The organism is Velazquezella soli (assembly GCF_977018685.1).
Genome location: NZ_CDRNXF010000001.1, coordinates 281,783 through 339,003, shown reverse-complemented (window position 1 = coordinate 339,003; position 57,221 = coordinate 281,783). Strand labels below are relative to the sequence as shown.

The window sequence follows — 57,221 nt, the reverse complement described above, 5'->3', positions numbered from 1 at the left end:
GCCGCACCTTTCGAAGTTCTGGTCGAACCGTCGAAGCTGATGGCCGGCAGTATCGTCTCCGGTCGTGTCCAGGAACTGGTGGCGCGTCAGCTACCCGATCTCCTCCTTTCGCGGACCGCCATCACGTTCCAGAGCGTTGTCGGCACATTCACGCCGGAGCAGTCCGCAAGGCTGGCAGCCGCGATCGAAGCCGGTGCGCGGGTAAGCGAGCCGCCGGCTGCCACCAACGCGCCCGGCCTTGTCGCGACGGCGTCCGTCGGTTCGTCCGATAGCTCCGGGGCAACGGTGACCTATTATGCGGGCGCCGTCGCCATTCTGTTTCTGCTGTTTGCGTCTCTGCAAAGTGCTGCGACCCTGATTGAGGAGCGAAACTCCGGTATTATCGATCGTATTGCGGTCGGCCCGGGCGGTAGCGCGGTGGTCGTGCTAGGCAAACTCCTGTTCCTGACGATCCAGGGCGTCATCCAGGTCGGCCTCATCTTCATCGTTGCGCAGCTGGTCTATGAGGTCGACGTGACCAGGCGGCTAGATCTGTGGCTGCTGATCACCGTTGCCGCGGCACTGGGTGCGTCCGGGCTGGCTCTGGCGGTTGCAACGGCGTGCACGACGAAACAGCAGGCGCAGACCGTTTCCACCTTCGTCGTGCTCATCTGTTCGGCCGTCGGCGGCTCCATGGTACCGCGCTTCATGATGCCCGAATTCCTGCAGTCGATCGGTCGCTTCACGCCAAACACTTGGGCGATCGAAGCCTATTACGGTGTGTTCTGGAGACACGAGACCTTGTCGGATGTCATTCCGGAGATAGTTTCACTCGTGGCAATGGCTGTGGTCGGCACGGCTTCCGCTCTGATCGTTTCGCGACGAAGGCTGAGGTTCTGATGGATGGAGCGATGAGGACCAACGAGAGATCAAGACAAGGCGACCGACGGGACGTCGCGACAGGACTGTTGCTGGCAGGCCTCATCGTCGCCGCTTGGATGACGATCCATGTCACTGCGATCTTCCTGATCGACTGGACGGTGCCCGGCCGCATCTTCGCTGCACCTTTTGTGATCGCCGTCCAATGCTGGCTGAGCGTCGGCCTTTTCATCGTTGCGCACGACACGATGCATGGCTCGATGCTCCCGCAATATCCGGCCATCAACCGCGCAATCGGTCGCTTCTGCGTCTTCATCTACGCGGGATTTTCATACGAAAAGCTGCACGAAAACCATCACGCCCACCACCGCAACGCAGGCACGGCAGACGATCCCGATTTCGACACCGAACACTCGGCGCAATTCTGGCCGTGGTACCTCAAATTCTTCCAGTATTATTTCGGTTGGCGTGAGTTCGCGACACTGACGGTTGCCGTGGTCCTCTACCTCGTAATCCTGCAGGAACGCTTCCCGACGATGTTGATTTTCTGGGCGCTGCCTGCCATCCTGTCGTCAGTCCAGCTCTTCTATTTCGGTACGTATCGGCCTCACCGCGTCGACGACATCCCGTTTGCGGACAAGCATCGTGCGAGAAGCAACGAATTTTCGCCGCTTCTGTCGCTTTTGACCTGCTTCCACTTTGGCTATCATCATGAACATCATGATGCGCCCTGGGTGCCATGGTGGAAGCTGCCGGCCCATCGCGCGCTCGTAACGCAGCATGAGCAGGACTGAGGTCGCTTTTGGAGAATCTTATGAACTATCTGGTCCCGGCTGCGCTGGTCATCGGAACCGTCGTCTTCATGGAATGGTTTGCCGCATGGTCACATAAGCACATCATGCACGGCTGGGGATGGCGGTGGCACAAGTCCCACCACGAGCCCCATGACCACGCGTTGGAAAAGAACGATCTCTACGCCGTCATTTTTGCCGTCATCTCGGTCGCCATGTTCTTCATCGGCAACTGGTACTGGCCGCTATGGTGGATCGCGGTCGGCGTTTCCGTCTACGGCGTTCTGTATTTCTTCATGCATGACGGTTTGGTTCATCAGCGCTGGCCGTTTCGCTACATTCCGCGCAAGGGTTACCTGAAGCGCGTCTATCAGGCGCACCGGCTTCATCATGCGGTCGAAGGTCGCGATGGTTGCGTATCCTTCGGCTTCGTCTACGCGAAGACCGCGGACACGCTCGTCAAGGAGTTGCAGGAAAACAAGCAGAAGTTAAGCCCGCCACCGGCCGGAGGTGAGGACAAGCGCGACGTCCGGGCATAATCACGGACGTTGCCAGAGCCCCTGCCGGGGAACCTCCTGCATACGAAGGCGCGAGCGCGCCACGTCTCCAAGCGCGACGCTCAACAGCGCGGCCTTCTCGGCCTTCGTCGTCGAGACGCGTTTGTCCCAGGCGTTCGGACCTGCTGTCCGGAGCTTGGTGCCGATCGCCCGGTAGACGCGACGCGCGGTCGCGATTGCCCAAGCCGAGCGCGGCGGGAGTGAAGCCAGTCCCTGATAGGCCGACTGGTAGTAGGCTTCCGCAAGGTCGAGAAGTTCGACGGCTGCCGCATGGAGATGTGCGCGTTGCGCGCTATCGTCAAGATCGATCTCGCTGATGCCGTGCCGGGCAAGAACATCCGCCGGCACATAGCACCGCCCCGCCCGCGCATCCTCCACCACGTCGCGGGCGATATTGGTCAGCTGAAACGCGATGCCGAGGTCGCAGGCTCTATCGAGCACACGGGGGTCGCGAACCCCCATGATCATCGCCATCATCACGCCGACGACCCCTGCCACATGGTAGCAATAGTCGAGCGTGTCTTCGATAGTGGCGTAGCTGCGGTCCACCACGTCCATCTGGAAACCGGTAAGCAGCTCTTCGGGATGGCGGGCCGGAATCTGGTGGCGATCAACCACCCGACGGAGAGCCTCGAAGACCGGCTCATTCGTCTGACCGCCGCGCAAAGCTGCCGCGGTCTGCTGCCGCAGAAGCCCTAGCCGATTCTGCTGGCCGTCGCGGAAGTCGTCGGCTTGGTCATGCCCCAACGTCTGCCCGTCGATCACATCGTCACAGTAGCGGCACCACGCATATAGCATCACCGCATCGTCACGCGTCCTGCGATCGAACAGCCGCGCGGCTGTGGCGAAACTCTGCGATCCTTGGGCAATGGATTGCTCGCTGCTTGTGATAACGGCATCGCTCACTTTAGCGCATCCTCGATCATCAATCCGGCAGTTGCCTTCGCGGATCCGACCACGCCCGGAATGCCAGCGCCGGGGTGTGTGCCCGCTCCGACCACGTAAAGGTTGGAGAAACTGTCGTCGCGGTTATGAGGCCTGAACCAGGCACTTTGCGTCAGGATGGGTTCGACGGAGAAGGCCGATCCGTGATGGGCGTTGAGCTCGTCGCGGAAATCGAAGGGTGTGAAGTGCCGGACGGTCACCAGGTCTTTGAGGAGATTGGGAATATAGCGGTCGTTCAGATACTGGAGGATCCGGTCGCGATATTTCGGACCCTCGAAGCTCCAGTCGATATCAGCGGTGCCGAGATGCGGCACGGGCGACAGCACGTAATAAGCGCTCGATCCCGGAGGAGCGAGACTGTCATCGGTCACGGAAGGCGAGTGCAGGTAGAGCGAAAAGTCTTCTGCCAGGCCGTCCGTTGCAAAGATTTCCGAGATGAGTTCTTTGTACCTGTTACCGAACAGGACCATGTGATGCTTGAGTTCGGGATGCTCGGTCTTCAGGCCGAAGTAGACGACGAAAAGCGACATGGAGTAGCTTTTCTTCTCCAGCGCGCGACCGTTTGCCCGGCCACGGTTCGTATCGCGAAGCATATGCTTGTAGGTGTGCACGACATCGGCATTCGACGCGATCTGGTCGAAGCTCCGGCTGGTGCCATCCTTCAAGGTGACGCCGGAGACCTTGTTGTCCCGAGCCTCGATGCGGTCGATTTCGGCATTGAGCTGGATCGTCCCGCCAAGCCTTTCGAAGTGCTTGACCATGCCGGCAATCAGCGCGCCGGTTCCGCCCTTGGCAAACCACACACCGCCCTTGCGTTCGAGCGCATGGATGAGGCCGTAGATCGAAGAGGTGCGGAAGGGATTGCCGCCAACCAGCAGGGAGTGGAAGCTGAAGGCCTGGCGCAGTTGATCGTCCTTGATGAACTGGCTGACCTTGGAATAGACGCTGCGATGGCTTTCCAGCCGTATCAGTTGCGGCGCAACCTTCGCCATCGACCAGAAGTTCAAAAACGGCACCGTTCCGAGCTTTTCGTAGCCCTCCCGGTAGAGGTCTTCAGAATAGGCAAGGAAGCGCCGGTAACCCTCGACATCCTCAGGCGATTTTGCAGCGATCTGCCGATCGATCTCCACCTGATCGTCGGCATAGTCGAAGCGGTAGCCGTCTTCCCAGCACAATTGGTAAAATGGCGACACCGGAAGAAGGGTCACATCGTCGGATAGCCGCCGTCCGGAAAGGGCCCACAGCTGTTCGAGACAGTCCGGATCCGTGATGACGGTCGGGCCTGCATCGAAGGTGAAGCCGTCATCGGTGTAGACATAGGCGCGGCCACCCGGCTTGTCGCGCTTCTCATAGACGACCGTCTGGATGCCGGCGCTCTGAAGCCGGATGGCGAGCGCGAGCCCGCCGAAGCCTGCACCGATCACCGCTGCTGTTTTCTTGCTTCCACTCATGAGGATCCGTTCTCGAACAACTTGGCCTCGCTCAAACATGCGAGCGCCCTATGGATGGGGACCGGAGGCTTTCCGGTAAGAATGCGCAGAATATCGGTCATCGTTGTCCGTCCGGCATAAAACCGTTCGATCAGTGGCGTCGGTAGCTTGTAGAAACGTTCGAGCACGAGATGGCGCCGATCAGGCTCCGCGGCAAGGAACAGCATTCTGTTCAGCAGGCGGTAGAAACCCTGCTTCTTGTGTTGGCGGGCGGCATGTCCGCGGATCGCACGGGCCAGAGCGGCGCTGCCGATGGGCCAGTTCTCGCCGATCAGATCAGCGCCGTGGACCGCATCCGGCAAGCTGTAACCAGTGGTCGGATGGAACAGGCCGGCGCGTAGACCAGCATGGGGGATATCCGCCGGCAATTCCGACCAGAAGCGCTCGAAATCATGCGCAAGCACGATCGGCAGAACGCCATTCTCGCGGCGGACGACCTGCGTGATATCCCAACCCTGGCGGGTGGCATAGGTGTGGATATCCTCTGATATCACCGCATCGTCGAGATCGGCGCCTTCCGAGTAGCGTGTGTCTTCGATCAGCACGCGCGTCGGCGACATTGGAAGCAGGTAGACGAATCGGTAGCCGTCGAGCTGGTCGACCGTTGCGTCCATGATGACCGGATGCGGCAAGCCGTGAGGCTCCGAAAGCTCCACTTCGAGGCCGACGAACTTCTGGTAGCCGAGCACCATCGACGCGCTTGGTCGATAGCCACGGCAATCGATGACACATGACGCGGCCTGCGTACTGCCATTGGCGAACGTGACCTGAGCAGCCGAAAGCGCAGTAACCTCGGTGTTCTTACTGAGCGACACATTTGGCAGACGTTCGATGGCTTCGCTGACGGATGCCGATGTCAGTGAAGCATATCCGGACGGAAGGTGGCGCGCATAGCTGCCGAACCGCACCGATTGTCCGTCCCATTCGTGGGCGATCAGGGGCGCTATCCAGGCAAGGCTGGAGGGTTGCAGATCCGCTGTGTGGAAGGACCAGGTATGCTCGCCGAAGGGCGTGTCCGTGGCTTCGAGAATGACGATCGGTGGCGCATCACGGACAGTCGAGAGCCGTTGCCCGATGACTGCGCTGGCAAGACCTGCCCCGACGAGCACGATGGGCAGCGACAGATCGTGCGACCCGCTCTCCATCCGCTCGCTATTGCCGGCACGAGCGAGGTCGCGCCCCGCAGTGGCGGCGGTTTCAGTCTTCGCTGGCGTTGTCGCTTCAGATGCTACAGGATCGACCATCAGGGGTAGGATGTAGCTTCAAGCCTCGCGATCCTGAGATCTGCGAGATTGGACGAGCCTGTACAGAAACACGCGACCCTCAGCTGCGCCGACATGACCTCGAAGTGATCTGCGACTGCCTCGGGTGACGAAGTTGCCGAACGAAGCACCGACGCGGCCTGGCCGACGATATTTGCTCCCATCCGGATGGCCTTCGCCGCGTCGACGCCGTTGCGCACGCCGCCTGAACCGATGATAAAGATGTCCGGGAGGGACAACCGGATCGCCGAAATCGCATATGCCGTCGGCTGTCCCCAGTCGACGAAAGCCGATGCGATGGCGGCCTCGGAAGCGGTCGTCGCACGCTGTGCTTCGACAGCTGCCCAGCTCGTACCCCCCGCTCCCGCAACGTCGATGATGCCGACTCCGAGCGATGCCAGTTTCTGAGCAACCATCGGCGAGACCGCCGAGCCGACTTCCTTGACGACCAGAGGCACGTGCAGCGATTGGCTGAGCAGACCGATCTTCTCCGTCAGCCCGCGCCAGTTGCGATCGCCTTCCGGCTGGACTGCTTCCTGCAATGGGTTCAGGTGAATGATCAGCGCGTCCGCATCGATCATCTCGATCGCGCGGCGCGCCTGATCGATGCCGTAGCCGGTGTTGAGCTGCGCTGCGCCGATATTCGCCAGAATCGGGACGGAGGGCGCCAGGCGACGCAACTCGCGATTCATCCCCCAGTCCGAATTCGTCTCGATAGCTACGCGCTGCGATCCAACCGCGAAAGCGATCCCAGCGGCTTCGCAGGCGATAGCGATATTGTGATTGATTTCCTGAGCCTGTTGTGCACCACCGGTCATCGAGCTGACGAGAAAAGGACCCGAGAGTTTCCTCCCTAGAAATTCCGTCGTCAAATCAATAGCTGACATATCAATTTCAGGTAGTGCAACATGCTCGAAGCGAACCCTTTCGAAACCTGTTCCAACACCTGTCGAAGAACCATGCCCGCTAAGAACTATATCTAAATGCTGTTTTTTTCGTTCCGCGAGCATAGGGGCCTTTCATCCAGCGGTGTGTGCTACAGATATGTTCGAGCAACCGGTAAGCCGGAACTGAAAACGTTATATAGGGTAGGCTTGCTGAATGTCCGGCACACAGGCTCAAAAATCGACAACTTTTGATGCGGCTAGCAAGCAGACGATAGACACGAAGTGGCTGCAGGCTTTTGTCGGCGATGAGCTTCTCGGAAAGACGATCAGCGAGCTGCGCTCGAGAATCGAGAACAGGCTGCAATCTCTCCTCGAAACCGATGAGTACGCGCCGCCGAACCTGCTATCAGCTATGAGCCACGCGCTGCTCGGCGGCGGGAAACGGTTCAGGCCGCTGATCTTCGTGATGACAGTTAATCGTGATGACTGCCTTAATGCCGCAATCGACATCGGCTGCGCGGTTGAAATGGTGCACACCGCATCCTTGATCCTCGACGACCTGCCCTGCATGGACGACGCGGAGCTCAGGAGACAGAAACCCACAACCCACAAGGCATTCGGTCAGGCGACGGCTATTCTCGCGGCCATATCGCTGTTGACGCTGGGCATCCGCATTCTTTCGACTGTCGAAGGCGTGCCGGATCATGTCCGCGTGCGGATGGCGGCGGTGCTGAGCCATGCTGTTGGGCACACAGGTCTTGCGGCGGGCCAAGAAATCGATCTCAGGGGTGTCAGCGGTACGTCGCTGGACGTCGAGCAGAAGAACTGGTTGAAGACCGGAAAGCTCTTCGCAGCTATGGCGGATATGGCCTCGGTCCTTTCGCAACGGCCCGTCCAGGAGGAGACGGCGCTGACGGAATTCGCCTTCCACGTTGGCTCTGCCTTTCAGGCGCTAGATGATCTGATGGACGCGATCGCTGGAACAAGCGTTCTTGGCAAAGACAGTGGCAAGGACACGGACCGCGATACCTTGGTGAACGAGAAAGGAGAGGCTGCCACACGGCGATCCTACATCGACCACCTTCAAGCAGCGAACCTTGCTCTGCCTCACTGCGGCGTCGAGGTGGAGCCGATAAGATTCATGTTACGCTCTATCCACTGGCTTGTACCGAATGAAGCTAAGGCTCGCGCCGGTATCGAGCCGGTGGTGAATGGCGATTGAGCGGTGACACCAATCTTTCGACGAGAACTGAGCTGCGACCACTTGATATGAAGTCCCGTAAACTATGCCAGAACGTGGACTAGTCATCGCTACGATGGCTAGCAGCTCAGTGGGCGCAGAGCCAAACCAATCTTGCGACTTATGCAAGCATCACAAGGGATCCTGCGACAATGACGCAGCACATGGAGGCTGCCCATAAGACTGCCGCCACAAGCACGTCCCCAAAATTGTGAATGCCTGAAATCAGCTCCTTCCCTGTCATTTTGTCTGCATGGTAGGGGGAAGAACGACACCGGCGACGTTGTACTTTATCCTCGCCTACTGCGCCGTCGTTGATTGAACACATAGATCGCTCCATACCTTTCGTTGGGTGATTTCTCCAACACTCAGAGTGATTGATGCGTGTGATCACTTGGTGCAATCTTGCCCAAACTTCCTGCCGCGATGCAGGTTCCGACAGATTTCCTCCGCGTAACGTAGACAACCCTCAAAACCCGTAAGCGCGAGATCGATCTGACGCCGCTCGTTGTAGTGCTCATCCCTTCAGAGATAACCTGCAGCTGAAAGGTGCCATCGAACATTGTCGAGGAATAGCCCGCCTGTTGCTCGGTAATCACGAAGTCGAACGGCACTCAAGCGCTCTCAACGCTCGGGGCAACGAGATGGAGTTTGTGGAGATCGCGCGCTTGTAATGTCCGCACAGCCGACGCAACAGCAGGGCCGTCCAGATATGATCCCACTTTCATCGGAGAGGATCCGAGGCGCTCATCCTCGGCTTCGTCAGGCGGCGGTCTGAACAGTCGAGCTCAGCACCTTCAATGCATTGTCGAAGGTCCGCGGCGTGCCACGAGCTCCGCCACCTAGCTGCCATTCTTACGCGATCCTCGCAGTTCCGCTTTTTTGCCAAGCCGCACGGTGGTTCAAATCAATGCCGTTACTGGTCAATTGCTGATTGGCCACTAGATCAGAAGACATAGACGTCATTCGTGCAGGCGTATCTGGCGGGGAGAAAAATCATGCTGCGTTCAAGCCTTTTATCGGCTACATCGATCCTTGTTGCACTAAGCGGCTCATGCGCTATTGCGCAAACTGCCGGCGAGCCGATCGTCAACAGGGATACTCCGACACCCGAATGTAGCGCTCGGGTGAACGTCGACCGCAACGGCGAGCTTCCAGGCTATGTAGCTGACTGGGACGGGAAAAAAGTATGCGTCCCCTTCACGCCCACAAACCAGCTTCTACCGCTCGGCGTCTCGCCTGACGATTTCTATATCAAAGATTTCTCTGACGCTCGCGTTCGCGAAAAGTGGGTGGCCTGCAAAACCGATCCGGCTTGTGCCGAAAAAACGCTTGCCGCAGCGAAAGGTTTTGCCAAGTTCGAGCCACGCGATACGGGAAAGGTCGATAAGAAAGACGCGATTGACTTCGACGGCATGGTCGATCTTGCGAGTGTTCGTCGACCGTCCTATTTCGGACATGCACCTTACAGCGAAGCCATCGCCCATGCGGACAAGCGAACCAGCATTGTCGAATTCACTGTGCCGCGCGATAGCTATGAACAACGACATCTAAAGTTCACTGGCGACATCAAGCTGCGTGGCTGGTATATTAGGGCTGACGGCGTGACCGCCGATGATGGCCAGAAGATCCGCGGCCTTGTTATCATGAACAATGGCGGCGGCAGCGAATTTACCGCGATCGACAATACGAAGACCGCGCCATTTACCGTCGACGTGACAACCGGAGACTACAGCCCTGCCAAGAGCGACGAGCTAACCGAGGAGCCGGGCATTCGTCATTGGCGCAGCTTTCTATCAGATTTGAACATCGCAGGTTTTGACGTCCTCATCACCGATCGCCGCGGAAACGGGATATCTGGTGGTCGAAACGGTTTCAACAGTGCCGAGCAGGCCAACGACATGTTCCGAGAACTGGAGCAGCTCGAAACCGGCGCTGGTTTGCGGGTGCTTGGGCCAGATGGCAAGCTCTCACAAGGCGGCGAAGCGGCGAAGATTTTGCGTGATGGCGCATCTTTTCGCGAAATACCCGTTGTTGTTGGCGGCTACTCGCGCGGCTCCTACGCCACTCAGTGGTTCATGCACAAGAATTTTGTCGAAAATTGCAACTATGACGTCGCGGAACCCAACTGCGCCAAGCCTGTCGGCCTTTCCAACGTCAAGGGTGCCATTCTCTACGGCCCCAATTCGGCAGGTCTAGGCTTTCGCTTAGCCGGGCATGATGCCGTCGAAGGCGCGCTCCGCGTTGACTTCAACACCACCTACTATGTCGACTCGGTGGTGCCGGCGAACGTGGACAAATGGCCGGGGCTGCAGATTATCAAAGGCACCTGGGACTACGTCGAGGGCTTGGAAGGATCGCTGGACACCTATAAGCGTGCGAAGGGACTGAAAGATATCAGCGTCTTTCTTGGGCCCCATATCCTGCAAACGCAGAATCCGGAAAACATGAAGTTCGCAGGACAAAGGATGGTAGCCTTCGCAACTGCCGCAGTGCTCGGGAAGAAGGAAGTCGAAGGAGCAAAAAACCCGAAGGACCTCAAGGAACTGGTGACCTCTGCCCCCCATGTTTGGGAGCTCTCAACAGCCATCGCTGCGGAGAAGTGAGGAAATCGGAAGGTGGTGACAGCACTCACTAAATGCGGAGTATTCCTCCCTTCTTCGACTCGACTCAGTGCTAAAACCTCTTGGCGCAAGCAGAATTACAGAATGGCGTAATCTGCTGCCTTTCTCCAAAGGCAATGCGGATATGCCTGTGGCCAAAATCCCCGGTAGGAAGATCGACTGACGGAACGATGCAGAAAGGACTTCAATGTTCAGAATTGGGTTAAACCAGTCCCGGCGCTCGAGCGAAAAGTTCTCTGAACCGATGTGGCCCCTATTCTTCGAACTGCATCCCGCCCGTGGCTAATCAGGCCACATCGAGAGGCCTGACACACGACCGATAGAATTCCTCGTTCGCAGACAGCCGTCAAAAATATCTTATTGGGAAACCGGGGGCATCCACACACGCGCCGCTGCGATCCGTTCCACAGACTTAGAAGCTTCGCTTCGCGAGGTCGATCGCGAGGATATGCACCTGTGTCATCTGCCTTTCCTCCGTGAGCGCCACCATGGCGCTGGGCAGGCATCATACTCCGATGCCGGCCGGAGGGGGATCCATCCCATCAGTTCAGAGCATGTCGGGAGCAGGTACCAATTACTGCCGACATGCTCGCTGAGCTACTGGTATTGCGGCACCAGAGGCAGCACGAATATGAGTGATTCTGATTAAAGAAGCATTGTGGATGGGGAGCCCCCAATTTCGGGGAAGCAGGCGAAGGGCAAGTCAGGATGGCCCTTGACCTGGCCTTCTGCCTATTAGGAAGATCGCAACTTATAGGGAACGAAGCTCAATGCGGTCACGATAGCTATGACAGCGTTTCACATCCGATCAATAACTATTGTCCTAGCAAAAACAGCCAATCACCAGGAGAAACCATCGTAGCCGCCGTCTCCAACGTGATGCTGATGATCATTGACCGAACAAGAAGGCAAAGGCTGTGATCTGGTCACCATTCAGCGCAGATCGTAGGTCGAGAAGACGATCACGAGTTCTTGGGTGATCTCAGAACGACAGCGCCACCCTCTCGTAGTTGCTTGGCGACGACTGCAGCGACGTCGTCCGAGACGCTGGCTTAGAGGAGACTTGATTGTTCGGGATTATTTGAAGGATCTGCATCTTCTTCGTAGGCAGTCCGAAACTCAGCAATTAACTCTTCTATAGCGTCCAAGCTCTCAGGCATCTCCCAACCTTGCTGCTGTACTCGCTCGATAAAATCCTGAAGAGCGAGCTTGAGTGCGTCTTTGCAGTCAGCACCTCTGTTTGGATACTGGCCGTCCTGGCGAGGTTGGCTAATCGTCATTGCGCTGCTCCTGTCATGACAATCAAGTAGGCGGGTGACGGTATCGTTCCGCTGAAAACTATATCGTCCTGCCCGTACAGAGAAACACCACTGCTGCCCCCTCGCTTTTCTGAGATTTTTAGCTGTTTACGCTTTCAAATGGGCGAGGCTTGTGGAGCTCCATCGTTTTTCGTCCGACCGTTCCAGGGCGAGCTTGCTGGATTCGATCTCGAACATGTCACCCGGTCGTTGCGAGAAGGATAGAAGCGTGGACGAAAGTTCTTTTCATGACAGATACTCCTGTTGCGGACTGTCGAACAAACCACCGCTCCGCCGGCGAGTTCCGGCGTCGGGAACAATCTCATCTTCCTATGGTTTTCAGCGCATGCAGGGAGAGTGTGATGATAGCCAATGACGTTTTGAACGAGGATGTTTCGGATTTCGCGACCCGGCTTGAAGCTATGACAAGCGACGAGGTTTTTGCCGCTATGAGCTTGCTGGAAAAGCATAGCGAGGACAATGCCAGTGATCGGGAAGAAACCCTCTCCCGAATAACGCTCGTGGAAGAAGAAATCGAACGACGCTTCCCCGGACAAATGCTGACGCCCTACCGTGACTGGAAAAAGACCAGCCTTTGACGTCGTGATCCCCTCGTGCAGGCAACGACAAACGAAACAGCCTACTGATCTCAAATGGACGAAGAGCAGCAATCGATTTTACGGACCCTCGGAGTCGCAAACAATTTTGAGGTGCCGGTTGAGGTTCGGCGTGGCGTCGATTTTCTTCGCGATTACCTATGCCAGGCCTCGTGCAGGAAGTTCGTTCTCGGAATAAGCAGCGGCGTAGACTCGCTCGCCGCCGGTCTTCTTGCGCAAGCCGCAGTTTCGGAACTCTGGGCTGATGGTTACAACACCCAGTTCATTGCGGTGCGATTTCCGTATGGTGAGCAGGCAGACGAAATAGACGCCCAGAAGTCTCTTGGAGTGATTGGCCCTGATCGTGTGGTCACGGTAGAAATCAAGCCTGCAGCTGATACCATGGTCGAAGCTGTGATGGCACAGGGAGAGGATCTAGTAGAGCCTGCTCGCAAGCACTTTCACGTGGGAAACATCAAAGCGCGCCAGCGAATGATCAAGGTACCCACTGCGGATCTTGAATCGGATGCGCCTCTGCGTCCCGATGAGGAGGTCTATGGTGTCAGCTACGAGGACATCGACAATTTCCCGGAGGGCAAGCCAGTCGCCGAACCCACGGCAGCGTATTCTCAAAACCTTTCGGACGAGCGGACATAGACGCGCCTTGCCGGTGATGCCGACCGACAGGATTGGAGGGGGAGTGGCCTAGTGCTTACAGGGAGGCGCTGTCACTGATGGCGGTTCGTATCCGGAGAGATGATGATGAAAGACAATCGTTGGGTCCACTTATGCATTGATATGCAGCGTATGTTCGCTGCGGATACGCCGTGGCATGTTCCATGGATGCGAGACGTTTCCCCACAGGTCCAGGAAGTTGCGCGCCGCCATCCGCAGCGGACGGTGTTCACGCGCTTCGTGCCGCCTAAGCGGGCACAGGACATGCCCGGGATGTGGCGCAGCTACTACGAGAAATGGGATAACATGACCTTAGATCGCCTGGGCCAGGACATGGTCGATCTCGTTCCGTCATTAAAGGCCTTGGTTCCGCCAGCGCGGATCTTTGACAAAATGACCTATTCCCCATGGACCACCGGTGAGCTTCACCGCGTCCTTGCTGGGGAGGGTATTGAGACACTCGCAATTTCAGGCGGGGAAACGGACGTTTGTGTCCTCGCTGCGGCCCTTGGAGCAATCGACCTTGGCTATCGCGTCATCCTACTGAAGGATGCCGTCTGCAGTGGCGCGGATGAAACGCATGACGCTTCGCTCGAACTGTTGGGTGATCGCTTCTCGGTACAATTGGAAATTTCGTCAACGGAAGAGTTTCTCAGCCGGGTCTGAACGAATGTCGGCATCTCCAGGACGTCTTCAGGTTTTTCAAGGCCGAAGGAGAATACGCGGATCTCCTTACACTGCCTTTGATCGATTAGGCCCTTTCCTTCTGCGGCCGCATTCGTCGATATGGTTGACTGAAATACCGACAATGGTTTCTGAACTAATATCAGTGATACGCTTCCGAGGCCTCAGCTTCCAGTTTCGGAATGCGGAGAAGCTACGGGCTTCGATTCCGGCGAGCCGGGGAAGCGGAGAAATATGGAGAGCACGACGAGTACGGCCGTCGATAGAAATTCCGACTGCCAGTTCTGAAGGGATTCAAACCAGAACTGTGCACTTGCCAAATGCTGTGTCACGGACTGCGCCGCCTGACCGTGCATCGCCGCTTCTGCGTTTTCAGCCGCTGTACTGTAGCGAAGGTGGAGTAGGAAGCCGGTGACGAACAAAAGAGCGAGGGCGATGCCCAGTGAGTACGAGTACAGCGTCCTGAATAGTCCACCTGCTCGTACTGGCCAAGGAGCGCACGATCGGCGGCCTTCAAGGCAGCGTCCCCGCCCCGGGACGCGGTCTCATCCGGATCTTTCGATTCCGCGGATCCGCGCTGGAACAGGATCGCAGTCAGCGTCACGTAAGCAGACATCTGAAGGAACTCGCTCTCCCAGTTCTCAAATATGGCTGAAAGGAAATGACCGGAGGCGGCGTAGTCCGAAAGCGAAAGCGCCGTACCGCCGAGTTGCACTATCTCTTCGTTGTGAACAGACCATCCCGTGACCATTCCCGCGATCGTGACAATGGTCAGCGCCGACAGGACGATCGTCAGCCCGTTGTCTCTCAATATTTGCATTGCCCAGGCTTCCACTTATCTGAACCTCAATCCTCGAAGACTATAGCGAAGCTCGACATTTTGGCACATTCCATAAATGTACGGTTCCGGACGAAACTGTTTGATGAGGAACAATAACGTTTCACGATCCTTGGATTCTGACAGCCGTGTGGTTCTCCGCCCGATGATCGCAGAAGGGCTGTCACCATATGCGACAGCCTTTCGCCTCACCATCGGAACCAGAGGGCTCCGGGAATATCGCTTCATGTATCGAAAGGTGTCGACATTAAACCCGAGAATGAACCCAGTCTGGATAGGCTGAGAGATCCACCGGAAGTACGACGAAGGAAGGGAATGCTGGGCAGAGGCTTTGTCGTTGGCGTAGGTATCTACGTCCTCGGGGCCTTCAGCCTCTACATTGCTATCGTTGCCTATGGATTGCTGAGTTCTTCGTAAATGCCGAAAGGACTAACTATGACAGAGCCGAAAGACGTCACTGAAGAAGCCGACAAGACGCTGATCGAGCATGGCCATCAACGGTTTAAAGAAAGCGTTGACACCTCCCGGACGCCGCAACAAGAGCGCCGCGAAGCCGGAAATCAACATAATAGTCCAGCCGGATACGGGACTACCAAGTAGCGGAACCGGATGTCACAAAGTGGAAATCAAGGTCCCAACTGGTGGTTTGCTTGGGTCGGTCATGAAAACACTAACACTGGCATGGCCCGGTTTCTGGCACTGCCAGTGGCCTACATCATCGTGCTTGGAACCCTGTTCTGGGTCATCTGGCCATCGTAATTACACAGCTATCATGAGCGCGATAGAATTCGGGCGATTTGAGGATCGCTCCGGAAACTTTGCGAAAACTCTCCTCATTTTGTGAGCAAGTAAGCAAACGTAGCGCCTGACAGCAAAATTTCCTTCTGCCAGCCGCCCGGGTGACTAATACAGGCCGATGAAGCTTCCGTGAAACAAGGCCGTCTCCTTGCAGTCAGATGATGTAGCCGTCGGCGGCGTCCGGGAACTGTGCGGTAACGTACCCGACGGAACAAAGCCAAACCTGATAGGTTCACGGATTCCAAGAGCAATATGGAGAAGGGTATATGCGTGTCGTCCCAACACTATTTCATGGAATCGTCGACTACCTTGTCGGCCTCTTGGTGATCGCTCTCCCGTTTGTCCTCGATCTTACAGGTGGTCCCCGTGTGGTGCTTATCATCCTCGGCGCAGCGGTCATCCTCTATAGCTTCCTGACTGACTATGAGCTCGGTGCTGTGCGGTTCCTGCGGATTCGTTTCCACCTCCTGCTCGATGCCGTCTTCGGCATTTCGATGCTGATTTCGCCGTGGCTGTTTGACGTCCCCGCCGCTCGCCGCTGGCCGATCTACTTCATTGGCGCTCTCGCTCTCGTCTTGACGATGATTACGCAGACCCGCGCGGCAGGGACCGCAGCGACAGATAAAACACTCAGCTAAATCAAGGAGAAATTCGATGAAGGCATTATGCTGGCATGGCAAAGGTGACATCCGCTGCGACAGCGTTCCGGATCCGATTATCGAAGATGGGCGTGACGTCATTATCAAGATGACCGCTTGCGCAATCTGCGGCTCGGATTTGCATCTTATGGACGGCTACATTCCTTTCATGGAAAAAGGTGATGTGCTCGGCCACGAGTTCATGGGCGAGGTCGTCGAGGTTGGGCGTGACAACAAGAAACTCAAGGTTGGCGACCGCGTCGTGGTGCCCTTCACCATCTCCTGCGGTGAATGCAAGCAGTGCCTCAAGGGCAACTGGTCGGTCTGCGAGCGCACCAATCGCACTGCCGATAATGCGACCAAGGCGTTCGGTTACCCGACCGCGGGCCTCTTCGGATATTCGCACCTGACCGGTGCCTATGCCGGCGGCCAGGCAGAATATGTACGAGTTCCCTATGCCGACGTCTCGCCGATCATCATCCCCAATGGCATGACCGACGAGCAGGCTCTGTTCCTTGGCGACATTTTCCCGACTGGATGGATGGCAGCAGCCAACTGCGAGATCGAACCGGCAGACATCGTCGCCGTCTGGGGCTGTGGTCCCGTCGGACAGTTCTGTATCAAGAGCGCGCTAATGCAGGGTGCCGCTCGTGTTATTGCTATCGACAACGTTCCCGAGCGTTTGGCATTGGCTCAGGTCGCAGGCGCCGAGGTCATCAACTTCGACGAGGTCGATCACAATATCCTGGACATTCTCAAAGACATGACCGGCGGCGACGGTGCGGACAAGTGCATTGACGCGGTCGGTGCGGAGTCCCACGCAACAGCATCTTTCGATGCGATCGTGGATAAGGTGAAAGCAGCGACACTGCTCGGGACGGACCGGCCCCACGTTCTGCGTACCGCGATCATGGCTTGCCGCCCAGGGGGAATTGTATCCGTCCCTGGTGTCTATGGCGGCTTCCTCGATAAGATCCCCTTTGGTGCTGCGATGAACAAGGGCCTGACGATCCGGACCGGCCAAACCCACGTCAACCGCTATTCGCTTGATCTGCTTCGCCGCATCGAGGAAGGCGAGATCGACCCTAGCTTTATCATAACCCATCGGGCGAAGCTTGAAGATGGTCCTGCGCTCTATGAGACGTTCAGGGACAAGAAGGACAACTGCATTAAAGTCGTGCTGACAGCGTAAGATTGATGGACGCTGATGCCGGAGCCCTCGAGGAAGCGCGTCGCCGCTTCGAAGCACGTATGGCCGCGATTAAGCAAGACCGCCCCGTCGAGCCGGCATCAACATCGAATTGATTGACGATGACAACCGAGATCATAGGCAGAAGTTGTAGTAATCATGGGATCGCCACGGGGGCTCGGGCAAGCTGCCGCTGACGCCTTCGCCCGCGCCGGCGCCGGGATCGGAATTGCCTACTGTAATACGGCCGCACTTCAGGCTTGTCGAAAAGACGTGCCGCGGTTTAGGTGCCGGTGTCCTCGTCGTGCCCACTGATGCTACCAATGCCAACGAGCTAGCGGCTTTGAGCTTGGGTGCAATATACGTCTGTGTCAGCAATGCCGGAGCTTAGCCGTCGGCGATCTACGCCTGTCTAGGTGGTCCTCGCCAATCCCATCTGTCATGTGAACGATGGTTAGCCAACCTGCCGCTTTTCCAAGAGCACCCGCCTGTCTTCGCAAACTCCCTTCGCGTGCCATCGCAGGACAGCGAGCGCGCAGTTTCGGTCACTCGTCACTAGGATACTGGCTGTTTTTCAGGAGCCTCGCGAGATGAGCCGCGTTCTTCACCAGCGTCGAAACCATTGACGTCACCACGTCGGGCGTCTGTTCCAGATCGACGAAATTGGTCGAACCCATAGCCTCGCCAACCCAATAGGCCAGCGCGTTTGCGGGAATGGTGAAGCCGAGATCGTTGAGGGCTTGGTAGATTTGCGAGGAGACGTGATGAGCCCCGTCCTCGTTCCCGACCACGGCAACCCCTGCTACTTTTCCGTAGGACACCATCCTGCCCTCATCGTCCGTCTCTTCAAGAAACGCGTCCATTCGCTCAAGAGCCCGTTTTGCGACGCTTCCCGGCTGCCCCAACCATATCGGCGTCCCGACGATTAGGATGTCGGCGGCGAGGATCTTCGCACGGATGGCCGGCCACTCGTCTCCGTCGCCTTCGTCCGATGAGACCCCGGGCTTGATAACGTGGTCGGCGAGCCAGATCGTTTCGGTGCTAGCGCCCTGTTTCATAAACTCTTCGCTGATCAGATGAAGAAGTCTTCCGGTGGAAGACTGTTCGGACGATGATGACCTTTTGAGGGTCCCGTTCAGGGCTACTACCATGAGTGACATGTCGCCTCCGTACTAAGTGAGTGAACACCTGGAGCCTGCGGCACTCAGGCCTGAGCAGAGAAAAATCGAACCAGAATCTTTTCCTTTTGTTCCGTCGAGATGTGAAAGTCCGGCACCCGGCAGCCCGGACCCCTCCAGACAGCGACTGCCATTGTTGCAAGTACCAAAATTCAGCGGACCAATGTCTGGATGCGACCGAGATCATTTCTGATTGTTGTCGCGGCAACTCCGGCCTGTCCCATGGCGTGGCTGATCTGATCCAGACCGACCACAACATCGCCTGCTGCGTACAACCCAGCAATATCTGTGCGCTGATGACTGTCGACGGTGATGCAGCCTTCCGGCGACAGCATGGCCCCCACCCCGGCTGCAAGCTCGGACCGGATTTCGGAGCCGAGCGCCGGATAAATGCTATCGAAGGATTATATGGCGTCAGATGTCGCAATCGATATCGCGTCGACACCGACGTTGTATTCGAGGGGACCAGCGATGACTGTAATGCCCAGTTCATGCATGAGCGTCTGTTCGCTGGCCGACAGCCCATGATCGGCGTCCGGTGACAACAGCGTTATGTCGGCAGTGTAACTTCGAAGGAAAACAGCCTCGTTGCAGGCTTTCGACCCCGTGCCGATAACGGCGACCCGCTTGTCCGTGACCTCGAAACCATCACACACGGGGCAATAGCGTATCAAGCCGCGATTGAGTGCCCCATCATGATCTTCCTTGGACATGTCGGGGTCCCGATTGGTCACCCCTGTCGCAAGCAATATGGTTCGGGCTTCCAGGGTCCCATCAGGCGAGGAGACGACAAAGTCCCCACTTTCTCCGGACAGGGCCGTCACGCGAGTGCTTCGAATATCAGTTCCATATTGGACGGCCTGCCGTCGCATCCGATCAAGCAGGTCGCGTCCATTGATCCCCCCGGGAAAGCCGGCGTGATTATGAGACACAGGAATGCTCGCTGCTCGACTGGTCCCGTCGTCGAAGACCGCTACGGAGAGATGCAACCGGGCGAGATAGATCGCAGCCGTCAACCCGGCCGGTCCACCACCGATGATGACGCAGTCTCGACGTGGCATGTTCGTCAATTGTAACACCTTGATTGAAGGAAGCCCAAATTCCGTTCAGGTCTCAAGTACTATTGAGAACCTCGGCGCGGCATCGGGTTGCTGCGAGCGAACAATTGCTGCTCGCCTCGGCACTCTGGTCACCGATAGTCGGTGGAGAGGAGACTATGGATCGGAGATCGTCAAACGCTCTTATACGCTGTTAGCGCACCGGCACTCGCCGGTACGCTAATAAGGACTGCGGTCGATCGTGGAGAGAAGCCGCGAACGCGACAATCGCCATCATTATCGGCTAGGACATGGCAGCAAGCTCTGCCATGTCCGCTATCCCGTTTAGGGCTTGCCGATCTGTTCATTCTGCGCACCGCTGTCTGGACGCGCTGGTCCAAGAACGGGCTCTTCGCCCATCGGGACGTTCTGGAAGACGGAGAACTGTCCCTTGCCGTCCATCGACGGACCTTCATTCCAACGTGCCGGTGGAGGAACGGACCCATCCGTCGCGGTCGCGAAGAAATCGTAGTTGTGCGTCTGGTCTTCCTTTTCCTGCGGGAAGCTGTTGGGAATAGGAAGCGCACCTTCGTTGCCACCAAGCTCCTCAATGACTGCGAGCCACTGCTGCTGATGCATCGTGTCGCGTGCAATCATGAAATGCAGCATGTCCTTCATGCCATCGTCATGGGCAGCGTTGTAAAGCCGCGTTGCAAGCACGCGGCCCGTGCTTTCGGCAGCCACGTTGCAATACATGTCGGCCGCGAGGTTTCCGCTCGCGTAGATGTGGGACATGTCGAAAGGAACGCCCTCGGAATTGCCTGGGAAGGCCGCCATGCCTGTCGACAGGATATGGCGATGGAGCATTCCCTCAACCACGTGGCGTGGGTTCTCGCCGCCCATCACGGCACCAACAATACCGTCGGCCGCACCAGCTTCCGCAAGGCTTGCCGGGGCCTTGTCGAGGTTGAGCGCAACGGCTGTCGCAAGCATCTCGATGTGGCCGATTTCTTCGGTTGCCGTATGAAGCAGCATGTCACGGTATTTCGTAGTTGGACCGCGAGCGCCCCAGGCCTGGAAGAAGTATTGCATGCAAACTCGGATTTCGCCTTCGACGCCGCCGATGGCCTGCTGGAGCATGCGGGCAAAGATTGGGTCGGGCGAGTTGACCTTAACTGGATATCGTAGACGCTTGTCAAAGCTGAACATGATTTCTCCTTGAAAGGTTGGGACTGAAATCCGATTGGATAACGGATTGTGAACCACAACTTGGCGGAGATGTTCCTGCACTGGCGGTGCAGTCTTCGGCCTTGTACGGTTTCGGACGAACGACAGACCCTCTTATACGGTGATGCCTAGCGCGCCACCAACTTGCAGCCGCTACAGCGATTTTACCTTGGGCCTCTGTCGTGGTTTGAGCGTTAAACGCAATATACTTCACTTCGGCACTATGGCTTGCTTCGTAACGAGCAATTGTAGCGTTTTATCGACAATAGCACTGATTAAACTGGGCTGCTGATACGGGGTAAGGATCGCTAAGCGCGGGTTTCTGTCTGAAAACGTACCAACCAAAACAGCTTCTGGAAATCACGTGAAGCCTGCATCACAAGCCGTTGATCAAGTTTTGGAACAACGAGCCTCGGCTCTTCCTTTGGAGGAGATATGAACCTGCCTTCTCAGGAGAAAATGCGCAATCTTCTACTTCGCGCTGCTAGTCCCGACGCGTTCGCAACGATTGCACCTTATATGCAAGCAATCGAGCTTCCGCTCAGACTGACACTTGTTGAACAGGACGAGCCCAACCAGACGATCTGTTTTCTCGAGCGAGGGCTAGCCTCAGTTGTTGCCATCACGGCAGAGGATGAAATGGTAGAGGTCGGGCATATCGGATTTGAGGGCGCGACTGGATTGCATACTGCTCTTCATGCTACACAATCACCGTCCAAAACCTTTATGCAGGGCGAAGGACTAGGGTATCTTGTTCCCGTTTCAGTCGTCACTTCCGCTCTCGAAAGCATTCCAGAGTTCAGGGCTTTAATTCTGAGATACATTCACTCATGCAATATCCAATTGACTTACACGGCCCTCGCTAACGCCCGGTACAGCATCTACGAGCGATTGGCACGGTGGCTGCTGATGTGCCAGGACCGCCTCGGTGATGACCTCGGTCTAACGCATCAGTTCCTGTCGATCATGCTCGGTGTACGGCGATCCGGCATTACGGATCAGTTACATCTCTTGGAAGGGATTGGAGCGATCAGATCGACGCGGGGAAATATCCGCATCCTCAATCGTAGCAAATTGGAAGACATTGCTGGCGGTTGCTACGGCGTTGCGGAAAGAGAATATGAGCGGCTAATAGGCCAGCGACTGAGTTTTCATTAATTGTTTCGAGCCTCCTCTCCGATCGAACTAACCATGACAGGTAAGCGAGGGAATGAATGGGTTGCGCGCCTCGAGTTAGGAAAACGGCTGTCAGAAACCACGATTGAAGGAGTTTAAGGCCGCTTGGAAAGTGCGTCAGCAAACGGGACGACCGCCAGCAGTTCTCCTGCTTCGTCCCGGATTTCGACACGGCGCCCCGTCACATCATATCCTGCTCTAACTGCGTCGCTCATAATGGCGCGCGCATCTTTCTTCGCCTCCACTCGTGCTTCATCGATAGAAGCGAGCTCAGAGCCTTCAATGTCCGTTACGGTTTGCTGACCAACGAGGTCGAAGAAATAGCGGGGCATCAGCACCTCCAGCATGCCCAATCATCCTGCACCACCAAAGTTCCAGCCCCAATCGTAGCCGCCGTATCCCTTCAACGAGCTCCGGAACGCGATGCATCTAACCACCTAACTAGCAGGACTCTCTGCGCTACTTCTAGGAGAGTAGGTCCAGCGTTGCACGTGCCAACGCGTCAGGGTTGATGGGTTGCTCGTGTAGCGACTGGCCCGTAGATATTATCTGACTTAAGAGACGCGAATGGCGCATCCGCGCAATAAGCACTTTCCAGCCTTTTTTGACAACATGTTCACCGCACACCCCGCCGCAGCATCGTCATTAAGACATTATTGTGTACGATAAGGCTTGATCATCTGCCATCTTCCCAGGCGCAGATGGCTGAGAGATCATACTTGCTCTTGCCTGTGTAGGAGCATGAGATCGTTGGCCCGATATTTTTTCAACGTTCACGACGGCATATCAGTCGCCGATACGGTAGGCTCAGAGCATGCCGATATAGAAAGCGCGCGGAGCGAAGCGGTCGAGACTATTGCCGAGCGCTTACAGCGAACCATGCTGAAAAAGACGGATGTCTCCGCATGGCTGATGAACGTTGTTGATGAAAGTGGCTTCACCGTGATCGTTCTTTCGTTCACGGCTGCCGTCAAGATTATCGATCGGTCCGAAACGCCGACAGCAGAGATCGCCGCTTTTTAAAAAAAGTGAAGTTTCGCACAGCATCGGAATGCTGATCAATAAAGAGGTTTGGGCGTCACCCTATTCATGCGCGAGTTTTACGCTCGTTAACATGACGCGGCGCTTATTATCGCCACGTTAGATTGTGTCGGCTGTCTAAAACGATAAACTTTCAGCGTAGCAGCATCTGGAGCAAGAACTTCAACGTGCATCGGCCATTTGATCCGTTAGCCTCTCTTCGGCAACGCTGCAGTATAATGATGCCAGCAATGTCCCATTTCCTCTTGCGACGTAAGCCATCCCGCCTTTGCCGGATCCCGCGCTCATGCCCTCTTCGCTTTCTTGTAATTTTGGCGTGCGACTGCAATAAATTGATGACGTCACAACTCCTCGATACGGATGATCTCGAATTTGTCACGATGTCGAAAACAATATTGCAATCAACTACCTTAGTGAACAAAGACGTGGAGTGCGTCCGGCGCTGGCACATAAGCTAACGATTTCGTGGCCGGCTCTTGCGGGCAATTGTCAAAATCGTACAGTTCGTTCATTGCACTGGAGTAGTTTGCCGATCTGCGCCATAGTCTATGGATATCCTTCTATCCACACGATCCTTGAGTGCGGGCTCCTCCCCGTTGGAGACCGACATGACGATGATAGTAAGAACCGACATTCACAACCGGCTTCTTCAAGCGCTCGATCCGGAAGCATTTGATATGCTCCATTCTGGTATGGAGCGAGTTCAGCTGCCGCTGAGGACCGTTCTGGTAGAAAGTGATCAACCGACCGACCACGTGTTTTTTCTCGAAAGCGGACTTGCGTCCGTCGTCGCTAGAACGGTCGATGACGAAGCTATCGAGGTTGGGCATGTTGGCTGGGAAGGTCTGTGCGGGACGCATCGACTACTGAGGCTTGAGACAACGCCGAACCGTACCTTCATGCAGATCGAGGGACATGCGATCAAAGTCCCTGTGCAAGTTTTGTTCCGTTTGATCGAAGAAGACGTCAGATCCCGGGACTTGTTTCTGCATTATATCCACACTTGTGAGTTACAGCTCGCGCACTCAGCATTGGCTAACGGCAGGTACAATATGGTGGAGCGCTTGTCGCGCTGGCTGCTTATGTGCCATGATCGAATTCGCCACGACGATATGGCGCTCACTCACGAATTTTTGTCACTCATGCTAGGCGTACGGCGATCTGGCGTAACAGATAATCTGCATATTCTCGAAGGGATGCGGGCCATCAAGGCCACTCGAGGGCGTATCCTGATCCGCGACCGGGCCAAGCTTGAGGAGATTGCGGGCGGCTGTTACGGGTCGCCTGAGAAAGAATATGACCGCCTGATCGGAAGCAGATGAAGATCGGATCGAAGCAAATACGCCTCGGTCTGCTCGTAAATCACCTGCAAAAAGGGCGTTGGCGCAAACTACCAAGCCAAGTAGGACTCAAAACGGCGCTGATCGCTCAGGACCTTGAACTAATCGAGGCGCGAGGCGACGACCTCAGGCAACGTACTTACCGACTCACCGCGGTCGGTCAAGCCTATCTGCGAAAATCTAATCCCACCTAACGAGCAACACTGGCATGCTGGCGATCTGGAGCAACCAACCAGCGGGATCGATACGCTCGGTTGGTACTCGGCGAAGGTGCGCTTTCTGACCAAGCCGGACGTCCGCGCGTCGTAGGTGTATAGTAGTTACATCACAGCTAAAAGGATGGTCATGCTCATGCCCAACATTTTGCTACTGGAAGACGAGGCATTGATTGCGCTGGATGTAGAACGAACGTTTGCGGATGCAGAAATTGGACAAACGACAAGTTTTGCATCCTGCGTAGGAGCGCTCAGTTGGTTAAGGACGAATACGCCGGATGTTGCCGTTATAGATATTTTCCTAAGAGACGGCGAGTGTGATGAAGTTGCGGAAATACTGGTTGCCCGCGGGGTCCCACTTGTCATTCACAGCGCACGCAGGGGAGTGGCTAGCGACACCCACCGCGTGTTTTTGAACGGGACTTGGATCTGTAAACCTTCGGACCCCGACGAGCTGACGCGTGCGGTCAGGAACTGCCTCGCGAAGCCCGTGCAACGCCAGTCTGCGGCGACAAACGGGGAAAATCTGAAGGCTCGCAAAAGGCAAGCCTGGGGTCTTCACGCCTAATTACCTGTATTACAGTGGAACCAAGGACGAGCATAGGATTTGAAGCTCATCGGCGCCGATGTATGAGACGTGGCCCAACAGCGAATGCCGTAAGATGTCGCGCTAAGGTACAGTTCTCTACCTGCCGCAGAGTGCTCCAATGAACTCATGCTCGTAGAAATTGTGCGGCCTTCGTTCCGCCTCCGTTCCGTCATTGTTTTGTCTAGGTTAGCACTTCCTAATTTACTGGAGTGGTGTGCTACAACGACAATTGGTCGCCACCGCATTCGTGATCCGTATCTTCGGTGAATATCGCTTCCAACACCTTCAAGACTTGTGCCACTTCCGACGATGCGCAAGAGTAGTAGATCGTCTGAGCCACACGACGACAATGAACGAGTTTTGCCAGCCGCAACTTTTGTAGGTGCTGTGACAGCGCAGACTGGCTCAAGCCTACCTCAGCTGCGAGCAGCCCGACTGATATTTCATTGTTGATGATCAGCGACAGAATGATGAGACGTTTTTCGTTCGACATAACATCGAGAAGGCCAGCGGCTTTGGCGAGTGTTTGTTCATCCGGGGTATTCGCAAGCATAATCTCTTCCAGACCACACTGAGCTGTAGTAGCTTAGCACAACGACACAATTAAGGATAATATCGGCAGGAGCTTGAATATACAATTGGCCAAGCTAGGAATATCGGAAGTGTACGATTTCGCACTCCCGAGCCGAATTGAATAACTACCCCTGCACCTCAAGTAGCTTTCCGCAAACTCTGTCAGTGGCTAAGTCAGCTGGCTCATGAGGCGTTCTTCATCGAAATTTTAAGCTTGCTGCTGACGATTATTGTCTCGCCCGAACGGGGTACCAGAAGCCTTTGTAGATGGTCCGCACCTCTGGATCGCTCGAAGTTTTTCGTGGCTGGGTTAACTTGGTCTGAAGAACTCACCGCCCCTCGCCTTGAGCGGATTTAAACCGCGCCGGGTTTGCCGGAGGCTTCAACTTCTGAGAAAGTGGAGCGATCATGAGCAAAACAACTAACAAGTTTTCACCTGGAGTCCGTCAACATGCCATTCGTATGGTGCTGGATCGCGAAGCCGAGCACCCTTCGCGGTGGGCTGCCGTTTCATCTATCGCTGCCGAGATTGGCTGCTCGCCAGCCAGGATCGCGAAGGCGTCTTCGGTCGCTTCCGTCTTCCAAACGCCTTTCGTCGGTGATGAGGAAGGCGTGCTCGAGATCATCGAGCGCGCCAAGGTGGCGGGCTATGCCTAAATATGCGCCACCTATTCGTCGATCCGGCAATGGCGGGAACGAATGATGGAAGACCGGTTCTCGCTTCGTTACGAGGTCTCGCCCTCGAACTTCGGATTCGCATACTATTGCTCTTGAAAGGATTCGAACCTGCGACCTGCCAATCAGACATAATAGCTAACTGAATTATTGATTGATTTAACGTACGTGGATTGGTGGTGCGTCGTAATCGCCTGTCATGGAATACTCAATGCGCGGCGTCGGTGGGACCATGAACAGCGCGGAATTGGAAGAGCGACCAGAACAACAGGTAGGGGCGAGTAGCCCCACCAGCGTGCCCGCGACGTAAGCCGCGAGGGTCGCCTGCGGCAAAGTGGTTGCCTCCAGTTTCGCGAGCGATCTCGGTAACCGGGGGCAAAACGAGATCAATTCCGACGATGCCTAAGACAATCGCTCCCAGGGCTAGAGCTGTTTCTCTCTGACCGTCGCAAGCGTTGCGGCCTCACCTTCAAGTGCGAGGCAAGCTCTCGGCCAAGCGCCTTTGTCCGCGCCGAGCGCGGTCTGAAGCCAGGCGAGCGTAAGACGTCGTGTCGCTTCCAGCACGTCTGGTGCTTCAGTCTCTGTTTCCTTTGCGTCGAGAGCTGCAATGCCGCCAAGACCATGCCCGACCCCGTGCATCATCAACATTGCTTTGGCGCACGGTGCATCGTGAAATGCATCTGCATGCCACTCAGGACCACGGGTGGTAAAATGCGGATTGTCCATGTCACCGCAAACGACGAGGCTGAGTGTCGAGAGCGTCGAGAAGTCGACATCGAAGAACGGAAACCGGGCAGCACTCTCAGGCGTCATGTCCTTGCCACCGCGTCCTGGTGTTGTCAGGAGAACGCCCGCCGAGATGCGTGGATCGGAAAAATCCTCACCATCCACCTGCGCGCCCAGCAGGAGCCCGACGGTGTGGCCGCCAAAGGAATGGCCCACCGCGCCGATGCGAGTATGATCCATCCGGCCCGCAACGGCTGGAGTCTGCCGTTCAATCTCCGCCACTTGGTCGAGGATAGCCTTCATCTCCTCGGCACGCTCGCGCCAGAAGAACGGTGCGCCGGGTGAATTTGATGGCAGGCCGCCCACCCGCGAACTCGCATGCGTTGGCTGGATCACAACGAACCCTCTCTCCGCCCAGAACTAAACAAGGGGAGCGTAGCCGTCCTTAGACGGGATATAGTTGGATGGGCCGTAGCCATGCGACAGTAGCACGATGGGCAGCTTGTCGCCGTTTGCGGGCGCGGTCAGACGCAGTTCCAGAGGCTGGCGGCCCGGCATCGAAAGACGGATCGGCGTGTAGGCCACGGTCAGAGTGGCTTCGGGTGTGGAAATATGCTTTGCGAGATTGTTCAGATTGTTCATGGGTCTGGCCTTAAAGGGTAGGTTTCGGATGATGATGTTCAGGCGAGCAGATTGCCCGCTTCGCGGAACGCGGTTTCGGCGTCAGCGCCGGCGGGGATCATCATCGGCGCGTCGATCTCTGTCACAGACCGCCAGACCGCCTCTGCAACCGCATCCGCCGTGGTAACCTCAGTACCCGAACGCAGCTTCGTCAGGTAATCGCGGACGAAGACTTCGTAGGGCTCGGGGATTTCCATGCCCATGCGTGAGACGGCATTTTTGCCGAAGCCGGTCGTCGGCGCCGAGCCAGGCAAAACAAGTTTGGCGCGGATGCCGAACAGAGCTGCCTCGAGCGCGAGGCTCTCCGTAAAAGCGTTGAGGGCCGCTTTGCTGGCACTGTAGACCGAGAGCGCGGGCAGCGGCCTCACCGTGACAGTAGAGCTGACGTTAACGATGACGCCTGAGCGACGGTTACGCATTTGCGGAAGAACAGCTTTGGTTATCGCCATCGCACCGAACACGTTCGTTTCGAACAGCTCCCGGATCTTCGACATCTCCGTACCTTCAAGCACATTGAGCATGCCGACGCCCGCGTTGTTGACCAGAGCATCGATCGTGCCGGCGGCTTCGACCGCCTTCGCAATGCTGTCCGCGCTGGTGACATCGAGCGGCAGGATTGCGAGCCGGTCGTTCGAGGGGAGAAGGTCGTTTCGGGGCGTGCGCATGGTCGCGATCACGTCCCACCCGGCCTCCAAGAATTTCTGTGCGATGGCGAGGCCGAAACCGGACGAGCAACCGGTGATAAGAGTCTTTGGCATGTTCCGTCTCCTGACTTTTAACCAGCCTGAAAGATGGACCTTAGAAACTGGACCTTCTATACGCATATGTCCACGAGTGTTTAGCAAAAGTCCGAACTGATGACCGACCCGGTTGCGGAAGTTGTTTCCTTGTTGAAGCCGAGCCCGTCGATCTCAAAGCTTGTCACGGGCGGCGGTCAGTGGTTGGTTGAGCGCACGGAACTCGGGAGTCCCTTCTACTGCGCTGTCGTCGAAGGCCACTGCCTGATGACGATCGCCGGTCGTAAGCCAATGGTGCTCACTGCGGGTGACTTCGTCCTGGTCCCGAAGATCTTCTCGTTCACGATGAGCAGCATGGAGCCGCCGCCACGCGGCGCCCTTGCTCAGCGTCTGGAGATCAGCCCCGGTGTCTTTCGCCTGGGCGACCCCGAAGCACCGGCAGAGATCAAGGCCCTGGTCGGACACTGTGCTTTCGGCTCGGATGACAGGGCTCTTCTCGTATCGCTGCTGCCAGAAGTCATCCATGTCCAAGGTGAAGATCGACTGATGGCTCTGGTCAAGATGATAAACGAGGAGACGAGGGCTGACCGGGTCGCGCGCGAGATGGTGCTTCACCGGCTGCTGGAGGTTCTGTTTATCGATGCCCTACGATCGGTCGCAAGTGCCAAAGCGCCGCCGGGCCTGTTGCGTGGCATGGCCGATCCGCTGCTGGCGCCGACCTTGCGCCGGATCCATGCAGATCCGGGGCGAAGCATGACGGTGGAAACGCTTGCGAGGGAAGCCACGATGTCTCGTTCGACTTTCTTCGATCGTTTCCGCAAAGAGGTTGGGGTCGCGCCGATGGAATACGCGACCGGATGGCGCATGGCACTGGCAAAAGAGTTCCTTCGCGAAGATATGGCCATGGCCGACATCGCCCAGCGCGTCGGCTATGGATCGACAAGCGCATTCAGCGTTGCCTTCAATCGGCATGTGGGAATGCCGCCTGGGGCGTATTCTCGCGCAGTTGCTGCTGCGGCTTAACGCGTCCGACCTTCACCCGCCGCTATAGGCGGCCAGCTCTTCAGGTGTTCCCTTGGGAAAAGCCTGCTTCAGGAAATCGAGAAAGGCAGAGACCCGCGCGCTCAGGAGACGCCGCGACGGGTAGAGCGCCCAGAGCGCGATCTCGGATCTTTCGATGTCGCCCCAGTGCTGCAATGTCCCATCAGCGATATCGTGGCTCACCAGCGAGATCGGCAGGCGTGCGGCCCCGACGCCTGCCCTCACCGCGTCGCGAACCATGATGAGGGACGACAGGACGAGGACGGGATCGACCCTGATCTTAGCAGGCCCTTTGGGGTTCATGACAGTCCAGGTCTCCTGGCTTCCCCCACCCCGGACGACACACGGGACTAACTGACCGTCCTGGGGTCGGGCGAGATCGGGACCTGCGACGACAACTAGGCGATCATGCAGAAAAGCTCGACCGACAAGGCTTTCGTCAGGCGCCGGGTTGACGCGGATGACAAGGTCATACCCTTCCTCGATCATGTCGACGGCGCGATCTTCCGTGGTGATCTCAAGTCTGACATCCGGGTATTTCAGCGCGAAGCCTGCCGCGATCTTGCCCATGGCGGTCTGCGACAAGAGGAGCGGCGCACTGATCCGCAATCGGCCACGGGGCTTTTCCGCACCGGAAGCGATCATCGCCGCAGTCTCGTCCAGCTCCGTCAGCAGGATGGCGGTTCGCTCGTACAGCGCCCGCCCTTCTTCCGTGAGCATGAGTGTGCGTGCGCCGCGTTCGAACAGCCGAAGCTGGAGTGCGCCTTCCAATTCCGTGACGCGTCGCGACAGTGTTGCCTTCGGCCGTCCGGTGGCACGGGCCGCTTTGCCAAAGCCGCCATGGCGGGCGACAAGGTTGAAATCGGCAAGAGCAAGCAAGTCCATGACTGTTCCACCTATGAGACGGCGTGTCCAAACTAGTCATCTATCGGATCATCAGTGAACCATCCATATTCGGGGTGTCAAGCAAACAAATCCGGAGACACTCCCATGACCATTCTCGTTACCGGCGCCACAGGCAATATCGGCGCGCAAGTCATCCAGCACCTTGTCAACAAAGGCGCCGACGTTCGTGCGCTCGTTCGCGATCCGTCCAAGGCGAACTTCCCGACCGGCGTTGCCGTTGTGAAGGGCGACTTCCTAGATGTAGACTCACTGCGCAGCGCATTCGAAGGCGTCACTACGCTCTTTTTGCTCAACGCTGTCGTACCGGACGAATTCACCCAGGCTCTGATCGCACTCAACCTGGCACGCTCGGCTGGCATCGAACGGATCGTCTACCTGTCGGTGATCCACGCCGATGTCTACGTCAACGTTCCGCATTTCGCCAGCAAGTTCGCCGTCGAGCGGATGATCGAGCAGCTGGGCATGAACGTCACGATCCTGCGCCCAGCCTATTTCATCCAGAACGACGTAGCGATCAAGGACGTCATCACAGGCTACGGTGTCTACCCGATGCCGGTCGGCGACAGGGGCCTTGCCATGATCGATGTGCGTGACATCGCGGAGATCGCCGCCCTCGAACTGCTGCGTCGTGAACAGGCGCCTCAAGCGCTTCCTACCAATCGCATCAACCTTGTCGGTCCTGACACACTCACTGGCACGGACATCGCTGCTATCTGGTCGGACGTTCTTGGCCGACAGATCAACTACGGCGGCGGCGATACGGCGGCTTTTGAGCAAAACCTCAAGCAGTTCATGCCGCCCTGGATGGCCTACGACATGCGTATGATGGGTGAACGCTTCCTGACCGACGGCATGCTGCCCGAGGGCGGTGACGTCGAGCATCTGACGACACTCCTCGGACGTCCACTCCACTCCTATCGCGAATTTGCCAAGGCAACCGCAGCGGCTGCTTGATGCAAGCCGCCCCACCATTTTGAAACAAGGACACCCGTCATGATCTATTCAACCGCCACTGTTCCCGTAAATCCTGAAGGCGAAACCACGCTCACCCGAGAGCAAGTCTGGAAAGGCCTTGAACTAAAAGCGCGCGACGCGCGGCTGTTTCTTCCGCCCGGTCTCTGCACCCGCTGCGACGTCGTCGAGGAAAGCGCGACGCATTTCGTTCGCGAAGCTACGATCGCGGGCTTTGAAATCAGGGAAATCATCACTTTGGAGCCGCAGAGCAAGGTGACGTTCTTCCAGGCAACCGGCCCTCGCGAGGGCGCCATCATCAACGAACTGTTCGAGGATGAAGCCGGCGCGCTGCAGCTGAAATTCTACTGCTACCTCGGGCTGCGCGGCAAAGAACCTGGCGGACCTGAAGAGCAGGCCGAACAGGGGCAGTTCGACAGCGACAAGGGATACAGATCGGCCCTGCTGTCTACGCTCAAACAGACCCGCGAGCTCTTGGCAGGGGGGAAGCTCTGATTTCTGCCATCATCAAAACCAATCGGGCGGCCTCGTGAGAGGCGCCCCAGCCTTTTACAGGGCCAGTCCTATGCTTACCTCAGGGTGAGCCCTACCCGCCTTGAACCAATCCGAACCGACGACCAGTCAGTTGATCGGCATCAAGGTACTGAAGCTAGGTGATAATCTTTTTCATATCGGGCGACGGCGAATGAACAGTTCGGATCTTATCCAAGGTCACAAGATCGCGGTGCGAACGCAAAAATGGTGGCCGGCTGCGATGAGATCGACATTCCGGAAACTGCTACCTTGTCGGTACTGGCACTCGCAAGCCAGCCATTCATTGGGGAAACAAGTACTCCCCCAATCGAAGCCGATATGGTTACTGCGGGCTCACAACGAGCATCATGCTCAAGCAACACTGTTCGATAGAAACTTCGCAGTTACGTTCGCAATCCATGAATGGCTTGTCGAACCCAATCGAGTCTCCGTTGCGGAATAAGCCCGTAGTTGTAAAAGTTAATGCCATCGGCGCCGCCATCGATTGCCGCTCGTGCGCGCGCCGCAAGTGCCTCAGCCGAGGTGACTTCGGGATAAAACACCCGAAATCCGGCTCCGAGATACTTTTCTGGTCCGAGAGCAGTACGACCGGCCTGCATCAGGTCTGACACGGCGTCCGGCTCCATGGAGTAGCAGCACAGGATCGCACCGTCGCAGATCATGCCGACTGCGGCGAGATCGACGCCGCCGAGCCAGCCGTCTTTAAGGTCGATGAGAACAATGCGCGTTGCCGGATCGGCCGCGGCGCGGATCTCCGCCACGAGGCTCGTGACCGGCTCCGTACGCCAGCTGAGGTAACTATACAGGTCGGGCCAGGCACGGAAGGCATCGATGCCCTCCGCCGGGAAACCGGGAACCTGCGCCTCCGGCACCTCCCGCTCGCAAAGCTCGGCGATAAACCGCTTCACCGTGTCGCGTGCTCCTTCAACCGCAACACCCGCCTTTTGCGCCCGCGCCATGCAATGATCGCAGAAGCAGAGAGACATGAAAAAGTCATCCTCCGGCAAAAGCCCGACGCCGTCTTTTTCGTGATGATACTCGTGCGCGAAACCCATGAAACTCGGGCTTTCGAGCTCCACCATGTCGGGTTTGTAGCTCTGCGTAATCTCGGCGACCATAGTCACGACATAGTCGCGGGCGGCCGGGCTCGACGGGCAGAGATTGTAATAGTTGGCGTTGCCGAAGGCGTTGCGCGTCACATGTTCCGGATGGAGCATGCCGAGGCGCGTGTTGTGCAGGCAGACTGTCCAGCAGGAAACTTTCATGCCGCCGGTCGCCCGTGCCTGCTTCAGTGCCGCCAGCATGTCACCGCGCTCGGTCACATTCTGGGCCATCAGCGGCCGGATTTCCTTTCCGACCCAGGTCGCGTCCTGCGGACGATAGTAGACCGTACCGTCTTCGGGAAAATATGCCTTCTGAAGCGGACTGCGCGGCTGGAGGAACCGCCCCGCATGATAGGAGGTCGCGAGACTGATGCTGTTGAGACCGGCGCGGTCTCGCAGTTCGGCGGTGGCTTCGACAAGTCCCTGGTCCTGAAGGTCCCAGGGATAGGTCCACATGGAAAGATGCATGGCGCTGCCTTTCGTCCGTTGAAATGAAGTCCACAAGGTAGGATCGAATGGCCCAGTCAGCCATCGATCGGCTCGGCCACCTGAATGAGGCAATCGCCTGCCTGGCTGTCGCAATGCAACCGGCTCGAAATGACGACGCCGCCTTCGGCAAAAAGCAGCGCCTCCTCAGGTTGATCCAAACGCTCGAGGTCGTGATACCAGCCTGCAATGTCCCCTTGAAGGACGGCAGCGCCGAGCCGGACGGCCGGCTCGAACCAGCCGCGTCGCTCCGCATAAATACCCTGACTATGGCGTGACAGGGACAGCAGTTGCAGGGGACCCGGTGCTGGCAAAGGTTTTCTCGACAGGATCGGCCCGTCAACGATCCCGAGTGTCAGCAAAAGGCGGTCGATGGCGCAAGCTGTAAACGCCATGCTATCCGGAGTGACCGTTCCACCGCCGCCAAATTCGCCCGAGAGCCCGATCGCGCCGGCACGGCTGGCGGCACCCATCGATGTCGGCGCGGACTGACCATTGTCGGCGATAAAGGCATGGGAACCGCCCATGGCGGCTAGAAGTTCGGCCGAGCGCCTGAAGCGAGCGTCATCCGCCTGTCGCTCAATCAGGGTGCAGGGGAGATGCGCCATGGATGTGCCGCCCGAATGAAGATCGAGGACAATGTCGTGGAAGGGAAAGAGCTGTGTCTCGAGAAAGTGCGCTAGGCGCGCTGTCGGCGTGCCGAAGGGATCGCCGGGAAACGCGCGGTTGAGATTGCCGCCGTCAAACGGCGAGCAGCGTTTTGCCGCCATGACCGCCGGCACGTTGGCAATTGGCAGGATGGTCATGGCACCCCTGATCTTTGACGGCTCGAGGCGCCGGATCAGGCGCGCCAACTGAAGTTCACCTTCATACTCGTCGCCGTGATTGCCTGCCATAAGCAGGATGCTCGGCCCCTCGCCGTTCTTCAGGCGCAGGACGGGAATACGGATCTGGTAGTAGGGCGAACGGTCGATCGAAAAAGGGATCGCGAGAAAGCCGGCCTGTCGGCCCTCTTTCGCAAGATCGATCGGATTGACGAGGCCACTGTGCATTTTGTCTCCAGTCTAACAGCGCAAAAAGGGGGCGCGCCGCGGCGTATGTTGAAGGTCGACCCATGCGTTCAAGACGCTCGGTCATTCCGCCAGGCGTCGAGTCTCCGACGAAAGAAATGTCGGCACCGAAACCGGCACCCTACGATCCTCAACCAAAGCTCGTGAGATAGGCATGCCTCACGCGATGATCGGGGCCGAGCCCATAGACGACGGCATGTCGGTCGAGGCAGGTGCAGGGATGCGAAATGCCGAACGCGATGACGTCGCCGACAGCAACCGTGCTTTGCGCGCCTACCCGTATGAACGCGTGCTGGTCATTGAGCCGCAGCACCTCGCATCCCTCCAGATCGGCCAGGCACTGCCCGTCGCGATAAAGCGCAAGCGGTCGCGGCAGACCTTGATCGTTGGCGACATCGCGCAAACCCATGGCGCAGATGGCAAGTCCAGTTTCCGGGCAAGACAAAACTTCCGCCCAGATCCTGAGCGCTGGAACGAAGGCCGCAGCGGCGGACTGCACCAGGCCGTGCCGGACATAGCCGCCGCGGGCATCAAGAGCGGCAAGCCCGCGCTCATAGATCCCGTGATCGTGGAAGAAGATGGCGCCGCTGCGCAAAATCAGGCGGCAGCCCGGATCGGCCGCCACCGCATCGGAGAGCCCGGCAACCACCATGTCAAAAAAAACGGAGCCCCCCGCAGTGAGGATCAGGGGGCGCGCGTCGGCGAGGCGCCTCCGCAGCAGGACCAGAAATTCGGACGTCATTTGCAGAAGCCCGCGGATGCGCTCCGCCGTTTCCCGGGCGTCGCTGGTTGCCGCTGCACCTTCATAGGCAGCAATGCCTGTCAGACGGAGCTTTGGCGTTTCCGAAGCAAGAACGAGATCCAGGATATCCAATCCGGCCTGCACCGTTCGCGCGCCTGCCCGGCCGGCACCGAATTCGATAAGAAAGCCGAGCGGTGGCAGGTCGTCGCGTTCGCTCCAGGCCTGGCGAAGAGCTTCCACTAACTCACGCGAGTCGACGAAGATGTGAACTTCCGCGTCCGGGAACCCGGCCAGCAGCGCAGACAGCCGACGCGCGGCCGCAACCCCGCCGATTTCATTGGCAAGAATGATCCGTCTCTGGCCCGCATTCAAGAACACGCTCAATTGGCGGATGTCGGCAACCGTTGTTCCCCATGCGCCGGCCGAAAGCAGCAACTCTGCCAGTGCCGGCGCCATTGGCGTCTTGGCATGCGGAGCAATCTCGACACCATGGTCCTTCACAAAGCCCATCATCGCCTCGACGTTGCCGGCGAAGGCCGCTTCATCCAGCGACATCAGCGGCAGTCCCATAAGACCGTCGTAAGGCTTCCAGTTCTGTGAGCCGATCGCCGCAAGCGGCAACGGTGGGTGTCCCGGCGGAAAGCCACGGACACGGTCGTCGAGGAGAGGAGTGGACGTGGTGCTGAGGGTGGCGTCAGACATGGTTTTCTCCCATCGCAGGCGTTTCGACCTCGTCAAGACCGAGCCGGTAGGTGTTGTTGGCAGTGGTGAAGAACAGCGATGTTTGCTCATCCAGCGACAGCGGTTCAACGGCGCGGCGGAACACCTCGTAGACCTCGTCGAATGTGGCGTGAAGGCCGGCAACCGGAAAATCGCTGGCGAACATGCAGTGGGCAGCGCCGAAGCTTTCAAGGCAGTGCTCGATGACCGGCCTCAGGCTTTCGAAGCTCCAGCCGTGGTCATAGGCGACCAGATCGGAAATCTTCAGGCGGATATTGGGCTCTTCCCCGAGAGACGAGAGGCCGTCTCTCCAAAGAGCCATCCCCTCCTCTGTCCGATCCGCCGGACTGCCCCCGTGGTTCAGGACGAAAAGCGTCTCCGGAAAGCTGCGAACCAGATCGCAGGCCTCATGCATCTGCCAAGGATAGAGCATCAGGTCGAAGACCAGGCCGAGACCGGACAGATGCGAAAGCCCCAGACGCCACTGCGGATCACTCATCCGCCCGGCATGCGGCGCAAAGCTTTTGGTGGCATCCGGATGCCAGCTGACGATGTCGCGTATCCCGACAACGCGCGGATTGGTCGCTTCGGCCTCGATCTTGATCCTCGCTTCGGGATCGTCCAGCCGGACACGGGCCACATAGCGCTCCGCAATGCCGCCTGTGTGGTCGAGTTTGTCGAGCCACGCGCTCTCCTCCAGCGGATGACTGTCCGACCAGCCTGCCTCCACATGAACGGTGGCCACGATATTCTGCCGCGCGGCATCCCTGGCATAGTCCGTGACGCCGTAGTCCCGCAGCAGGGGCGACATCTGGCCGAACACAATCTCGCTTGATGCACCAAACTTCTTTTCCAGCCAGGGATGGCGCTTGAGGCCGAGATCCCAGAGATGATGATGCGGGTCGATCACCGGTCCGTCATAGCGCGTCATCGGCGTGCCTCCCTGCCCGAGATCAGCAGCAGGCCAAGAATGAGGGACCCGAACATGATCGAACGCCAGCCGGGCGAGGCGTTGACGACCGTGATCAGTGCCGTCGTGGTGACCAGAAGGAGGGCGCCGGGAATGGTCCCCGCATAGGTACCGCGCCCGCCGAGGATTGAGGTGCCGCCGAGCACGACCGCCGCAATCGAAGTGAGCAGATAAGGATCGCCGATCCCCACATAGCCCTGCCGGTTCATGCCGAGCAGAAGAATGCCGGCAAGCCCAGCAAAGAAGCCGGAGAGCGAGTAGAGGATGAGCGTATTGCGCGTTAGGCTGACGCCCGACAGGCGGGCGGCGAGCGGGTTGGCACCGAGAGCGAGGAAGCGTGCACCGATCGGCATGCGATGGATGAGCATCAGCACGACAGCCGAGACGACGACCCACAGAACCACACCTGCAGGGACCCCGAGAGGTCTTGTCTGGCCGAGTAGGATGACGGCCGGGTTCTGGACGGTTACCGCGCTGCCGCCCGCAACAAGGACGAGAACGCCTTGCAGAAATGTCGCCATGGCCAGTGTCATGATGATCGGCGGTACCCTGAGAACCGCAGCGCCGAGCCCGTTGAGAAAACCGATGCCGATTGCGATGGCGAGTGCCAGGACGACGCCGACCAGTCCCGTCGGATCCCAGGCCGGCGACAGAAGCGGCAGCAGGATGGCAGTGACGGTGATCACCGCGCCCACGGACAGGTCGATGCCGCCCATGAGGATCACCAGCGTCTGGCCGGCAGCAGCGATGCCGATGACAGATGCAAGCTCCAAAAGGTAGCGCAGATGCCCAAAGGCACCGAAACCGCGCAGCGTGAGACCGGCAACTAGCCAAACGAGCGCAACGAGTAGGAACGTCAGAAGTGGCGGATTGCGAAGTATGGTCTTCAAGAGGCTCATCGGTTGGTCCTCCAGCGTCCTAGTAACTCAGGTACGGCCACGGCTCCGACGATGATGAGCCCTTGCGCGACATATTGCGCGACCGGAGGGAAACCGAGAAAGAACATGACGTTGATCATGACTGACAGCAGCAGGCTGCCGCAGACCGCCCCCCGCATCGTTCCCTTGCCGCCGAGAAAGCCGACACCGCCGAGAACCGCCGCCGCGATAGAGTTCAGGGTAAACGGTGTGCCAATTATGGGATCGCCCGAACCCGTCTGAGCCGCCACGAATAGCCCGGCAAGCGCGGCAAGAAGACCCGACAGCGCGAAGGAGACGATCTTTACGCGATCGATCGGCACGCCGGACCGATACGCGCCAACCGGATTATCCCCCGCGGCATAGATGCCGAGCCCGAGGGGGGTGGCGAGGAAGATTTTCCAGAGGCCGAGGATAAGCACCAGCAGCAGGAATGCCATCGGCGTATGGCCCGCCAGCAATGTGGAGAGCCATTCCGGCACGAAGCCGCCCGGACGCGGCAACATGATAAGAGCGACGCCGGAAATAATGAAGGAGCCAGCCAGCGTGACGATGATCGCCGGAAGGCGCAGAAGTGCAACGATTGCGCCTGTTGCCGCCCCGATGCAAAGACCGGCAGCGGCGACCGCGAGAAATCCACCAAACGTGCCGAGGGGTCCGCCCATGGTCGTTGCGGCAATGACAGCGCCCAGACTGACCATCGGACCAATGGCAAGGGTAATGCCGCCGTTCAGCATCAGCAGCGCTTGCGCCATGGCAACCAGTGCTAGCGGAAACCAGTTCTGCGTGAATTTTGAAAACCCGCCGACCGACAGGATACCGGGAAAAAGCACGGCATAGAGGATCAGAAAGGCGGTAACGACGATGTACAGGCCGAGAAGGCCACGATTTCGCCGGCGTTGCACGGCGCGGTAAAGGCTCGATGAGGTTGCAAGGGTCATTGGGCAACCTCTTCTCTAACGATGCGTGTCTCGCCATCGGCCTCGATCCCCATCGCGGCGCCGACGATCGCTTCCTCCGTGATCGCGTCCCCGCGCAACTCCAAAACGACCCGGCCTTCCCGCAGCACGAGCACCCGGTCGCAGAGATGAACGAGTTCCGGCGTATCCGAGCTTGCAAGAATGACAAGACGGCCCTCGCCTGTAAAACGCCGCAACATCTTGTAGATTTCCCGCTTGGTCTCGATGTCGACGCCGCGCGTGGGATCATTGAGAAGCAGGACGCCAGGATCCAGCGGAAGCCATTTCGCCAGAGCGACCTTTTGCTGGTTTCCACCAGAAAGCGCCTGGACAGGTCGCGCCACGTCACCCTTGATCATGAGCTGGCGGGCAAGATCGCCGATCATGTCGGCCTCAGCGCCCCGGCTGCGCAGACCCCGGCGCGCCAGCTTGGCGAGCGACGGCAGGATGATGTTCGAGGCGATCGAATGCGTCAGCACAAGACCTTCATGCTTCCGGTCGGCCGGCACATAGACAATGCCCGCGGCATTGGCGGCGGCAACATTGTTCGGAAGCCCGGATTGACCATCGATCTTCGTCTCAATGGATCTCGCTGGAATGGCGCCATAAAGGCCGAGAAGAAGATCCTCCTGCCCCTGCCCGACCAGCCCTCCTATACCGAGGACTTCTCCGGCGTGCCCGAGAACATCGGCGTCGCGCACAATGCCGGCGGAAAAGCCCTTCGTGCGGAGGCGAAGAGGGCCCGGCACGATGTCTGGACGAGGCGGAAAGAGTGCGCCGGTTTCGCGACCAACCATCAGCCTGACAAGGCCTTCCCCGTCGATGCCATCGAGCGACCGGTCGGCCGTGATGCCGCCGTCCTTCAGAACTGTGACATGCGAGCAAAGCGCGCGGACTTCGTTCAGCCGATGGGAGATGTAGAGGACGGCCACACCACGGTCCCGCAGCGTAAAGATGACGTCAGCAAGAACGCTGGCCTCATGGGCAGAAAGGGATGATGTCGGCTCGTCCAGGATGAGGACGCGTGGCTTGGCAAAGAGTGCCTTGGCTATCTCGACCATCTGGCGACGCCCGAGTGACAGGCTCGACACTGGCGTATCGAGCGGCTCTGTGACCCCGACCAGTTCGCAGACATCCCGCGCTCCACGCGCAAGCGCGCGGTAGTCGATCAGGCCGAACCGCTTCGGATAGGCACCCAGCCCGATGTTCTCGGCAATCGACAACTGGCTGGCAAGGCTTAGCTCCTGCTGCACGACACCGATCCCGGCCGCCCGCGCCATGGACGGCGACAGCCGGGCCACGGCTTTCCCGTCGATGGCGATCGTGCCCTCGTCCGGCGTCAGGGCGCCGGACAGAAGATTGATCAGGGTGGATTTGCCGGCTCCGTTTTCGCCGAGCAGGGCATGCACCCTGCCCGGCTGAAGGGCGATATCGATGCCCTTCAGCACCGGGTTGCCGAAAAACCCCTTGAAAACCCCGCGCGCCTCCAGGATCGGCCGAACCTCTGTCACGTCGAATACCTCACTGGGCGAGGAGTTTATCGAACAATGCCTTGTCATAGTCCGAGTAGATATATCCATCGGCCGGGAAGTTTTCGGCGCGCGCAAGGTAACTCTCAACGGAACTGTCGTCGATGACCGGCAGCGGAACCTTGATGAAGGCTGGAACGGTTTTTCCTTCCAGAGCCTGCACCGCCGTATAGACCGAAAATGCACCCAGCCAGTTCGGCTGCATTGTCGCCCATCCCTTCAGGCCCTTCTCCTTCCAAAGTTCAAGGAACTGGCGGGCATTCTCACCCGTGATCGGTACTTGGTCACGCCCCTGACGATCAAACGCCAAAACGGAACCGGCCGAAAGCGCGCCACCGAGGGACAGCACCCCGTCGATCTCCTGATTGGCGAAGAGCAGGCTGGTCATGGCTTCCTGGGCAGGCGCGACGTTGTACTCCGAGTTCGTTTCAGTGATGACTTCGATGTCCTTGTTGGCATCCAGAACCGGCTGCGCACCCTTGCGGCGATCGTCTGAAACCGAAATGCCGGCCGGACCATTCATGACGATGATCTTGCCCTTGCCGCCCAGTTGGCCGACCAGCCACTTTGCTGCGGCCCCGCCCCATTCGGCGGAGTCGGTGTTGATCTTCGCAGTCACCTTGTCCGTGTTGACGAGACTGTCGAAGTTGACGATGGCGATACCCTTGTCGCAGGCATCCGAGATGACGCGGTCCAGTGCGTTGGAAGAACCGGCGATGACGACGATGGCATCAACATTGGCATCGATCATCGACTGGATATGCTGGATCTGGGTTTGCGCATTACCCTGGGCGTCGGTGATCATCAGGTCCTTGACGAGGCCGGCCTTCTTGAGTTCGTCGACTTCGGCTGTGATGGTACCCTCGGTCTGCTTCATCCAGGTCGGCACCGAATAGATATTGGCCCAGCCGATCGTGTAAGGCGCCTTGCGGTCACCCTTGATGCATCCCGATGCAGCGGATGCACCACTTGCAGTAGTCGCAACCATGATTGCGGCAGTCGCTGCTGCGGCAAGAAGACGGCGCATGGAGGCGCAGATTGGCGTCGTGACGGTGATCATGTCGTTCCCCTTTTTTTGAAGGCGGCAAGGTTGTGAACAAGGCTCTGCGTCGCCGCTTGATGACAACGTTACCATCAGCGATAGTGGAGTCAATGACAACGTTATCATTCGCGCAAGAATCCTATTGCATGTGCTGGGCACCGGAGAGCATCCAAGGCTGGCCTCCCCCAAGATCTGGCGGTTGCCTGGCACCAAAGCGCGGATTAAACATCATCCGGAACAAAAGATTGGAGACCAATGGCTATCGAGCGCAAGGAAGACGAGACGACCTTCGTATACGACGAGGTCGTACGCATCACCGGCGCCGGTGGATCAAAGCCAGTCCTGTTTGACGGCCGAGAAAAGGGAAAGCTGGCGCGGGTCGCTATTGGTGACGTCGCGCGCCTGGCGGAGGTTGCGCCGATCACGGTCTCCAGGGCGTTGCGAAATCCGGAAAAGGTCAGCGCGGACAAGCGCCAGCGTATTCAGCGTGCCGTCGAGCAAACCGGCTACAGCGTCAATCCGCACGCGAGCGCGTTGAAAAGCGGCCGGTCAAATGTCGTGCTGGCGTTCGCATCCAACCTAATGAGTGAACAGTTTTCCTCTGCATTAAAAGCCTGCGCTGCCGTGCTGGAAGACGCCGGCTATCTTTTTCTTGTGGGTCAGACCTCCTATTCCTATGAGCGCGAAACCGCCGCCATCCGCTCCCTGCACGCGATGAAGCCTGCCGCCGTCATGTTCACGGGTGTCATAGAGCTGGAAACCAATCGGGAGCTCCTGCGCGGACTTGGCATACCCATCATGGAAACCTGGGCTTTGCCGCGCGACCCCATCGACATGCTGGTCGGGTTTTCCAACACGGAGGCTGGACGACGTGCTGCAGAAATGTTGCACCGGAAGGGTTACCGCTCGGTCTCCTACATCGGCCGGCGCAGTGGGCGCGGTGCCTTGCGCCTGCAGGGCTTTCGCAGGGAATGTGAGGCGCTCGGATTAACGTTTGTCGGCGAACATCTCATCGACGATGTCAATGGAGTTTCGGACGGACGACGCCTGCTTGCCGCTGCATTGTCCCAGCCGGTCAAGCCGGAGGCGCTCTTCTGCAGCAATGACGTGCTGGCGCTCGGATGCCTGATGGAAGCCCGCCGCCTGAACATACGCATACCCGACGATCTCGGCATCCTCGGTTTTGGCGAAAGCGACATCGCCGCCGAGATCCCACCCGGCCTGACGACGATAGGAATCGACAGCGCACTGCTTGGTCGCGAAGCGGGTGAAATGCTGATCGCAAGCCTGTCTGGAACGCCGCCCGCTCTTAAATTGAAGTGTCTTGAACTGATCGAAAGCGAACGGGGCAGCATCTAGTAGATGATAACGGTCTCGGTCAGCAGGATAGGCTTAACCTTCATGCTGACATCGCTCACGACCGTTCCATTGTTGACGTACAACTATCTGTGGCAATTAACTCCACCCACTTAAGTGAATCAGAGGTCTTGAAGGGATCTGAACCATCTACCCGGTTATTGGATAGGGCTAACGGGCTGAAGTTCGACAGCGACAAACGACGGTTTGTTTTACGGTGAACGACGGATATGGGGCCGAAAGGGGACTGTCCGGTTCTGCGCCAAGGAGGGGATAGCTGTCGTTCGCGCAAGGACGGTTATTGATCAGTAATTAGTCGTTCCACGGTCTCAACGTTAACGTCTGTTACCGACTGAAACAGCTATCTACTGGCGAGAAGGAGCGTGACGGATCCGACGGCACCTCCACCGAGTATGAGACACCACACAGCAACTCCCGCCGAACCGGACGGGGACATTTCAGGTGGGCCATGGATGCGCTCGTCGTATTCCTGGTAGCAGTCGTGGGCTGGGTCCACCTGACTATCGGGGAAGGCAGCGACTCGGCTCCCTCCGACGCGCAGCAGATCGCTGACGATCCGGCCAGAGTTCTGGAAGGATAACGCACTGCGTTCAAAAAGCGGTGTCGGCAAATTCTGGCCCCATGTCGCGCTTAGCAAGAACCACATTGGGAGCGGTAATTATTTCCGTTTTGAACAGGCACCGAAAGTGGACTGGTTTAGCATCCATAGACCTTCCGCAACAGCGAGCCGCTTCTTTCGCATGTGCCAACGACGGGCCTGATCGCGCGGAGAGTTTTTAAAACCCTAGAAATATGGTGCAGTAGGCCAGGCCTTTAGCGCAAGAACTATAGTCATAGCTGTGAGCTATTAGTTCATTGCCGATAGATGCAATTTCCTCAGGAGTCATTCACAGGTTAAACACGCCGTCACTTTGAACGACTATAGCGTCAACGCCGTGGTGTCGCTTGAAAGCAACGCCTTGAGGATACCCTTCTGCGTGTGGTCGCTGTGCTCGACCATCGCCGCTCGGGCAAGATCCGGGTCGCGCAGACGCAGGACATCGACAATACGTCGATGATCCGCACTGGTTTCCGGATTGACGTCTCGGCTGACGGCGCCGAGGTAAAAGAGACGCGTGCACTCGTCGAGATGTGCGGCAACCAGCGCCAACAGCCGGGAATTGTTCGCTCCCTCGGCGATCGCCAGATGGAAATCGCGGTTGGCCTTGACGAAGGACTGTACGCTCTCGCCCTGTTGCGGGTCGTAGCGAGCCTCCGCCAGAGCTTCGAGCCGATCGAGATCTTTAGCTGATAGATTTAGAGCGGCCGTGGCGGCGGCGGTGCCCTCTGTCATCGCGCGGATGGCAAAGAGATCGCTAATGTCCTTTACCGTCACCGGCGTTACCCGGTAGCCCCGTCGCGGAAACGCTTCGATCAGACCTTCCGCCACCAAGCGACCGAGCGCTTCCCGTACCGGCGTCTTGCTCATGGAAAGCTGTTCTGCCAGCTCGAGCTCGGAAAACTCGGCTCCGGGCCTCAAGGCGCCGGAGAGCACGCGCGCACGTAGAGAAACATAAGCGGTTTCCGTCAGGGAAATTTTCTTCTGCCGGGCCGGCGAGGTATCACTTTCGACGCTGAGGCTCTGCAAGACAGCTTCTCTCCAAGCTCGTGGGATCCATTGGACCCGCTCGCGGATCATGAGGCTTCATGCCCCTTTCTGTCTTCCTCCACTTTTTCTGACTTCGCAAGACGGCAAACCTTTGACATGAAATATTTCGTAATATATCACAATGCATATCACAGTTTGACGGCTTGGGAGAGCCGCCCTTGGGAGGAACCGTGGCACAGATCCTGGTGATCAATCCGAACAGTTCGAAGGCCGTCACACGCTCGATGGAGGCGTGCCTGAAGCCGTTTGAAGGCAATGGCCACGAAATCCGCTGCACTGAGCTCGAGGGCGCGCCTGTTGGTATCGAGACGGATGCCCATGTCGCCGAAGTCGTGCCGATGCTGATCGAAGCTGTGCGTGCGGCAAAGGCAGACGCCATTGTGATCGCTTGCTTCTCGGATCCCGGAATTTCGGCCGTACGCGCCACCACGAATGTCCCGGTCATCGGCATCGCCGAAGCAGCCTATCTGACAGCACTCGGACTAAGTCGGGGTTTCGGAATCGTTTCGATGGGACCCTCCTCGATCGACCGCCACCGACGCTACCTTGAAGCCCTGCGACTTGACGGTCGGCTTGCAGGCGATCGTTCGATCGACATGACGGTTGCAGAACTCGTCGCCCAAGACGCGGTCGTTCCTGTCACGCGGATCGCCTCCGTGCTTCGCGATGAAGACGGTGCCGAAGCGGTCATCCTCGGCTGTGCCGGTCTTGGGACCTACAGGGAGGCTTTGCAGGCGGAACTGGGCTTGCCCGTCATCGACCCGGTTCAAGCCGGCGTCGCGCTTGCCTGCATGCAGGCTGAACTCGGCTACCGCAGGAGAACGCTGTGAGCATTGATCTCGTCATTCGCGGGCGTATCGTTACACCTCAGATGACCATACCCAATGGTTGGGTCGCGATCTCTGGCTCGCTCATCCACGCGACCGGTGAGGGCGAAGCCCCTGCCGCAGCCACCGTCCACGACGCAGGAGATGCCTTTGTCCTGCCGGGCATCGTCGACGGCCAGACCCATGCGGGCAGCTATCTCGGCCTCCCGGGGATCGAGCCGACGACACGGTCTGCCATTGCCGGCGGGGTCACGACCATCGTCGACATGCCCTACGACAACCCGACACCTCTGAGCGCCAGGGAGCACCTCGACGCCAAGGTCGCAGCGGTCGAACACTTCGCCCATTGCGATGTGGCGCTCTACGGCACAGTCATGCCGGGGCAATCCCTCGACGAGGTGCGATCGCTCGCCGATGGTGGCGTCGTCGCCTTCAAGATCTCCGCCTTCGAAAGCAGCCCCACCCGCTTTCCGAGGATCGATGCGGCTCTCGCCCTCGATCTGCTGGAAGCGCTTTCGGCGACCGACCTGCCGCTTGGCCTGCACAACGAAGACCAGGAAATCGTGCGGTCACGGGTTTCGCGCGCAAGGGATGAGGGCCGAAACGGCATCACCGCTCATTCGCCGAGCCGGCCCGAAGTCGCAGAACTGGCATCGACCGTGCATTTCCTCGAACTCGCCGCCAGTGCTGGCGGCCATGCGCATATCGTCCATATCAGCACGCCGCGCGGCTTCAAGCTGGTGGATGACTATGCGCGAGAGGGCTTCAGGGCGACCGGCGAGCTTTGCGTCCACTATCTCTGGTTCGATCCCGAACGCGACGGCGAAGAGCTCGGTGCGCGGATGAAGGTAAATCCACCCATTCGTCCCGGCCAGATCGACGGGCTCTGGCAGGAACTGGTCGAGGGCCGGATTGCCTTTGTCAGCTCCGATCATTCCAGCTGGCCGATCGACAACAAGTTTACCGAAAGCATCTTTGATGCCGGAGCGGGAGTTCCTGGGATGGAGACCCTGCTGCCTGCCTTCTACACGGTCGCAAAACAGCGCGGCGTCGAAGCGGCGCATTTCTGCGCCGAATATCTCGCAGAACGCCCTGCCCGCTTCTTCGGCCTTTATCCTCGCAAGGGGGCTCTCGTCCCGGGTGCCGATGCCGACATCACGATCCTCGCCGAGGGTGACGATGTCTGGGACGCGAGCCGTGCCCAGGATGGCCTCAACTGGAGCCCTTACGACGGACGGCGTTTCGCCGCCCGGGTTGCCGCGACCTTTCATGCGGGCAAGCTCGCCTATGACGGCCATTCGGTCCTCAACACACCCGGCAGCGGACGCTATCTGTGCCGCGGCGAAAGCACATGGTTTTCGAAGGAACTCGCAACATGACTGAGGCAGCCACCCGGCCCGATCACGGCATCGTCGAGAAGGCGATCACATTCTTCTACTATGTCGATCTGCCCAGAGCGTTCGACTTCTACACAGAGGTCATGGGCTTTCCGCTCGAGATCGATCAGGGCTGGTCAAAGATCCTGAGAATTGCAGAGCATGCCTATGTCGGTCTTGTCGACGAGACCCGCGGCATGCATCGCGCCAATCCAATCAAGCCCGTGCAGCTTTGCATCCGCGTGCCGGATGTCGATGCCTGGCACCGCTATCTCTCGAGCCAGGACGCGATCGGGTTGACAGAACCAAAGGACAGCGCCTCCTTGGGAATTCGAGCCTTCGTGCTGGAAGACCCGGAAGGCTACCAGATCGAGGTGCAATCCGCACTTCGGTGAAAACGCGCATGCAAACGTGTCGGCATACCAAAAAAGGGGAACGAAAATGCTGAATCTTCGCATGAAATCCGGACGTATCGCGGCGCTTGCCGCATTCGTCCTCGTGAGCTCGACGGCCCTTACCGGCTTGGCCCAGGCCAAGGAACTGACCGTCGGGCTGACGTCGGACGCGGTAAACCTCGACCCCCAGGCGGGCGAGGAACTGTCCAGCAACATCCTGTTCTACCACATCTACGATCCCCTGGTCCGCCGCAATGCCGACCTTTCATTCGGACCCGGCCTTGCGGAGAGCTGGGAGCTCAAGGATGACACGACCTGGGTCTTCAAGCTGCGCCAGGGCGTCAAGTTCCACAATAGCGAGGACTTCAAGGCGTCGGACGTTGTCTTCACGCTCGACCGTCTGAAGAAGTCGCTGATGGCCAATCTTGGCGCCAACATCGCTTCCTTCACAGCGGTCGACGACTACACGGTCGAGATCAAGACACCCAAGCCCTACGCAGTCCTGCCGAACGATCTGGCAGCCGTCCTGATCCTCAGCGAGAAGTATGCGAAGGAAGTGGGCGACGAGCAGCTGGACCTGAAGCCTATCGGCACCGGCCCCTACAAGCTGGTCGAATGGATCAAGGAAGATCACATTACGCTCGCCGCCAACACTGAGTATTTCGCCGGCGCACCGAAGATCGAAGAGGTCACGTTCCGACCAATCACCAATGGCGCCACCCGTACAGCAGCTTTGCTGACCGGTGAAGTCGATGTCATCCAGGATCTCAACGTCCGCGACGTTGCCCGCGTCAAGGCTGACGACCGCTACAAAGTCATGACCAGGCCGAGCCTGCTCAATGTCGTTGTGTCGATCGACCAACGTGAGAAGAGTCCCACCATCGCGCTCGACAAGAACCCGATGATGGATCGTCGTATCCGTGAAGCCATGGTCCGCGCAATCGACGTCAATGCGATCAACAAGATCATCATGAACGGCCTGTCGACACCCTCAGAGCAATATGTCCCCGCTTCCCATACGGGCTATGTCGATGGCGCAAGCTTCCGCAACATGTATCCCTTCGATCTTCAGAAAGCGGGCGCGCTCATGGCTGAGGCCGGCTATGCAGATGGCTTCACGGTGACCCTTGACACCACCAACAACCGCTATGTCAACGATCAGCAGATCGCCCAGGCGCTTGCCTCGATGCTCGGCAAGATCAAAGTCGATCTCAAGCTCAACCTCATGCCGAAGTCCAACTTTTTCGGCTACATCCGGGTCCCGAGCGACAAGTCGAGCATGATCATGAGCGGCTGGGACGTTCCCTCCGGTGACGGTGGCTCGATGTACAGCGTGATGTTCTACTCGCGCGACAAGAAAGAAGGCTATGGCCAAGTCAACCGCGGATCCTATTCCAATCCGAAGGTGGACGAGCTGATCGACAAGGCCGATGCGTCCTCTAAGCTCGAAGAGCGCGACGGGTACCTGCAGGAAGTTACCAAGATCCTGATGGAAGATATCCCAATGATCCCGATCCACTACGAGCAGGATCTTTATGCCGCAAAGACCAATGTCGAGATGACACCGCGTGCGGACAAGTTCCTCTGGGCCTACGAGATCGACGTCAAGGAATAAGCCCCAACCCGAACGAACGCGGGACTGTCGACCTTGAGGAAGACAGTCCCGAATTTCTCACTTCTTCATGACGGGACACTGCCTTGCTGGGTTACACGATCAAGCGGCTCCTGCAGATGGTGCTGGTACTCTTTTGCGTATCGGTCATCGTCTTCCTGATGATGAGCTTTACCGGCGATCCCGTCTTCATGGTGATCCCGATCGATTCCACCACCGCCGAGATCGAACAGGCCCGCCGCCTTCTAGGTCTCGACCAGTCCCTGCTGAGCCAATACTTCATCTTCCTCGGCAACATGCTGCAGGGCGACTTCGGGCGCTCCTATGTGTTCCGCCAGCCGGCCATGGACCTCATCCTGGAGCGCCTGCCGGCAACTATCGAAATGGTCCTGGTGGCGATCATGCTGGCAACCGTGATCGCCGTGCCGCTCGGTGTCTATGCAGGCGCCAATCCGAACAAGCCGGTGTCTCGCGGCATCATGGCAGGCTCGCTGCTTGGCATTTCCCTACCCGGCTTCTGGGTGGGCATGATGCTGATCTTCTTCTTCTCCGTCCGCTACCAGTTTCTGCCCTCGTCTGGACGCGGCGATACGGTCGAAATCCTCGGCATGCGCATATCCATCTTCACCGCGGACGGCTGGTCGCACATCATCCTCCCGTCCGTCACACTGGCGCTTGCCACCCTCGCGATCATGCTACGCATGACCCGTGCGGGCATGATGGAGGTAATGCGGCAGGACTATATGCGGTTCGCCCGCGCGAAAGGCGCCTCCCGCCAAAACATCCTGTTCAGGCACGGGCTGAAGAACGCCCTCATTCCGGTCGTCACGATCTTCGGCCTCCAGCTCGGTGACCTCATCGCATTTGCAACGATCACCGAAACCATCTTCGCATGGCCAGGCACAGGCAAGCTGCTGATCGACTCGATCTACCGCGGCGATCGCCCCGTCATCGTCGTCTACCTGATGCTGACAGCCTTCATCTTCGTTGCCATCAATTTCATCGTCGACATCGTCTACACGCTGATCGACCCGCGCATTACCGTGAAGTGAGGATCGCATGACCGGGTTCTTCTCTTCGGAATTCTTCTTTCACTACCGCCGAAATCTACCGGCGGTCTTCGGGAGCGCACTGCTCGCCTTCTTCGCCCTGCTTGCGACCCTCGGACCACTTCTCGTTTCCCAAGACCCCTACGACGTTTCACAGCTGGAACTGATGGACAGCTTCAAGCCCCCGGTATGGCTGGAGGGTGGCGATAGCAGATATCTGCTCGGGACAGATGGACAGGGCCGCGACGTGCTCGCATCCATCGTATACGGCGCGCGGATCTCCGCCTTCATCGGCCTGGCCGCCATGATCTTCTCCTGCGTGATCGGGACGGCACTCGGCCTGATCTCCGGCTACTATGGCGGCATCGTCGACAGCATTATCATGCGCATCGCTGATATCCAGCTGTCGTTTCCCTCCATGCTGATTGCGCTCTTCCTAATGTCGGCCTTCGGGACCGGCATCGGCATGGTTCTGATCGCGCTCACCGCTGTCGGCTGGGTGGTTTACGCCCGCACCGTTCGCGGATCGACATTGAGCGAGATCCAGAAGGAATACATCCAGGCGGCCAAGGTGGCGGGCCTTGGAAACGGCGAGATCATCCTGCGCCACGTGCTGCCGAACGTCATGACGCCGCTCATCGTGGTTGCCACGATCCAGGTCGGCACCTTCATTCTGATCGAAGCTTCGCTGAGTTTCCTTGGTGTCGGCGTTCCGATCACCGAGCCTTCGCTAGGCCTGCTCGTCAAGGAGGGGTTCGATGTCCTTTTCTCGGGCATCTGGTGGACCTCTGCCTTTCCCGGGCTGTTCATCATGTTCCTCGTCTTCGGCATCAACCTGTTCGGCGATTTCCTGCGAGACGAACTCAATCCACGCCTGAGATGACGAAGGAGACGGTGACCATGGGTGAAGCACTTCTCGAAGTCCGGGATCTGAGAACGCATTTCCATACATTCGGCGGCGTGGTGAAAGCCGTGGACGGCGTCAGCTTCGACGTACGCCCGGGCGAGGTGGTCGGGCTCGTCGGTGAGTCCGGCGGCGGCAAATCCGTGATTGGCTTTTCCATTCTCGGCCTGATCGACCCGCCCGGACGGATCGAAGCCGGCAATATCCTCTTTGCCGGCGAAGACCTGACGCGCAAGAGCGAGGACCAGATGCGTGCGGTGCGCGGCGGCGAGATCGCCATGGTGTTCCAAGACCCCATGACGTCGCTCAACCCAGTCTACACGGTCGGACGCCAGATGGACGAAATGCTGCGCTTGCATACGGATCTCGATCAGAAAGCGCGACGTGCGCGCTGCATCGAGATGCTCGAGGATGTCGGCATCTCGGAGGCCGCCAGCCGCCTCTACGCCTACCCGCACCAGTTTTCTGGGGGTATGCGCCAGCGCGTTGTCATCGCCATTGCGCTGCTGGCTGGTTCCCGGCTGATCATAGCGGACGAACCCACCACGGCTCTTGATGTCACGGTCCAGGCCCAGATCTTGAAGCTCATGCGTCGCCAGATCGTCGAGCGCGGAGCGGCCATGATCCTCGTGACGCACGATCTCGCGGTTGTCTCCGAAATGGCGGACCGGGTCGTCGTGCTTTATTGCGGCAAGGTCGTGGAACGGGGGCTTACGAGCGAGATCATCCAGTCGCCTGCCCATCCCTATACGCGCGGTCTCTTGGACAGTATTCCGAAGATCACCGATCGCCGGAAACGCCTCAGCCAGATCCCCGGCACCGTGCCGGACATTCGCACCCTCGGGCATGGGTGCAGTTTCAGGGACCGGTGTTTCAGAGCCCAGGCCATTTGCTCGGCAGAAACGCCGACGCTCACCCCCGTACGCGGATCGCTCGATGCGGCATGCCACTTTCCCCTGGAGGAGACGGCGTTATGACAACCCCCGTGCTTGAAGTCCGAGGCCTGGTCAAAGCCTTTCCCGTGGGAGGCCTTTTCGATCGGCTACAGTTTGGAAAGGGAAAGCTTCTCGCTCCCCAGAAGCAATTGCGGGCGGTCAACGGTGTCGACCTCTCAATTGCGCCCGGCGAGGTGATGGCCCTGGTGGGCGAATCCGGCTGCGGCAAGTCGACCGTGGCAAAGACAATTGCACGGATCTACGAGCCGACATCAGGCGAGATCCGGATCGACGGCGAAGACATTTCCCGTATGCAATTTCGCGAAATGCGTCCGATCCGCCGCAAGCTGCAGATGATCTTCCAGGATCCTTATGCCTCTCTCGACCCGCGGCAGCGGGTCAGGGACATCGTGATGGAGCCAAGACGCGCTCAGGCCGAGGGCAAACTCAGCCGACGCGAACTCCATGACGAGGCCATTGCACTTCTGGCAAAGGTTGGCCTCAATTCCGAACAGGCCGGCCGCTACCCGCATCAGTTTTCGGGAGGTCAGCGGCAGCGGATCGGCATCGCACGCGCATTGTCGGTCCGGCCAAAGATCATCATTGCCGACGAGCCCGTCTCGGCGCTCGACGTCTCGATCCAGGCACAGATCCTCAATCTGATGATGGATCTGCGCGACGAGTTCGGCCTCTCCTATCTGTTCGTCTCGCACGACCTCTCGGTGGTGCACCACATCGCCGACCGGATCGGTGTCATGTATCTCGGCTTCATGGTGGAGACGGCCAGCCGCGACCAATTGTTCAGCCAGCCGAAACATCCCTACACACAGGTTCTGCTTTCGGCCGCGCCGACCATCGACAAGTCGCTGGCAAAACCGAAGATCGAAATCGTCGGCGAAGTGCCAAGCGCACTGCGCCTGCCCTCCGGCTGCTGCTTCAGGACGCGCTGCCCCATGGCCTTCGATAGATGCGCGATAGAGCGTCCGGTTCTGACACCCCAGCCGGATGGCAGCGCCGTGGCATGCCACCTCCATGATCGGAATGATGCCGAAAGGAAAAGCCAGTGAGTTCGCCTGTCGTAATTGTCCAACCGCGCCTCGCCCTCGAAGATCCGCATGACTGCACCGATGCGAATGACACGCTGGCTGTCTTCGACGCCCTGTTCGACGGGCTAGTGCGCTATGGCAAGGATGGTGGCTACGTGCCAGCACTGGCAAGCTCCTGGGATGTCACACCGGACGCGCGACACTGGACATTCAGCCTGAGGGAAGGCTTGAACTTTCACGATGGCAGCCCCTGCGATGCGGCGGCCGTCTGCCAATCCCTGACGCGCATGGCCCGTGCTGACAAAGGCTACACGTTGGGGGCGCCCGGGGTGTGGCACCAGTATCTCGGCGACGCGGAGATTGAGGCGGTCGATCCCATGACAGTCGCGATCCGCCTGTCGAAGCCAATCGCCGATCTCCTTGACATCGTGGTTTACGGCTACGTGGTCGCTCCCTCAGCATTGGACCGCTACGAGGCGGGAGACACGTCAAAGCCGGTCGGTACAGGCCCGTATCACCTGATTTCCTACGAACCAGGCCATGCCCTACACCTCCAACGTTTCGAGGGCTGGCATGGCGAGCGACCAGCCAATGCTGAACTGACATTCCGCCTGGAACCGAACCGCGACACGCGGCTGGAGATGCTGATCTCCGGCCAAGCCCAGGTGGCAAACAGCCTCGACTACGAAGCCTCCAAGTCGCTCGAGGACACAGGCCAGCATACGCGGGTCACATCGCTCGTGCCCGTCGCCATCATCTATCTCTTCAATGCCTTCAAGGGGCCGCTCACCGACAGCCGCGTTCGCCGCGCGCTCAATCTGGCGATCGACCGCCAGGCCCTGATCGATCGAGTGGTCGCAGGTGCCGCAAAGCCACTGACCGGCTTCGTCAGCCCGGTTCATTTCGGCAGCCTGCCGTCAGAGTATCTGCGCCCTGATCAGGATCTGGCGAAAACGCTCCTTGCCGAGGCCGGATTTGCCGAAGGCATGACCATCGATGTCGATTGCCCGACACGCCTTCCCGATGAAGCCGAGGCACTAACGGCCGCTCTTGCCGAGCAGCTTGCCGCAATTGGGGTGACGCTGAACGTTCACCTCCACTCGGACCGCGAAGCCTATGCGCATGGCGTCCGCCTGAAGCAGGTGCGCGACATGTGCGTCTTCGATTCCAGCCCCTTGAGCACCTTCCGCATCCTCGCCGAGAAGATCGATCACAGAGCCCAAGGCTCCTGGTGGCTGGGCTTTCACAATGCCGAGGCCGAAGACTTGCTCGACGCGGGGCGTGCAACTGTTGATCCGAGTGAACGTGCGGAGATCTTCGAGAAGGCCTGCCGCGCGCTGCAAGTGGATCCCCCATGGCTCTATCTCTACAATCCGCTGAGGGTGACAGGCCTGTCTGGCTCATGGCCAAACTGGCGCATGCGCCAGGATTGCGTGCTCGACGTGACGCGGCTCCCTGACTTCCAGTCCGGGAAATCAGCATCATGAGGCGCGTCGACCTGATCATCAGCGGCGGCACGGTCCTGACCATGGACGGCAATCGCCGCGTGCTCGACAAGGGTGCGGTCGCGGTTCTTAACGATCGCATCGTCGCGGTCGGGCATGCGGACGAGATTGCCAGAGAATACCAAGCCGAGCGCCATATCGACGCCCAAGGCAAGGTGGTGATGCCCGGCATGATCGACGTCCATGCCCATGCCGGCCACGGTCTGATCAAGACCATGGGCATGGAGAAAGGCAATCACTGGGAAGAGATTTGCAACGCTGCCTATACTGTCGGTTCGACACCGGAATTCTGGTTTGCGGAGGGGCGGCTTGCAGCCCTTGAGCGGCTGCGCTTCGGCGTCACCACCGGCGTTTCGCTTCTCGGTGGCGGCGACACGATCATGCGGACGGATGACGTCGCCTATGGGAGCGCCCATTGCGAGGGCGTCGCGGCAGTCGGCACGCGCTCGGTAGTAGCCGTCGGACCGACACGCCCCCCGCATCCGCGAACCTATGCATCCTGGCAGGACGGCGCGGCATCAGAACGACCGGTGAGCTTCAAGGAGCAGTTTGCCGTCAGCCGCAAACTCATTGACCTGTGGCACGGGCGCGGACGATTGAAGATCGCTTTGCTCACCCCCGTCCTGCGTGACGAGCACCAGCGCGACATGTCGGCTGCAGACTATGAAGCCGCCGTCGCCCAGACTAAGGCCGTGCGGGCACTCGCGCGCGAGGCGGGCCTGGTGTTCACGCAGGATGGTCACTGGAAGGGCTCCGTCTCCCGCGCCGAAAAGCTCAGCATCCTCGGACCGGATGCGTTGTTGTCTCATGCCATCGACATCACACCTGAAGAAATCCGCATCATCGCCGATACCGGCACCCGCATTGCCCATAACCCCAGCGCCATCGCCTCCATCCTTGGCCGTTGCCCGGCGATCGAATTGATCGAGGCCGGCGCTGTGGTCGCCATCGGCTCTGATGCAACCGCGCCGGACCGATCGGCGGACATGTTCCGGCATATGCAGCAATGCATGCATTATCACCGCACGCATTTTCGCGATCCCTCGGTCCTGCCTCCCGGCAAGGCGCTCGAAATGGTGACAATCGATGCGGCGATCGCCCTGGGGCTCGACCGGGACCTTGGCTCCCTCGAGGTCGGCAAGAAGGCCGACATCGTGGTGGTCGACATGAAGCGCCCTCACCTCGCGCCCTACCAGATGCCGATCTTCCGCCTGGCCTATTTCGCCAATGGCAATGACGTCGACACCGTCGTGATCGACGGGCAGATCCTGCTCGAAGGTGGCCGCCCGCTGCTGACTGACCTCGATGAGGTCGTCGCAGAAGCCGATAGGCAAGCCCGGTTGCTGATCGAGCGCATGGGCCTCGAAAACATGATCGGCCAGCCTGAAGGCTTTTTTGGCCATGCACGATATCCGAAACATCAAGGAGACAGCCAATGATGAGGCTGAATGAAGAGGCAAGAGGCGTCTACGCCATAGCCCTCACCCCCTTCACGGAGACGGGTGACCTCGACCTGGACAGCACGGACCGCATGGTCGATTTCTACCTTGAACGCGGCGCGACGGGGCTGACCGTGCTTGGAATGATGGGCGAAGCGCAGAAGCTCACCATCGAGGAATCGCAGACCTATGTCCGACGTATCCTTCGCAGGGTCGACGGCCGCGTGCCGGTTGTGGCAGGTGTCTCTGCTGCGGGCTTTGCCCAGATGCAGGCTCTGACTTCGATGGTCATGGATGATGGTGCGGCCGGCGTGATGATTGCTCCGCCCTCGTCCCTGCGTAACGATCAGCAGATCGTCACCTACTACAAGCAGGCGGCAGAGTTCATCGGCGATACGCCTTTCGTGCTGCAGGATTTCCCGCTCGTCACGAGCGTCACCATCCCCGTCTCCGTCATCCAGACGATCATCGATCAGATCCCGACCTGCGTCTGCCTCAAACACGAGGACTGGCCCGGTCTTTCCAAGATTACCGCACTAAGGACCGCCTCGGAGACGTCCGGCAAGAGGCGCATATCAATCCTGTGCGGCAATGGTGGCGTCTTCCTGCCCGAGGAGATGGCGCGCGGGGCAGACGGCGCCATGACAGGCTTCGCCTATCCGGAGATGATGCGTGACGTCGTCCTCCACCATGAGCGCGGCGATGCCGAGCGCGCCCAGGATATCTTCGACGCCTATCTCCCCCTCGCCCGTTACGAACAGCAACCCGGCCTTGGCCTTTCCATCCGGAAATACATCATGGCGAAACGTGGCGCGATCGCGACGCCGACACTGCGCAAGCCGGGAGGAGCCCTTTCTCCGGCCGATGTCAGCGAGATCGAGCGCCTCGTCGCGCGGCAGGACAGAAGACTGAAGGAGCTCGGCTGATGGAACTCGGGTTGAAAAACAAAACCGCTCTCGTGATAGGTGCAAGCCGCGGACTGGGTGCCGCGATCGCCCGCGGGCTCGCCGAAGAGGGTGTGACAGTCCATGCCGCCGCCCGCAACACCTCGGCCATCTCGGAGTGGGCTTCCAAGCTCGCACCGACGTCAGGTACCGTGATCCCGCTCCAGCTCGATCTCTCCGACATCGACAGCGTGAATGAGACAATTGCCTCTCTTGTTGCGGCAGGGGGTGTCGACATCCTCGTCAACAATTCTGGCGGCCCTCCGCCAGCTGCAGCCCTTGATGCAAAACGGACGGACTGGCTCAATCATTTCGAGACGATGGCCGCCAACATCTTCCATCTGACCACCGGTCTTTTGCCCGGTATGCGACAAAGACGCTGGGGGCGGATCATATCGGTCGCGTCCTCAGGGGTGGAGCAGCCGATCGCCAGGCTGGCGCTGTCCAATGGTATTCGCTCGGCCCTGATTGGCTGGTCGAAGACGCTTGCTGCGGAAGTGGCCGCAGACGGCGTTACCGTGAACGTCCTCCTTCCGGGGCGCATTCACACACAAAGGGTAGACGAACTCGATGCAGCCGCAGCCACTCACTCAAGCAAGAGTGTCAAG

General features: G+C 58.5%; 49 protein-coding genes and 5 pseudogenes (2 of these 54 running past the window's edge). 31 read left to right on the top strand and 23 right to left on the bottom strand.

What is annotated here, in order from left to right; translation table 11 throughout:
* The 3 genes in view from AC0JZ8_RS01680 to AC0JZ8_RS01670 are tightly spaced (at most 20 nt apart) and all read left to right on the top strand, a layout consistent with a single transcriptional unit that may run on beyond the window.
* Positions 1-879 carry the 3' portion of an ABC transporter permease gene (locus AC0JZ8_RS01680; RefSeq protein ID WP_113165890.1) on the top strand. The gene continues 330 nt to the left of window position 1, outside the view, so only the last 879 of its 1,209 coding nucleotides appear in the window; the start codon falls outside the window, past its left edge; the stop codon is at positions 877-879.
* An 11-nt stretch (positions 880-890) separates the two neighbouring features.
* Positions 891-1,652, top strand: a complete 762-nt coding sequence (locus AC0JZ8_RS01675; protein ID WP_113165961.1) for a fatty acid desaturase — start codon at positions 891-893, stop codon at positions 1,650-1,652.
* 20 nt (positions 1,653-1,672) lie between these two features.
* Positions 1,673-2,188: a sterol desaturase family protein gene (locus AC0JZ8_RS01670; protein ID WP_113112029.1), complete on the top strand. Its 516-nt coding sequence runs from the start codon at positions 1,673-1,675 to the stop codon at positions 2,186-2,188.
* Here the strand turns inward: AC0JZ8_RS01670 and AC0JZ8_RS01665 are convergent, their stop codons facing one another.
* From AC0JZ8_RS01665 to fni, 4 genes are read right to left on the bottom strand one after another with little or no spacing between them, the layout of a single operon-like run.
* Positions 2,189-3,112 (bottom strand): phytoene/squalene synthase family protein, encoded by a 924-nt coding sequence (locus AC0JZ8_RS01665; RefSeq protein WP_471891468.1) that lies wholly within the window; start codon positions 3,110-3,112, stop codon positions 2,189-2,191.
* Positions 3,109-4,602 carry a phytoene desaturase gene (locus AC0JZ8_RS01660; protein WP_113165892.1) on the bottom strand — a complete coding sequence of 498 codons (1,494 nt, stop codon included), beginning with the start codon at positions 4,600-4,602 and terminating at the stop codon, positions 3,109-3,111. The genes AC0JZ8_RS01665 and AC0JZ8_RS01660 overlap by 4 nt, the downstream gene beginning before the upstream one ends.
* Entirely contained in the window at positions 4,599-5,885 is a 1,287-nt protein-coding gene (gene crtY, locus AC0JZ8_RS01655; RefSeq protein WP_471891467.1) for a lycopene beta-cyclase CrtY, read from the bottom strand. The genes AC0JZ8_RS01660 and crtY overlap by 4 nt, the downstream gene beginning before the upstream one ends.
* Positions 5,885-6,913, bottom strand: coding sequence for a type 2 isopentenyl-diphosphate Delta-isomerase (fni, locus tag AC0JZ8_RS01650; RefSeq protein WP_113165893.1), 1,029 nt, complete (start codon positions 6,911-6,913; stop codon positions 5,885-5,887). Before fni ends, crtY begins: the two co-directional genes overlap by 1 nt.
* A gap of 91 nt (positions 6,914-7,004) precedes the next feature.
* Between fni and AC0JZ8_RS01645 the strand changes: the two genes are divergently transcribed.
* Positions 7,005-8,012, top strand: coding sequence for a polyprenyl synthetase family protein (locus AC0JZ8_RS01645; protein WP_113165894.1), 1,008 nt, complete (start codon positions 7,005-7,007; stop codon positions 8,010-8,012).
* Between the two features lie 1,016 nt (positions 8,013-9,028).
* On the top strand, positions 9,029-10,636 hold the full coding sequence (locus tag AC0JZ8_RS01640; protein WP_471891466.1) for a hypothetical protein: 1,608 nt from the start codon (positions 9,029-9,031) through the stop codon (positions 10,634-10,636).
* A gap of 1,070 nt (positions 10,637-11,706) precedes the next feature.
* On the opposite strand, the gene AC0JZ8_RS01635 is transcribed toward AC0JZ8_RS01640, so the two are convergent.
* Entirely contained in the window at positions 11,707-11,934 is a 228-nt protein-coding gene (locus AC0JZ8_RS01635; RefSeq protein ID WP_113165895.1) for a hypothetical protein, read from the bottom strand.
* A gap of 380 nt (positions 11,935-12,314) precedes the next feature.
* Here AC0JZ8_RS01635 and AC0JZ8_RS01630 point away from each other — a divergent pair, with 380 nt between their 5' ends.
* The 3 genes and pseudogenes from AC0JZ8_RS01630 to AC0JZ8_RS01620 all read left to right on the top strand — a co-directional run bounded on the left by AC0JZ8_RS01630 (position 12,315) and on the right by AC0JZ8_RS01620 (position 13,889).
* Entirely contained in the window at positions 12,315-12,551 is a 237-nt protein-coding gene (locus AC0JZ8_RS01630) for a hypothetical protein (protein WP_113165964.1), read from the top strand.
* A 54-nt stretch (positions 12,552-12,605) separates the two neighbouring features.
* Positions 12,606-13,257, top strand: a pseudogene (locus AC0JZ8_RS01625) (adenine nucleotide alpha hydrolase family protein).
* A 53-nt stretch (positions 13,258-13,310) separates the two neighbouring features.
* The gene (locus AC0JZ8_RS01620; protein WP_471891499.1) at positions 13,311-13,889 is read left to right on the top strand and encodes a cysteine hydrolase family protein; all 579 of its coding nucleotides are present in this window, start codon (positions 13,311-13,313) and stop codon (positions 13,887-13,889) included.
* Positions 13,890-14,071: 182 nt separating this feature from the next.
* Here the strand turns inward: AC0JZ8_RS01620 and AC0JZ8_RS01615 are convergent.
* A pseudogene (locus tag AC0JZ8_RS01615) lies at positions 14,072-14,727 on the bottom strand (DUF6766 family protein).
* Between the two features lie 453 nt (positions 14,728-15,180).
* Here AC0JZ8_RS01615 and AC0JZ8_RS01610 point away from each other — a divergent pair.
* From AC0JZ8_RS01610 to AC0JZ8_RS01600, 3 genes are all read left to right on the top strand, one after another.
* Positions 15,181-15,345, top strand: a complete 165-nt coding sequence (locus tag AC0JZ8_RS01610; RefSeq protein ID WP_162734820.1) for a hypothetical protein — start codon at positions 15,181-15,183, stop codon at positions 15,343-15,345.
* A gap of 464 nt (positions 15,346-15,809) precedes the next feature.
* Positions 15,810-16,181, top strand: coding sequence for an SPW repeat domain-containing protein (locus AC0JZ8_RS01605; RefSeq protein WP_471891465.1), 372 nt, complete (start codon positions 15,810-15,812; stop codon positions 16,179-16,181).
* 16 nt (positions 16,182-16,197) lie between these two features.
* The gene (locus AC0JZ8_RS01600) at positions 16,198-17,373 is read left to right on the top strand and encodes a zinc-dependent alcohol dehydrogenase (protein ID WP_471891464.1); all 1,176 of its coding nucleotides are present in this window, start codon (positions 16,198-16,200) and stop codon (positions 17,371-17,373) included.
* Positions 17,374-17,915: 542 nt separating this feature from the next.
* On the opposite strand, the gene AC0JZ8_RS01595 is transcribed toward AC0JZ8_RS01600, so the two are convergent.
* The 3 genes and pseudogenes from AC0JZ8_RS01595 to AC0JZ8_RS01585 form a co-directional block, all read right to left on the bottom strand.
* Entirely contained in the window at positions 17,916-18,530 is a 615-nt protein-coding gene (locus tag AC0JZ8_RS01595; protein ID WP_113165898.1) for a flavodoxin family protein, read from the bottom strand.
* Positions 18,531-18,700: 170 nt separating this feature from the next.
* Positions 18,701-19,609, bottom strand: a pseudogene (locus AC0JZ8_RS01590) (NAD(P)/FAD-dependent oxidoreductase).
* 321 nt (positions 19,610-19,930) lie between these two features.
* The gene (locus AC0JZ8_RS01585) at positions 19,931-20,794 is read right to left on the bottom strand and encodes a manganese catalase family protein (RefSeq protein WP_471891463.1); all 864 of its coding nucleotides are present in this window, start codon (positions 20,792-20,794) and stop codon (positions 19,931-19,933) included.
* Between the two features lie 453 nt (positions 20,795-21,247).
* Here AC0JZ8_RS01585 and AC0JZ8_RS01580 point away from each other — a divergent pair, with 453 nt between their 5' ends.
* Positions 21,248-21,970, top strand: a complete 723-nt coding sequence (locus AC0JZ8_RS01580; RefSeq protein WP_113165901.1) for a Crp/Fnr family transcriptional regulator — start codon at positions 21,248-21,250, stop codon at positions 21,968-21,970.
* 113 nt (positions 21,971-22,083) lie between these two features.
* Here AC0JZ8_RS01580 and AC0JZ8_RS01575 read toward each other — a convergent pair whose 3' ends face one another.
* Positions 22,084-22,335, bottom strand: coding sequence for a DUF6894 family protein (locus AC0JZ8_RS01575; RefSeq protein WP_249407690.1), 252 nt, complete (start codon positions 22,333-22,335; stop codon positions 22,084-22,086).
* A gap of 403 nt (positions 22,336-22,738) precedes the next feature.
* Between AC0JZ8_RS01575 and AC0JZ8_RS01570 the strand changes: the two genes are divergently transcribed.
* Positions 22,739-23,011: a DUF6894 family protein gene (locus AC0JZ8_RS01570; RefSeq protein WP_192088226.1), complete on the top strand. Its 273-nt coding sequence runs from the start codon at positions 22,739-22,741 to the stop codon at positions 23,009-23,011.
* Positions 23,012-23,637: 626 nt separating this feature from the next.
* Positions 23,638-24,351, top strand: coding sequence for a Crp/Fnr family transcriptional regulator (locus AC0JZ8_RS01565; protein WP_471891462.1), 714 nt, complete (start codon positions 23,638-23,640; stop codon positions 24,349-24,351).
* A gap of 1,039 nt (positions 24,352-25,390) precedes the next feature.
* Here AC0JZ8_RS01565 and AC0JZ8_RS01560 read toward each other — a convergent pair.
* Positions 25,391-25,726 carry an ArsR/SmtB family transcription factor gene (locus tag AC0JZ8_RS01560; protein ID WP_471891461.1) on the bottom strand — a complete coding sequence of 112 codons (336 nt, stop codon included), beginning with the start codon at positions 25,724-25,726 and terminating at the stop codon, positions 25,391-25,393.
* A gap of 428 nt (positions 25,727-26,154) precedes the next feature.
* On the opposite strand from AC0JZ8_RS01560, the pseudogene AC0JZ8_RS01555 reads away from it, so the two are divergent.
* Positions 26,155-26,286: pseudogene (locus AC0JZ8_RS01555) on the top strand (IS3 family transposase); the annotation flags it as partial.
* A 558-nt stretch (positions 26,287-26,844) separates the two neighbouring features.
* Here the strand turns inward: AC0JZ8_RS01555 and AC0JZ8_RS01550 are convergent.
* Positions 26,845-27,789 (bottom strand): annotated as a pseudogene (locus tag AC0JZ8_RS01550) (alpha/beta hydrolase family protein).
* 38 nt (positions 27,790-27,827) lie between these two features.
* Positions 27,828-28,586 (bottom strand): SDR family oxidoreductase, encoded by a 759-nt coding sequence (locus AC0JZ8_RS01545; RefSeq protein WP_471891460.1) that lies wholly within the window; start codon positions 28,584-28,586, stop codon positions 27,828-27,830.
* A gap of 99 nt (positions 28,587-28,685) precedes the next feature.
* Here AC0JZ8_RS01545 and AC0JZ8_RS01540 point away from each other — a divergent pair, with 99 nt between their 5' ends.
* On the top strand, positions 28,686-29,588 hold the full coding sequence (locus AC0JZ8_RS01540) for an AraC family transcriptional regulator (RefSeq protein ID WP_471891459.1): 903 nt from the start codon (positions 28,686-28,688) through the stop codon (positions 29,586-29,588).
* Between the two features lie 12 nt (positions 29,589-29,600).
* Here AC0JZ8_RS01540 and AC0JZ8_RS01535 read toward each other — a convergent pair whose 3' ends face one another.
* The gene (locus tag AC0JZ8_RS01535; RefSeq protein ID WP_471891458.1) at positions 29,601-30,491 is read right to left on the bottom strand and encodes a LysR family transcriptional regulator; all 891 of its coding nucleotides are present in this window, start codon (positions 30,489-30,491) and stop codon (positions 29,601-29,603) included.
* Between the two features lie 105 nt (positions 30,492-30,596).
* Between AC0JZ8_RS01535 and AC0JZ8_RS01530 the strand changes: the two genes are divergently transcribed.
* Both AC0JZ8_RS01530 and AC0JZ8_RS01525 read left to right on the top strand, forming a co-directional pair.
* Positions 30,597-31,466, top strand: coding sequence for an SDR family oxidoreductase (locus AC0JZ8_RS01530; protein ID WP_471891457.1), 870 nt, complete (start codon positions 30,597-30,599; stop codon positions 31,464-31,466).
* A 39-nt stretch (positions 31,467-31,505) separates the two neighbouring features.
* A complete protein-coding gene (locus tag AC0JZ8_RS01525; protein ID WP_471891456.1) occupies positions 31,506-31,979 on the top strand; it encodes an SRPBCC family protein in 474 nt (157 codons plus the stop codon).
* 422 nt (positions 31,980-32,401) lie between these two features.
* Here the strand turns inward: AC0JZ8_RS01525 and AC0JZ8_RS01520 are convergent, their stop codons facing one another.
* From AC0JZ8_RS01520 to AC0JZ8_RS01485, 8 genes are all read right to left on the bottom strand, one after another.
* Positions 32,402-33,589, bottom strand: coding sequence for a hypothetical protein (locus AC0JZ8_RS01520; RefSeq protein WP_471891455.1), 1,188 nt, complete (start codon positions 33,587-33,589; stop codon positions 32,402-32,404).
* A 56-nt stretch (positions 33,590-33,645) separates the two neighbouring features.
* Positions 33,646-34,659, bottom strand: a complete 1,014-nt coding sequence (locus tag AC0JZ8_RS01515) for a succinylglutamate desuccinylase/aspartoacylase family protein (protein ID WP_471891454.1) — start codon at positions 34,657-34,659, stop codon at positions 33,646-33,648.
* Positions 34,660-34,807: 148 nt separating this feature from the next.
* On the bottom strand, positions 34,808-36,121 hold the full coding sequence (locus AC0JZ8_RS01510) for an alanine racemase (RefSeq protein ID WP_471891453.1): 1,314 nt from the start codon (positions 36,119-36,121) through the stop codon (positions 34,808-34,810).
* Positions 36,114-37,070, bottom strand: coding sequence for an amidohydrolase family protein (locus tag AC0JZ8_RS01505; RefSeq protein WP_471891452.1), 957 nt, complete (start codon positions 37,068-37,070; stop codon positions 36,114-36,116). Before AC0JZ8_RS01505 ends, AC0JZ8_RS01510 begins: the two co-directional genes overlap by 8 nt.
* Positions 37,067-38,008 carry an ABC transporter permease gene (locus AC0JZ8_RS01500; RefSeq protein WP_062458168.1) on the bottom strand — a complete coding sequence of 314 codons (942 nt, stop codon included), beginning with the start codon at positions 38,006-38,008 and terminating at the stop codon, positions 37,067-37,069. The genes AC0JZ8_RS01505 and AC0JZ8_RS01500 overlap by 4 nt, the downstream gene beginning before the upstream one ends.
* On the bottom strand, positions 38,005-38,967 hold the full coding sequence (locus AC0JZ8_RS01495) for an ABC transporter permease (RefSeq protein WP_062458171.1): 963 nt from the start codon (positions 38,965-38,967) through the stop codon (positions 38,005-38,007). Before AC0JZ8_RS01495 ends, AC0JZ8_RS01500 begins: the two co-directional genes overlap by 4 nt.
* A complete protein-coding gene (locus AC0JZ8_RS01490; protein ID WP_062458172.1) occupies positions 38,964-40,496 on the bottom strand; it encodes a sugar ABC transporter ATP-binding protein in 1,533 nt (510 codons plus the stop codon). Before AC0JZ8_RS01490 ends, AC0JZ8_RS01495 begins: the two co-directional genes overlap by 4 nt.
* Before the next feature lie 10 nt (positions 40,497-40,506).
* Positions 40,507-41,574, bottom strand: a complete 1,068-nt coding sequence (locus tag AC0JZ8_RS01485) for an ABC transporter substrate-binding protein (protein ID WP_062458175.1) — start codon at positions 41,572-41,574, stop codon at positions 40,507-40,509.
* A gap of 237 nt (positions 41,575-41,811) precedes the next feature.
* Between AC0JZ8_RS01485 and AC0JZ8_RS01480 the strand changes: the two genes are divergently transcribed.
* The gene (locus tag AC0JZ8_RS01480) at positions 41,812-42,915 is read left to right on the top strand and encodes a LacI family DNA-binding transcriptional regulator (RefSeq protein WP_471891451.1); all 1,104 of its coding nucleotides are present in this window, start codon (positions 41,812-41,814) and stop codon (positions 42,913-42,915) included.
* 937 nt (positions 42,916-43,852) lie between these two features.
* Here AC0JZ8_RS01480 and AC0JZ8_RS01475 read toward each other — a convergent pair.
* On the bottom strand, positions 43,853-44,560 hold the full coding sequence (locus AC0JZ8_RS01475; RefSeq protein WP_113165930.1) for a GntR family transcriptional regulator: 708 nt from the start codon (positions 44,558-44,560) through the stop codon (positions 43,853-43,855).
* A 191-nt stretch (positions 44,561-44,751) separates the two neighbouring features.
* On the opposite strand from AC0JZ8_RS01475, the gene AC0JZ8_RS01470 reads away from it, so the two are divergent.
* The 12 genes from AC0JZ8_RS01470 to AC0JZ8_RS01415 all read left to right on the top strand — a co-directional run.
* Complete coding sequence (locus tag AC0JZ8_RS01470; RefSeq protein ID WP_113165931.1) at positions 44,752-45,411, top strand: aspartate/glutamate racemase family protein; 660 nt, start codon at positions 44,752-44,754, stop codon at positions 45,409-45,411.
* Entirely contained in the window at positions 45,408-46,787 is a 1,380-nt protein-coding gene (locus AC0JZ8_RS01465) for an amidohydrolase family protein (protein ID WP_113165932.1), read from the top strand. The genes AC0JZ8_RS01470 and AC0JZ8_RS01465 overlap by 4 nt, the downstream gene beginning before the upstream one ends.
* On the top strand, positions 46,784-47,179 hold the full coding sequence (locus tag AC0JZ8_RS01460) for a VOC family protein (protein WP_113110327.1): 396 nt from the start codon (positions 46,784-46,786) through the stop codon (positions 47,177-47,179). The genes AC0JZ8_RS01465 and AC0JZ8_RS01460 overlap by 4 nt, the downstream gene beginning before the upstream one ends.
* A gap of 46 nt (positions 47,180-47,225) precedes the next feature.
* Positions 47,226-48,794 carry an ABC transporter substrate-binding protein gene (locus AC0JZ8_RS01455; protein WP_113165933.1) on the top strand — a complete coding sequence of 523 codons (1,569 nt, stop codon included), beginning with the start codon at positions 47,226-47,228 and terminating at the stop codon, positions 48,792-48,794.
* Between the two features lie 83 nt (positions 48,795-48,877).
* Complete coding sequence (locus AC0JZ8_RS01450; RefSeq protein ID WP_113110325.1) at positions 48,878-49,843, top strand: ABC transporter permease; 966 nt, start codon at positions 48,878-48,880, stop codon at positions 49,841-49,843.
* A gap of 7 nt (positions 49,844-49,850) precedes the next feature.
* Positions 49,851-50,723, top strand: a complete 873-nt coding sequence (locus AC0JZ8_RS01445; protein WP_113165934.1) for an ABC transporter permease — start codon at positions 49,851-49,853, stop codon at positions 50,721-50,723.
* Positions 50,724-50,740: 17 nt separating this feature from the next.
* On the top strand, positions 50,741-51,721 hold the full coding sequence (locus AC0JZ8_RS01440) for an ABC transporter ATP-binding protein (protein WP_113165971.1): 981 nt from the start codon (positions 50,741-50,743) through the stop codon (positions 51,719-51,721).
* Positions 51,718-52,746 carry an ABC transporter ATP-binding protein gene (locus tag AC0JZ8_RS01435; protein ID WP_113165935.1) on the top strand — a complete coding sequence of 343 codons (1,029 nt, stop codon included), beginning with the start codon at positions 51,718-51,720 and terminating at the stop codon, positions 52,744-52,746. The genes AC0JZ8_RS01440 and AC0JZ8_RS01435 overlap by 4 nt, the downstream gene beginning before the upstream one ends.
* On the top strand, positions 52,743-54,212 hold the full coding sequence (locus AC0JZ8_RS01430) for an ABC transporter substrate-binding protein (protein ID WP_471891450.1): 1,470 nt from the start codon (positions 52,743-52,745) through the stop codon (positions 54,210-54,212). Before AC0JZ8_RS01435 ends, AC0JZ8_RS01430 begins: the two co-directional genes overlap by 4 nt.
* Positions 54,209-55,669 (top strand): amidohydrolase family protein, encoded by a 1,461-nt coding sequence (locus AC0JZ8_RS01425; RefSeq protein ID WP_471891449.1) that lies wholly within the window; start codon positions 54,209-54,211, stop codon positions 55,667-55,669. The genes AC0JZ8_RS01430 and AC0JZ8_RS01425 overlap by 4 nt, the downstream gene beginning before the upstream one ends.
* Positions 55,666-56,595, top strand: a complete 930-nt coding sequence (locus AC0JZ8_RS01420) for a dihydrodipicolinate synthase family protein (RefSeq protein WP_113165938.1) — start codon at positions 55,666-55,668, stop codon at positions 56,593-56,595. The genes AC0JZ8_RS01425 and AC0JZ8_RS01420 overlap by 4 nt, the downstream gene beginning before the upstream one ends.
* Positions 56,595-57,221 carry the 5' portion of an SDR family oxidoreductase gene (locus AC0JZ8_RS01415; protein ID WP_113165939.1) on the top strand. Its footprint extends 156 nt past the window's final position, so the window shows 627 of its 783 coding nt (coding positions 1-627); its start codon is at positions 56,595-56,597; its stop codon lies beyond the right edge, outside the window. Before AC0JZ8_RS01420 ends, AC0JZ8_RS01415 begins: the two co-directional genes overlap by 1 nt.

Excerpts from the sequence above, each read along its gene's own strand:
- AC0JZ8_RS01675 (WP_113165961.1), top strand. The coding sequence starts at position 891 with ATGAGGACCAACGAGAGATCAAGACAAGGCGACCGACGGGACGTCGCG.
- AC0JZ8_RS01670 (WP_113112029.1), top strand. The coding sequence starts at position 1,673 with ATGAACTATCTGGTCCCGGCTGCGCTGGTCATCGGAACCGTCGTCTTC.
- AC0JZ8_RS01660 (WP_113165892.1), bottom strand. The coding sequence starts at position 4,602 with ATGAGTGGAAGCAAGAAAACAGCAGCGGTGATCGGTGCAGGCTTCGGC.
- crtY (WP_471891467.1), bottom strand. The coding sequence starts at position 5,885 with ATGGTCGATCCTGTAGCATCTGAAGCGACAACGCCAGCGAAGACTGAA.
- fni (WP_113165893.1), bottom strand. The coding sequence starts at position 6,913 with ATGCTCGCGGAACGAAAAAAACAGCATTTAGATATAGTTCTTAGCGGG.
- AC0JZ8_RS01645 (WP_113165894.1), top strand. The coding sequence starts at position 7,005 with ATGTCCGGCACACAGGCTCAAAAATCGACAACTTTTGATGCGGCTAGC.
- AC0JZ8_RS01640 (WP_471891466.1), top strand. The coding sequence starts at position 9,029 with ATGCTGCGTTCAAGCCTTTTATCGGCTACATCGATCCTTGTTGCACTA.
- AC0JZ8_RS01635 (WP_113165895.1), bottom strand. The coding sequence starts at position 11,934 with ATGACGATTAGCCAACCTCGCCAGGACGGCCAGTATCCAAACAGAGGT.
- AC0JZ8_RS01630 (WP_113165964.1), top strand. The coding sequence starts at position 12,315 with ATGATAGCCAATGACGTTTTGAACGAGGATGTTTCGGATTTCGCGACC.
- AC0JZ8_RS01620 (WP_471891499.1), top strand. The coding sequence starts at position 13,311 with ATGAAAGACAATCGTTGGGTCCACTTATGCATTGATATGCAGCGTATG.
- AC0JZ8_RS01610 (WP_162734820.1), top strand. The coding sequence starts at position 15,181 with ATGACAGAGCCGAAAGACGTCACTGAAGAAGCCGACAAGACGCTGATC.
- AC0JZ8_RS01605 (WP_471891465.1), top strand. The coding sequence starts at position 15,810 with ATGCGTGTCGTCCCAACACTATTTCATGGAATCGTCGACTACCTTGTC.
- AC0JZ8_RS01600 (WP_471891464.1), top strand. The coding sequence starts at position 16,198 with ATGAAGGCATTATGCTGGCATGGCAAAGGTGACATCCGCTGCGACAGC.
- AC0JZ8_RS01595 (WP_113165898.1), bottom strand. The coding sequence starts at position 18,530 with ATGTCACTCATGGTAGTAGCCCTGAACGGGACCCTCAAAAGGTCATCA.
- AC0JZ8_RS01585 (WP_471891463.1), bottom strand. The coding sequence starts at position 20,794 with ATGTTCAGCTTTGACAAGCGTCTACGATATCCAGTTAAGGTCAACTCG.
- AC0JZ8_RS01580 (WP_113165901.1), top strand. The coding sequence starts at position 21,248 with ATGAACCTGCCTTCTCAGGAGAAAATGCGCAATCTTCTACTTCGCGCT.
- AC0JZ8_RS01575 (WP_249407690.1), bottom strand. The coding sequence starts at position 22,335 with ATGCTGGAGGTGCTGATGCCCCGCTATTTCTTCGACCTCGTTGGTCAG.
- AC0JZ8_RS01565 (WP_471891462.1), top strand. The coding sequence starts at position 23,638 with ATGACGATGATAGTAAGAACCGACATTCACAACCGGCTTCTTCAAGCG.
- AC0JZ8_RS01560 (WP_471891461.1), bottom strand. The coding sequence starts at position 25,726 with ATGCTTGCGAATACCCCGGATGAACAAACACTCGCCAAAGCCGCTGGC.
- AC0JZ8_RS01545 (WP_471891460.1), bottom strand. The coding sequence starts at position 28,586 with ATGCCAAAGACTCTTATCACCGGTTGCTCGTCCGGTTTCGGCCTCGCC.
- AC0JZ8_RS01540 (WP_471891459.1), top strand. The coding sequence starts at position 28,686 with ATGACCGACCCGGTTGCGGAAGTTGTTTCCTTGTTGAAGCCGAGCCCG.
- AC0JZ8_RS01535 (WP_471891458.1), bottom strand. The coding sequence starts at position 30,491 with ATGGACTTGCTTGCTCTTGCCGATTTCAACCTTGTCGCCCGCCATGGC.
- AC0JZ8_RS01530 (WP_471891457.1), top strand. The coding sequence starts at position 30,597 with ATGACCATTCTCGTTACCGGCGCCACAGGCAATATCGGCGCGCAAGTC.
- AC0JZ8_RS01525 (WP_471891456.1), top strand. The coding sequence starts at position 31,506 with ATGATCTATTCAACCGCCACTGTTCCCGTAAATCCTGAAGGCGAAACC.
- AC0JZ8_RS01520 (WP_471891455.1), bottom strand. The coding sequence starts at position 33,589 with ATGCATCTTTCCATGTGGACCTATCCCTGGGACCTTCAGGACCAGGGA.
- AC0JZ8_RS01515 (WP_471891454.1), bottom strand. The coding sequence starts at position 34,659 with ATGCACAGTGGCCTCGTCAATCCGATCGATCTTGCGAAAGAGGGCCGA.
- AC0JZ8_RS01510 (WP_471891453.1), bottom strand. The coding sequence starts at position 36,121 with ATGTCTGACGCCACCCTCAGCACCACGTCCACTCCTCTCCTCGACGAC.
- AC0JZ8_RS01505 (WP_471891452.1), bottom strand. The coding sequence starts at position 37,070 with ATGACGCGCTATGACGGACCGGTGATCGACCCGCATCATCATCTCTGG.
- AC0JZ8_RS01500 (WP_062458168.1), bottom strand. The coding sequence starts at position 38,008 with ATGAGCCTCTTGAAGACCATACTTCGCAATCCGCCACTTCTGACGTTC.
- AC0JZ8_RS01495 (WP_062458171.1), bottom strand. The coding sequence starts at position 38,967 with ATGACCCTTGCAACCTCATCGAGCCTTTACCGCGCCGTGCAACGCCGG.
- AC0JZ8_RS01485 (WP_062458175.1), bottom strand. The coding sequence starts at position 41,574 with ATGATCACCGTCACGACGCCAATCTGCGCCTCCATGCGCCGTCTTCTT.
- AC0JZ8_RS01480 (WP_471891451.1), top strand. The coding sequence starts at position 41,812 with ATGGCTATCGAGCGCAAGGAAGACGAGACGACCTTCGTATACGACGAG.
- AC0JZ8_RS01460 (WP_113110327.1), top strand. The coding sequence starts at position 46,784 with ATGACTGAGGCAGCCACCCGGCCCGATCACGGCATCGTCGAGAAGGCG.
- AC0JZ8_RS01455 (WP_113165933.1), top strand. The coding sequence starts at position 47,226 with ATGCTGAATCTTCGCATGAAATCCGGACGTATCGCGGCGCTTGCCGCA.
- AC0JZ8_RS01445 (WP_113165934.1), top strand. The coding sequence starts at position 49,851 with ATGACCGGGTTCTTCTCTTCGGAATTCTTCTTTCACTACCGCCGAAAT.
- AC0JZ8_RS01440 (WP_113165971.1), top strand. The coding sequence starts at position 50,741 with ATGGGTGAAGCACTTCTCGAAGTCCGGGATCTGAGAACGCATTTCCAT.
- AC0JZ8_RS01435 (WP_113165935.1), top strand. The coding sequence starts at position 51,718 with ATGACAACCCCCGTGCTTGAAGTCCGAGGCCTGGTCAAAGCCTTTCCC.
- AC0JZ8_RS01425 (WP_471891449.1), top strand. The coding sequence starts at position 54,209 with ATGAGGCGCGTCGACCTGATCATCAGCGGCGGCACGGTCCTGACCATG.
- AC0JZ8_RS01420 (WP_113165938.1), top strand. The coding sequence starts at position 55,666 with ATGATGAGGCTGAATGAAGAGGCAAGAGGCGTCTACGCCATAGCCCTC.